The sequence below is a fragment of the Stappia stellulata genome (assembly GCF_020176715.1).
GTDB lineage: Bacteria > Pseudomonadota > Alphaproteobacteria > Rhizobiales > Stappiaceae > Stappia.
The window spans coordinates 1-56,328 of record NZ_JAIVMF010000001.1; the positions used below are offsets into that span (position 1 = coordinate 1).

Here is a 56,328-nt window from a genome sequence, read left to right on the forward strand (position 1 = left end):
GCCTTCTCCATCAAGAAGACGCGCGACGAAACGAAGACGTTCCTCCACTTTGGACACCTCTTGCCACGGCATCGACACCTCCCGAAAAAGCGGAAAGTGTTACCTATGTGTCCGGAACGGACTGTCACCTATCTCTCAGGTCGGGCAGCAGCCGAGCAGGCGGATTTCCGTCAATCGCCCTGCGCCGGTAGCCTTCAGCACCCGACCTGTCTGGCTTTCTCGATTCGCTTGGGTATTCGCCGTCTGCGATGGCGCGGAAGCGTTTCCCGCGCCGTCAGATCCAAGCGCGCGATCGGCCTCAGCGGCCCTGCCCCGCAAGACCGCCCCCTCCCCGCGTGTCGCGGCGAAAGCGCCGGCGCGGCGCGGCAACGCCCCGATCAACCGGAGCGTTTCGGTTTGCCGCTCTTGTGCTTTGAGGGCTTGCCTCGGCCCTTGTCCGGTGCCGCCGGCTTGCGGGGCGGCTTGCTGTCCGGCTTGAACTTCGGTTTTGCCGGCCTCGGCGTTGCGCGAACCTCGCCGGCCGGCGCGATCCGGATGCCCTTCTCCACGCTGCCAGGCTGCCTGATCTGGTGCGCGAAGCTGCCTGCCTTGTCGCCGGAAATCTCGAACCGGGTTTCTGTATCGTCGATCCGGATCGCGCCGACATCACGCTTCGTGACGCCACCGGCGTTGCAGATCATCGGCAGCAGGAACTTCGGATCCGCGCGATGTCTGCGCCCGAGCGAGATGGTGAACCAGACACCGCCTTCCATATCCGGGCCGCGCGGCTCGCGAGGCGACGCATGTTTTTCCGCGGAGCGGGGAACGCGAGCGGGTCCCCTGCTCTGCAAGGCTTCCGGGGGAAGCGGCAAGAGGTCTTCGGGAACGGGGTGCGCCGCCAGTTGCTGGCGAAGGAATGCCGCTGCAATGCGCTGCGGTCCGGCCCGCTCCAGCAACTCGGCGACAAACTCCGCCTCCGCCTCCTCGGGCAGCGCGGCCGAGGCGGCAGCCTCGAGGATCTGCCGGCGATAGCGCTCCTCAATCTCCGCAATGCCGGGCGCCGCACGCAGGGTCGCGGTCAGCTTTGCCAGTGCCAACACGCGCTGCGCCGCACCGCGCCGGTTTTCCGGGACGATGAGCACGCAGATGCCCTTTCGACCGGCGCGACCGGTTCGCCCGGACCGATGCAAAAGGGTCTCCGGGTTGCTCGGCAGGTCGGCGTGGACGACGAGATCGAGACTGGGAAGGTCGATGCCGCGCGCAGCGACATCGGTCGCCACACAGACGCGCGCGCGTCCGTCGCGCATGGATTGCAGCGCGTTCGACCGCTCCGATTGCGCCATCTCCCCCGATAGCGACACCACCGAGAAGCCACGATTGACGAGGCGCGCCGTCAGATGGCGCACCGCTTCACGCGTATGACAGAACACCAGGGCGCTCTTGCTGTCGGCCTCCAGCAGCGTGTTGATGATGGCGTGTTCCCGCTCGTGGCGACGCACCATCATCAACTGGTAGTCGATGTCGGCATGTTGTTCGGTGGGCGCGGTTGTCGCGACGCGCACCGCATTGGTCTGCACCCTTTTGGCCAGTTCGGCGATGCCGTGCCGTACGGTTGCCGAGAACAGCAAGGTGCGGCGCTCTCTTGGCGATGCGCCGAGGATGAATTCCAGGTCGTCGCGAAACCCGAGATCCAGCATTTCGTCGGCTTCATCGAGCACCACCGCGCGAATGGCGCTAAGGTCCAGCGCTCCGCGCGTGATGTGGTCGCGCAGGCGCCCGGGCGTGCCGACGACAAGATGCGCGCCACGGTCGAGGGCACGGCGTTCATTGCGGATATCCATGCCGCCCACGCAGGTCGCGATCCTGATTTGCGTCTCCGCGTAGACCCAGTCGAGCTCGCGTTTCACCTGAATGGCGAGCTCGCGCGTCGGAGCGATGATCAGCCCCAGCGGCGCGCCCGCCGTGTCGAAGCATGACGCGTCGCCAAGCAGGGTCGGCGCGATTGCAATGCCGAAGGCAACCGTCTTGCCCGATCCTGTCTGCGCCGAGACGAGAAGGTCGGCGTCGCCATACTCCTCGTTCGTCATCGCCAATTGAACCGGCGTCAGTTGACTGTAGCCCTTCGTCGCGAGGGCGGAAGCGAGAGCCGGATGTATGGCGGCGGTCGGGGATGCGTGGGGGGCGTCGGTTTTCGGCGTCATGGATACCATCTTAATGGGGAAGGCAGCCGAATATCATAGCGCATGCGCTTTGGGCAGCGTTAGTTTTCCAGGCTCTCCCGATTGGCCGGCTGATCCGACGCCAAAACACCTCGCCCCCGCCCCTCCGCTCGGCCAGAAGCGGTCGTTCACACGTCCAACACCACGGCGGCGACCGTGTGCGCGATGGCGACGCGGGCAGGAATCGGGACACGGTCGCTCCCGGTCTTGACCATGAGGTTCCAGGCCGCATGAAGAACTGCGGCCGTGAGGGACGAGAGCAAGCGCGAGATCGTGATCCACACCTCGCGCCTGGCGACCTTGATGTGCTGCGGTCGTGCTCGCGGAGGGGCGCGCGGCAATCCAAGGAATTTTCCACGTATCTGGCGGCGTGCGATCGCCGCGAGCCGGTCGGGTTTGTCCGGCGTGACAGTCTGTCCTGCTTATACGGTCACGGTCCGCGCGGTCGGCGTTGATGCGCGCCTGATCGCGCGTCGCATTGAACGCCATGATGCGCGTCCTGAGCGAGAGGACCGCTGGGTCGGCGACGCTGCTTTCCAGGGACACGGAGGGGTGCCTGCTGGGCACCCCTCCTGATGTGTTCGAGCCTCAGGAGATCAGAAGCTTCCGACATGGGCCGTGCATTTCACACCAAAGATGCCAGGCTCGTCGAACGCAACCGATGCGTCCTCGTTGAAGCCCACATTGATCGGCTGAACGCCGCCGTCATTCCGGGAAGACGTATGATCGAGAAAGCGGGTAACAGTCTCGAAAACATACGAATCTCTCCCTCAGAATGAGAAGCGTATGCCGGTGACAAAGGAGAGGTTGTCGATTTCTTCCCCCTCGTCCCGTGCGAAATCAGCCGTCTCGCCGAGCTTGCGCTCCCAACTGATGCCGATATATGGCGCGAACCTTCGCTCGATTTCGTAGCGGAGACGAAGCCCGAGCTCGACATCGTTGATGCCGGAGCCGATCCCCCGCTCCCGTACGCTTTGGACTGCAAGGTTGACCTCGGCCGTTGGTTGCAGGATCAGCTTCTGAGTGATCAGGAGGTCGTATTCGGCCTCGAAGCGGGCCGAAACCTCGCCTTCGTTGCTGACAAAGGCGGACGCACCGACTTCGAACCAGTAGGGCGCCAGTCCCTGCAGTGAGAAGACGCCGAACCCCCTTTCCGGGCCGGGTTCGATGTCATAGCGCACCCCCACCTGCGCATCGAAGAAATTCGAAATCCGCCGGCTGTAGAGCAACTGGAATTCTCCCTTTTCCAGTCGCCCGTCCGTCGGCTTTTCGCCCTCCGTCTTTAGCCAGGCCTTGTGGTCGTCGGTCCCGATCCATCCTTGGGCGTCCCAGTTGAAGCTACCTCCTCCGTCGTTTGCCCGGTATTCGAACTGCTCGGCCTGAAAGAAGGTGAACAGCTGACCGGGCTCTGCGGAGGCGACCGGAGCGAACAGGAAGAGAGCAGGAAGAATGCCGGTAATAAACGCGTATCTCTTTCGAGAATTGTATCGCTCGATTATCGTTTTCATCTTTCTGCCTCACGCGCTTTCAGGCTCGACGATGAAACGCGTCATCATCCCAGCTTCCATGTGATAGATCAGGTGGCAGTGAAACGGCCAATCGCCCGGCTCGTTCGCGGTCAACACCGCAGAAACGGTCTTGCCGGGAGGCACCATGACGACGTGTTTGCGCGGCTTGCGGTCGGTCTGGCCGTTCTCCAGTTCGACAAACATGCCGTGCAGGTGCATGGGGTGCGCCATCATCGTCGTGTTGACGAAGGTCAAGCGCACCCGGTCCCCATAGGCCACACGGATTGGTTCGTCCTTTCCGAAGGGACGGTCGTTCAGGGTCCATATGTACCGTTCCATGATGCCGGTCAGCCGCACTTCGATCTCGTGGTTCGGCTCACGAGTGTCCGGGTTCGGCGTCGACGCTTTCAGGTCGGCATAGTTCAAAGCCTTCCTCCCCGGCGGTGTGCCTGCATCGGCCCAGCCGGAGGGGCGGCGTTCTTCGCCCTCGCCTGCCGCCCCGGCATGGCCCATGGCGCCACCGGACATCGCACCGCCAGTCATCGAGCCGTGGTCCATCCCGGCCATCGCACCGTGATCCATGCCCCCCATCATGGCGCCGCCGGACATGGCATCGCCGGACATGGCACCGCCGGTCATCGAGCCGTGGTCCATCCCCGCCATCGAACCGTGGTCCATGCCCATGTCCGCCATGCTGAGGATCGTGCGAGGTCGCTGCTCGGGAATTGCGGCGTGCATCCCCTCACGTGGCGCCAAGGTTGCCCGCGCATAGCCCGAACGATCGGTCGGCTCTGCGAAGATCGTGAAGGCCTTGTCATCGCGTGGATGCACGATGACGTCATATGTCTCGCCGACGCCGACGCGGAACTCGTCGACACGAACCGGCTGCACGTTCTGCCCGTCGGCCGAGAACACGGTCATGGCAAGTCCCGGTATACGGACGTCGAACAAGCTCATCGCCGATGCGTTGATGAACCGCAGGCGGATACGCTCGCCAGGATTGAACAGGGCGGTCCAGTTGTCTTTCGGTCCGCGGCCGTTGATCAGGAAGGCGTATCCGGTGACGTCCGCGAGATCGGTCGGGTCCATCCGCATGCCGCCCCAGGCGAGGCGATCCTTTAAAGCGGTATTGAACCCGTCGCGGTTCGTATCTCGGAAGAAGTCGATAAGGGTCCTTTTCCCGTAGTTGTAGTAGCCGGAATCGGCCTTCAGATTGGACAGCACGCGCTTCGGGTCTTCCTGCGTGTGGTCCGATAGGACCACGACGTAGTCGCGGTCCGCCCGGACCGGCTCGCGGCCGGACGGCTCGATGACGATGGCGCCGTACATTCCCAGCTGCTCCTGCATCGCGGAGTGACTGTGGTACCAGTAGGTGCCGGCTTGACGCAGCTTGAAGCGGTACGTGTATGTCTCACCCGGCTGGATGGCGACATAGCCGTTGAAGCCGGGTGCGCCGTCCATGACGCCTTCGATGAGGAGGCCGTGCCAGTGGATGGACGTGGGCACTTTCAGACGATTGGTCGCATAGACCACGACCTCGTCGCCCTCGCGCCAGCGCATCGTCGGCGCTGGCACGGACCCTCCCATCAGGATGGCATTGCTGCCAATACCGTCGATGGCGATGCGATCTGCATCGACGTTCAGGGTGTACTCCTTCGTCGAGGACGCGAAGCTGCGGCGGCCGGGGTAGACGGCGAGGGTGCCGGCTACGCCTGCCGCTCCGGCGAGCTTGAGCACATTCCGTCGCGAGATTTCGGTAAATCGCTTTGTCATTGTGTGTTCCACCGCCATCATTTCGCGAATTTGATGGGGCCGACCATGCCGGCCTCGTAGTGACCCGGGATGTTGCAAGCGAATTCGAGCTTGGTCGGCTTCGTGAACTTCCAGGTCAATTGCCCCTTCTTGCCTGGCTCGACCAGAATGCTGTTGGGGTCGTCGTGTTTCATGTCTTCCATTTTCATGCCGCTCATCTTGGAATGGTCCATCGTCGACATGTCCTGGTTCATGCCCATCGGCGTCAGCATGCCGTTCTCCATCATCCTCGCCATTTCATCCTGATGATCGGCTTGCATGGCCGGCGTACCGATATTGAACTCGTGAAGAAGCTCGCCTTTGTTGACGAGGACAAAACGGATGATCTCACCCGGCTTCACGGTCAGGCTTTCGGGCGTAAAAAGATTGTCGCGCATGGTGATCGTCACCGTGCGCGTTGCTTGCGAGGCCTTGGCGGGCTCGCCGAACGGCAGGCCGTGACCGGGAGATGCGAAAGCGGCGTTTGAGACCGCGATAACCGTGAAGCCGGCGAGAAGAGAAATGCGGAGAAGATTCGGGAGCATTTTCGACATTTTGGGAATCCTGATTGTCACATTCATGAGAGTGTCGAGGCTGTTTGAGAACACACACCTCCAGTGGCCGTGAGAACATCTCCGGCGGCGCGACAAGCGGATTGGAAGGGAGACGGGGCGTGCGATGGCGCACTTGCGAACCTGCTGCGCCGGAACCGGCACAGACCTAAGTCAGCAGGAACGTAAGGGTCTCGAAGTCCGTAACCCGGCCGAGCAGGGCAGCCGCGCGGAGATTAAGCGCGCGCGCGGGGAGGCCGGAAAAGACCGTCCGGCGCGTTCGAGCCAGCGAACACGTCAACAGGAACGAACAGTCGCACAACAGAAAAGTCGATGACGACGGCTTCCGCAGTGGCGGCGACGACAACAGTCGGAGAGCAGGAAATGACGCAGCAGTTTCCAAAGGCCGCGTTTTTCGCGGGGTGCCCTTGGTCCTGCTGTGCAGCGCTTTCGGCACAATCCGCGGGCTGCGAGAGTCCGGCGTCACAGGAAGCCTCGATAAACGAGATCACTTCAAGCGGGCGATCATACGCTTCGGGCGCCGGCATGGTGTGGCCGACACCAATGCTTACCATGAGAAATGCAACAGCAACGAAGCCGCTGAAAAAACGCCGAAAATTGGCGCTGATGTAAAACAGATTTCTCATGATCGCTACGTAACATTCCGCTGTTTCGCGGACAATGGATTTGTTGCGGAATGCGGGCGCTGCGGCATTGTGCCGCTATGAGGGCTTGGCAATTTTCACCTGGGTCCGCGGTCAGGAGCGCTCAAAACAGGGCTCCGCCTTCTTTTGCACGCCGTTTCGCACGGGCGCGACGGCGGGAGGCGTTGCTACCCCATCCGTTGGTGCGCGACACGACGCGTTGCGGAATTCAGGCTGAAAGAGCTGGACCTTTTCCCCTCCCCAACTTTCCAGCGCTTACCTGCCGGCTTCTGCCGTCAGCGGCTCAATTCGCGGCGAGCAAAACCACGCCGGCGGTGACGGCGGCGGCGGCGAACACCCGGCTTTTCCACGGCCGCTCCCCGAAGATCAGGACGCCGATCCCTGCCGCGACCACGACGCTGACCTCGCGGACCGCGGAAACGGCGCCGAGCGGTGCCAGAAGATTTGCATAGATCACCAGCGCATAGGCGCTGACGGCGCTGACGCCGGCCAGAAGCGTGTAGGTCGCGATTGGCCGCGCCATCGGTCGCAACTGCCCCCAGCGCCGGCGGGCGACAACCGCGACCACCAGAGCCTCCGACACGAACAGCCAGCCGGTATAACCGAATGCGCTTTCCGACAGCCGCACGCCGATACCGTCGACGAGACTGTAGCTTGCGATCACCACGCCGGTGGACACCGCTGCCGCAAGCGCTGCCGGCTGCGCCGTCGGCGCGCGTCGTCCGACGAAGGACAAGAGCGCGATGCCGCCGGAGATCAACGCAATACCGGCGGCGGCCGGGAGCGACAGAAGTTCGCCGGCAAAGAGAAAGGCGCCGATGCTGACCAGCAGCGGAGAAAGGCCGCGCGCGATCGGGTAGACCTGCGATAGGTCGCCGATCCGGTAGGCCAGGAACAGCAGGATGTAATAAAGGTAGTGCAGCGCCGCCGAGGCAGCGATATAGGGCCAGCTTTCCGGCGCTGGCGCCGGCGCGACGGCGATCATTGCCGCGCCGACAATCGTATGCGCAATGGCGACGCAGGCGAGGATCAGGGCCCGGTCGCTGCCGGCCTTGACCATGGCGTTCCAGGCGGCATGAAGAACCGCGGCGGTGAGAACGAGCGCAAGCGCGAAAGAGGACACTCCTTGCGCCTCAGCAAACGGCGCGGATGGCGTCGCGCACGATGTCGAGCGCCCGGTCGAGCTCCGCGCGCGCAATCGTCAGCGGCGGTGACAGCGTCAAGACGCAGCCCTGCGAGATCTTGAAACTGAGGCCGGCGTCGAGGCAGCGGTAGTAGATCGCTTCCGCAAGATCGTTGCCCGGTGTGCGTTCCGCCCGGTCGGTGACGATTTCCACGCCGAACATCAGCCCCCTGCCCCGGATGTCGCCGACGATCGGGTTGCCCGCCAGATCCTCGTGAAGCCGTGTCATCGCATGGGCGCCGAGCTTTGCGGAGCGCTCCACAAGCCCCTCATCCTCGATGATTTCAAGCGTCGTCAGGGCCGCACGCGCGGTCACCGGGTTTTTTTCATGGGTGTAGTGGCCTATGGCATAGTCGCCTGCGACATTCAGGTCGGAATTCGCAATCACCGCGGCAATCGGCAGGATGCCGCCGCCGAGCGCCTTTCCCAGCACCAGGATATCGGGAACGACCTCGTCGTGTTCGCAGGCGAAATAGCGCCCTGTCTTGCCGAGCCCTGTCGGGATCTCGTCGAAGATGAGCAGCACGCCGCGCCGGGTACAGGCCTCGCGCACCGCCTTCCAGAAGCCCGGAGGCGGAACATAGGGAACGGCGCGCATCGGCTCGGCGATCACCGCCGCGACATCGCCCTCGCGCTCCAGCACGTAGTCGACCATCCTCGCGCAGGCGAGACCGCAGGTCTCGGGCCCGGCGTGATTGTAGGGACAGCGGTAGCAGGCGAAGGGCGCGACATGTTCTGCGCCCGGAAGCAACGGTCCGGCGATGCCGGAGCGGAACGTGTGCTCTCCGCCTACGCTCGCGGCACCGAACCCCGCTCCGTGAAACGCATCCCAGAAAGAGACCGTCTTGAACCGTCCGGTCGCGGCGCGGGCGATCTTGAGCGCGACCTCGTTGGCGTCCGATCCGCCGGTGGTGAACAGGCAGCGTGAAAGGCCGCCCGGCGCGATGCGTGCGAGCTTTTCAGCAAGCTCCACCGCGGGCTCGCAGGTGAAGCGGCGCGGCGCGAAGGGAAGCGCGTCCATCTGCGCCTTGATTGCCGCCTTCAGCCGGGGATGGCCATAGCCGATGTGATGGACGCTGTTGCCGTGAAAATCCATGAAACGACGGCCGGCCATATCCTCGATCCAGATGCCTTCGGCCCTGGCAATCGCCGACAGGCATGGCGACGACAGGCTTTGATGGAGAAACGCCTCCGCGTCGCGCTCAAGCAGCGCATCCGTGGCGTCGTGCCGGCTGGCCGCCCGCCAGGCCGCGCGCGCGGCGGAAGTGTTGGCCTCGCCTTCGGTATGCGCCCGTTTCGCAACCGCACCACTATCTGCGCTGTCGTGGTTCGCCGCCATCGCGCTATTCCCCTCGCAATCGATTCACTCAACAGAAACGGTCCTCGCGACGCCGTGACGCCGCGAGGACCGGGACCAGGCGCCAGGCGCGGCCGCTCCTCACCAGGGAAGGGAGAAGGTCTTGATGTTGGTATAGCTCTTCATCGCCTCGATCACGCCTTCCTTGTAGCCAAGGCCGCTGTCCTTGATTCCGCCGAACGGCGACATCTCGATCCGGTAGCCCGGAACCTCCCAGATGTTCACTGTGCCGACATTGAGCCCCTTCACATAGGCCGTCGCCCGGTCCATCCGGTTGGTGCAAACGCCAGACGACAGGCCGAAGGCGGTGGAGTTGGAAATCGCCATCATGTCCGCGTCGTCGCCCGGGACGCGCACGACCGGAATGACGGGTCCGAAGGTTTCCTCCAGCACCAGCTCGCTGCCGTGGCGCACGTGATCGACGACGATCGGCGGCAGCAGCGCGCCCTCGCGGCCCGGATGATAGAGCACCTTTGCCCCCTCCTCGGCCGCCTTGGCGACGCGCGCGTCGAACATTTCCGCGGCCCCGGCATGAACCACAGTGCCGAGATCGGTGTCCGGGTCCATCGGATCGCCGAAGACGATCTTGCGCGCCCGCTCCTCGATCATCTCAACCAGCCGGTCTGCGATCTTCTCCTGGGCGAGAATGCGTTTCACGGCCGTGCAGCGCTGGCCGGAATTCTTGGTCGCGCCGGCGACCGCCAGGTCGGCGGCCTTGGCCAGATCCTCTTCGCCCAGATCGTCGAGCACGATCAGCGGATCGTTGCCGCCAAGCTCCAGCACCGTGCGCTTGTAGCCGGCGGTCTCGGCGATCATCTTGCCGACCGGCACGCCGCCGGTGAAGGTCACCAGCTCGATCTCCGGATTGGTGATCATCTCCGCGCCGATATCCTTGGGCAGGCCCGTCACCACGGAGAGCATTTCCGGCGGCAGGCCCGCGTCATAGAGCACGTCGGCCAGCATCAGCGCGGTCATCGGCGTCAGTTCCGTCGGCTTGACGACAATGCAATTGTTGGTCGCAACCGCCGGTGCCACCTTGTGCGCCACCATGTTGAGCGGATGGTTGAAGGGCGTGATCGCGGAAATCGCATTGAGCGGCTCGCGGGTGGTAAAAATCTTGCGCGCCTTGCCGTGCGGGGTCAGGTCGCAGGAAAACACCTCCCCGTCGTCGATGATGCACATCTGCGCCGACAGGGTGAACACGTCATAGGCCCGTCCGACCTCGTAGAAGGCGTCCTTCTGGGAAATGCCGAGTTCGAGCGTGATCGTCTTCGCAATCTCCGCCTTGCGCTCGACCAGGAGCTCTGCGGCGCGAAACAGGATCTGCTGGCGTTCATAGCGCGTCAGCGTCGGCTTATAGGCCGCGGCGATGGCGAAGGCCTCGCGGGCATGGGCGGCCTGACCCGCCGGCACCGTGCCGATCACGGCGTCGGTATAGGGATAGCGCACCTCGATCACGCCGTCGGCGTCGACCTTGCGGCCGGCGATGCGCATCGGTTCGTGGCGCAGCGCAAGGCCGCGTTCGCTCTTGTTCATATCCGTCACTCCCTGAAGCACCCTGCGGCCCGGCCGGTTCGTCCGAGGTCACGCAAGCTGCGCGCGCACTAGAGGATCGGCTGCCTTCGCATCGTGCGTTGACGCCAAGGCAGCCCCGTGTCGCGCGGCGGCCTAGCTGGCCGCGGCCATTGCTGCGATCTGAAGGGCGTCGAAGTTGCGCAGCTCCGGCGCTGCGCCAAGGTCCGACACCACCCGGTTGACAATGAAAGGCACCGCCTGCTCGGTCAGACCGCCATGGCTGCGCAAGGGTTCCTTGAGCGCCGACAGGTCGTGGCGCGACGCGCTGGTGCCGAGCGTCTTGTTCTCCGACGAGATCAGCACCAGATCGCCGATCCGGTCCGCAGGCAGTTCGAACCGCCGGCAGGCCTCGTCCCGGTCGACCACGAGATCGATGCCCTCGATCGCCGACAGCCGCGCGATCAGGTCGGCGACATCCGCGCCTTCGGGCAGATAGGTGGTGGCGAAGGAGCCGAGCGCGCCGTGATGCACCACGTAAGGATCGGTGATCGGCAGGATCACCCGCGCCGCGTCCTTGCCCAGCCAGTCGTCGAACAGGTCCTGCAGATAGATCACGTCCGGTTTGCCGTCGGCCGTGTGCTTCGGCTTCATGCCGTGGTCGGCGGTGACGACGATGGCGGCACCCATCGCGTCCAGCTCGGTCAAATAGCGGTCGAACATCTCGTAGAAGGCGTTGGCCTGCGGCTCGCCCGGCGCATATTTGTGCTGCACGTAGTCGGTCGTGGTCAGATACATCACGTCCGGCTTGAACTCGGCGAGAAGCTTGACGCCGGCGGCAAAGACGAACTCGGAGAGTTCCGCCGAATAGACTTCCGGAACCTCACGTCCGAGCCACGCGCTGGCATTGTCGATGCCGTGCTCGGCCTTGGTCGTGGTGTCGGATTTTTCCGAGGAAAAGCAGATCGCGCGGCCTTCGTCGAAGGCCAGGCCATGGCCCAGCAGCGCGCGCAGCTTGTCCTTTGCGGTCACCACCGCGACCCGGCAGCCGGCATCGTAGAAGCCCTTGAACACCGTCGGCGCGCGGAGGAACCGCGGGTCGTTCATCATCACCTCTTCGCCCGTGTCCGGATCGAACAGATAATTGCCGCAGATGCCGTGCACCGCAGGCGGACGGCCGGTCGCGATCGACAGATTGTTCGGGTTGGTGAAGCTCGGGATGACGGAATGGGCTGTGCGCACGGTTCCGGTCTCGCGGATGCGCTTCAGCGTCGGCATCAGGCCGGCGTCGATGGCCGCATCCAGATAGGCCGGCTCGCAACCGTCGAGACAAATGGCGATCGCCGGCACATTCGGGCGCGGATAGGCGCGGTCGTTGACCTGGATGGGGAATTTTGACATCTGGTTCATGGAAACGCTTGTGCTTTCTTGTGATTGGGAGATCTGGGATCAGGCGACGAGCTTGGTGCGCTCTTCCAGCGCGATGCGCGGCGGCACGGCGCTCTTGACGCCTATTTCCTCAAGGCTTTCGGCGACGGCCGCCACCACCCGGCGCATCACGTCCGGGTCCATCCGGCCGATGCAGCCGACGCGGAAACTGTCCACCACCGTCAGCTTGCCCGGATAGATGACGAAGCCCTTGGCCTTCATCCTTGCGTAGAAGTCCTGGAAGCCGAAGGCGGGATCATCGGGATTGAAGAAGGTGACGATGATCGGCGACAGCCAACGGTCCTTGAGCAGCGTCTCGAACCCGAGCTCGCGCATCCCGGAAACGAGCGTGTCGCGGTTGGCGGTGTAGCGGGCGAGCCGCGCGGCGACGCCGCCTTCCTCGCGATGCTGGCGCAGCGCCTCCACGAAGGCGGCGACCACATGGGTCGGCGGCGTATAGCGCCACTGGCCGGTCTTTTCCATATGCGCCCACTGGGCATGCACGTCGAGACTGAGCGACTGGCTGACGCCCTTGGCCGCCTCGAGCGCCGACTTGCGCGCAATGATGAAGCCGAAGCCCGGAACGCCCTCGATGCATTTGTTGGCCGAGGAGACCATTGCCTCGAAGGCGATCTCGCCGACTTCCAGCGGCACGGCGCCGAAGGCGCTCATGCTGTCGACCAGGAGCTTGCGGCCGTGCGCGGCGACCGTGTCGGCAATTTCCTTCAGCGGATTGAGAATGCCCGAACTGGTCTCGCAATGAACGATGACGACGTGGGTGATCGCCGGGTCCTGCTGCAATGCCTTTGCGACCTCCTCGCCGCGCGGCGGCAGATAGTCGCCCTTGTCGATCTCGGCGAAATCCCGTCCCAGATACTGGAGCGTCTGGACGATCCGCTTGCCATAGGCGCCATTGCTCAGGACCAGCGCCTTGCCGTCGCGCGGCAGGAAGCTGCCGAGCATGGCCTCGACCGAAAAGGTACCGCTGCCCTGCATCGGCACACAGTCGTAGTCCGCGCCGCCGGGGCCGATCAGAGACAGAAGCTCTTTGCGCATCTGCGCCGTCATGGCGCGGAAATCGTCGTCCCAGGACCCCCAGTCGCGCAGCATCGCCTTCTTCACCTCATGCGAAGTGGTCAAGGGCCCGGGTGTCAGGAGATAGGGTTCTCCGCACAGCGGAGCAGGCATCGCGGCCGGCGTGTAATCGGTCGACATGGAACAAAGCCTCCAGGCAAGAAAGTCGGCCAGAACGGGAAACCGCAGCCCTGCCCCGTTACCGGCGGGGCTGCGTCCAATCTCGGTCCGGTAGGCCGGTCTCGTTCCGGCCACCTCGCACTGGAGATGATGCGCGGGGGATGTTTATTTGTAAAATCGCTATTTCAGATGGTTTTGAACGATTCTACTTATACATCATTCGGCGGCCGTCGTGGAGAGCCGGCTGTCGAGCAATTCGCCGCTTTCGCGCAGGATCGGATAGGCAATCGTCGCCACCAGGGAGTTGATCTGCTTGTAGTGCCGGATCGTCTCCAGGTGGATTTCGCTCGACTCGATGGCGTCGATGCTGCCCTCGCGCAAACGCGCCAGATGGCGGGAGCTGCTGTCGCGCTCCAGTTGGCGCAAACGGTCCTTTTCCTCGACGATCTGGCGCGCCGTCTCCCGGTCTCCCGAGACGAGCAGATTGAGCGTGAGATGCAGGTTCGCCAGCACCCGCTGGTGCAGGTCGGTCAGTTCGCGCCAGCCGTCGGGCGTGAAGCGCAGCCGCCGGTCGCGCTTCTTCTCCGCCAGGGACAAGAGATCCTTGACGATGATGTCGCCAACGTGCTCGAGGCTGATCGCATGGCCGGTCAGTTCAAAACACCGCTGCACATCCGCGGTGTCGAGCCGCTTGCGGGCCACTTCCGCAAGGTAGAGCTTGATGTCAGCCTGGACCTTGTCGAGTTCGTCGTCGAGCGCGCGGGTCTGCGCGATCCGGGCCGGCGATCCGCTTTCATAAAGCTCCATCACCGGGGTCAGCATCCGCTGAACGGTCTCGCCCATGCCGATCAGCTCCCGGGTCGCTCCGGCGATCGCGAGATTCGGCACGTCGATCGCCTCGCGCTTCAGCGCGCTGATACGGGTCTCGGCCAGCGTCCCTTCGGTCTCCGTCGGGGCGGCGAGCACCCGTTGGACCGCCCGCGACATCGGCAGGCAGAGCGGCAGGCCGACAATCACCAGAACGGCATTGAACAGGACGTGGGCGTTGACGATCTGTTCCGCCGCCGTGGCGCCGAGCAGAGCGAGGGGCGGGTCGAAGGCGATGAGAACCGCCAGGGCAGTGAAGGCACCGGCGCCGCGAAACAGCATGTTGCCGACCACGATGCGCCGCGATTCCAGCGCCCCGCCCCTTGTCAGCCCGAGCGCGATCAGCCCGCCGCCGAAGTTCGCGCCGAGTGTCAGCACGATACCGAGTTCCGCAGGCAGAACCTGTTGCGCGGCCAATGTCACGAACAGGAGAATCGCACCGACGCTGGAATGCACCGCCCAGGTGAACAGGGCGCCGAGCAGGAACCCGGTCAGGAGATCGCCGGACAGATAATCCACGACCAGCGAGAAGAAGCTCCCCTCCCGCAGCGGGGCGGTCGCCTCGCCCATCAGCCGGAGCGACAGCAGCACGAGCGCGATGCCGATCAGGATGCGCCCGGTCTGGCGCTGCTCGCGGTTTCGGCCCTTGAGGAAAAGACCGCCGCCGACGACCAGCGCGATCGGCATCAGCCAGGAAATGTCGAAGGAGAGAATCCGCACCACCAGCGCGGAGCCGAGGTCCGCGCCCAGCATCAACGCAAGGCCGACGGACAGCGGCAGCAGTCCGCTCGCCGCGAAACCCGCGCCCAAAATCGCCACCGCGGTGGAACTCTGCAGCACGACGGCCGCCCCCACGCCGATGGCGGCCGACTTGACCGCCCCGGTTCGCGCCCGGCCGATGGCGCGGCGAAGCCCGGCGCCATGCGCCCGCTCCACGCCGGTGCGCACCATTCGCACGGCGAACAGGAGGAGCGTCACCGCCCCCGCCAGATGCAGAAGCATCAGCGAAACAGTCATGACCCAGTCCTTCTTGTTGTTCCCGACCGCCGCGATCCCGAACCGGAGATCGCTTGACCGGATGCGCTGTTTCGCGCGTCACCGGAAAGAACCGGTTCCGGGCCAGGGGTGAAGCGCGACCGCTCGTCTGGTCTCGCCTGCGTTCATTCGGTTGCCTCAGGCCCGATCCCGCACCCGACGCCGCGCCGCATGATTCGGATCCGCATCCATCGTGGCTGCCGGTCCGGGCTGTATTGAGGCAGCCCGGACCTTGGCAAAGCTGTCAGGCCGTATCGCGATTTCGCCAGGCGCTTGACCGCGCGAGCAGAGACCGGGTGACCACCACCTGCAGGAGTTTCACGCTGACGGAGGTGAGCACGATCATGATCGCCATCGCCGACGCCGGGGCCTGATCGCCGACATCATCCATGTTCAGCACCGCAATCGACGCCAGTTTCGTATCGGGCGCATAGAGGAACACGGCTGCGGATACGGTCGTCATCGCGTTGAGGAAGAGATAGATGGCGACATTGAGGATCAGCGGCAGGCAGATCGGCACATGCACCCGGAGCATCGTCTTGTAGGCGGGGACCTTGAGCGATGCCGAGACAGCCTCGAACTCCTTGTCGAGCTGTTTCAACGCGGTCACGAAGGACAGATGCGCCACGGTGTAAAAATGGACGACCGTCGACAGGACGAGGATCGCCATTGTGCCATAGATGCCGCTGAGCGGATTGGTTGGCGTTGAGAAGAAGAAGACATAGGCCAGGCCAAGGACGAGGCCGGGCACGGCCATCGGGATCATCGCCAGCATGTGCAGGAGACCGCGGGCGAAGGGCAACGTATCGGCCTTTTCCACGAAATAGGCGCCTAGGAAGATCACGCAGGTGCCGATCAGAGCCGTCCAGGCCGCCATTTCCAGCGAGTTGGTAAAGGAGCTCCAGCCGTTGGGATCGACGGCGTTGAAGTCGTAATGCGCCAGGGTCAGGCTGAGGTTGTAGGGCCAGTAGGTCACCAGGGATGCGAAGACCGCCGTCCCGAGAATGCCGATCAGGAACACGGAGACCAGCGAGCAAAAGACGAAAAAAGCCCGGTCCCGTCCCTTGCTCGGTTGCGGCACATAGGGCACGGCGCGCGCCGACATCTGCGCCACCTGGCGCTTGCGCACGATCCGGTCGACCGAAAACGAGAGGATGGCGGGAAACAGCAGGATCAGGCCGACGACCGCGCCCATGGAAAAGCTCTGCTGGCCGACCACCTGCTTGTAGATGTCGGTTGCCAGCACGTTGAAGTTTCCGCCGATCACCTTGGGGACGCCGAAATCCGTGATCGTGAGCGTGAAGACAACGAAGCCGGCGCTGATCAGGCCATAGCGGGCACCGGGAACGGTGATGGTCCAGAAGACCCGCCAGCGCGAGGTCCCCATGGCCTCCGCCGCCTCGTACAGCCGCGCATCCGCGCTCGACAGGGCCGTGACCATGATCATCAGCACATGCGGAAACACATAGAAGGTGATGCCGAGCACGATGCCGATCGGTCCGTAGACGGAATTGCCAAAGAGCAGCTCTCGGATCATCCCCTGGTTGCCGAAGAGATAGATGAGCGCGATGGCCGACAGCAGCGACGGCGCAAGGATCGGGATCATCGCAATGGCACGGAACAGGCCGCGAAACGGCATGCAGGTGCGGGTCAGCGCATAGGCGTAGCAAAAGGCAAGGCCGCAGGCGATCACGGTGACCGTCAGCGCGATCTGCACCGAGTTGTACAGCGACTGGATCAGTCCGGCGGAGGAGAAATAGCGGACGAAATTGTCCAGTCCGACAAAGGTCCCGCTGTCATTTTGCAGGCTCTTGAGAAAGATCGTGATCAGCGGGGCGGCCACGAAGACCAGCAGCAGCGCGACGCCGACCAGCACGCCGAGGGTCGACACCAGACGTCCCCGGTCGACCGAGGGAAACGCCGGGCTCGCAGTTGCCTCCAAACCCTGCGTGCTCATGCCCGTCCCTCCCCGGAGGTTTTGACGAGCCCGGCGGTGCGTTCGTTGCCGGGATAGATGCAGATCCGGTCGCGCGGCAGGGCAAGCGGCAGGGTGCTGCCGGCGTCGACGCCGAAGTCGCGCAGCATGTTGGCCGAAAGGTCCGCCTCGAAGACCGCGCCGTCGAACCCATCCACCCGCACTCGGGCGCGACTGAAGGCACCGAGGAAATCGACACTCTCGATATAGCCCTGCAGTTGATTGTCGGTTGCAGCGTCCAGACCGCGGAACATCACGTCTTCGGGCCGGAAACTGACCAGAACGTCGCCGCTCAGGCCCTCGACCTGGTTCGAGTCGAGGCTCAGCGTGCGCGATCCGATCCGCACCGTTCCATCGGGCTGCACGGTTCCGCGCAGCAAGTTCATGTGACCGACGAAGTCCGCGACGAAGGCGCTTTGCGGATTGGCATAGACCTCCATCGGCGTGCCGACCTGCTCGATATTGCCCTTGCTCATCACCACCACGACATCGGCCAGCGCCAGGGCCTCTTCCTGGTCGTGGGTGACCATGATGGTGGTCACGCCGAGGCGACGCTGAAGCTGCTTCATTTCATGACGAAGATCGACGCGCACCTTGGCGTCGAGGGCGCTGAGCGGTTCGTCCAGAAGCAGCAAGCCGGGCTGCATCGCAAGCGCGCGCGCCAATGCCACGCGCTGCTGTTCGCCGCCGGACAGCGCCGCGGGATATTTGGGCCCTGAAGACGGAAGATGTACGAGCTCCAGAAGCTCCTGGACCCGCGCGGCGATCTGCGCCTTCGGCAGTCCCTGGTTGACGAGGCCGTAGCCGACGTTGGCGTTGACCGTCAGATTCGGGAACAGCGAGTAGGACTGAAACACGATGCCGAAGTCGCGTTGGGATGGCGGCAGGTTCGAGATGTCGCGCCCGTCCTGGATGATCCGGCCGGAACTCTGTCGCTCCAGTCCCGCGATCGACCGCAGCAAGGTGGTCTTGCCGCATCCGGACGGGCCAAGAAAGCAGACGAAGGTTCCCCGTTCGACTGTCAGGGAAATGTCCGTCAGCGCGTGAAAATCACCGAATCGCTTGGATACGTTGTGAATTTCAAGAAACGCATCGTGGCTGGGCGCATCTTGCGGAGCAACAAATGCAGCCGGACGGACACGGTTGGGGCGTTTCGCTGCCATGTTCATGAGCGGCGAGTCCTTCCGAATGAATGGAGTGCGTCGTGAAAAAGGTCCGGCCGGCAAGGCCGGCCGGACAGCGGCGAACCGCCTTATTTCGGAGCGGACTTCGAGCCGTACCGCTTTTCCCATTCTTCCAGGATACGCGCCCGGTTCTCCGCCGCCCAGGCGAAGTCGTTGTCGATCATCTTTTCCTCGATGTTGGCGGGAAAATGCTCGACAGGGGTGGCGATGCCTGGCATCGCCACGACGGCATAGGCCTCGTTGTACATCCGGTTGGCCCGTTCGGTAACCGACCAGTCGGCAAGCGCCTTGGCGCCGGCCTTGTTCTTGGCCGACTTCAGGATGGCGAAGCTCTCCAGATCCCAGCCAAGGCCTTCGGACGGGGCGACCACCTCGACAGGAGCCCCCTCACCCTTGAGCTGCGCGCCCTTGTAGGCGAAGGAAATGCCGATGGGATATTCGCCGCGCCCGGCCATCTTGCAGGGCGCCGAGCCGGAATGAGAATAGATGCCGATGTTCTCGTGCAGCCGGTCCATGTAGTCCCAGGCCTTTTCCTCGCCCCAGATCTGCATCCAGCTCGACACATCGAGGAAGCCGGTGCCCGAGGAGGCCGGGTTCGGCATGATGATGTGTCCCTTGTAGACCGGATTTGTCAGGTCTTCCCAGGTCGCCGGCATCGGCAGGCCCTTGGCCTCGGCCTCATAGGTGTTGACGCAAACCGACGCGACCCATGCCCGCTGGCCGACCCAGCGCGGCGGGTCCTGCTTGTCCATCAAGGCCGGCGACAGCTTCTCCACGCCCGCCGGGGCATAGGGCTCAAGCATGCCGCGCTCGGCCATCATCAGCAGGCTGGTGGCGGCAAGACCCCAGACGATGTCGGCCGGCGAGTTCTCTCCTTCCGCCAGAAGCTTCGCGGTGACAACGCCGGTGGAATCGCGGACCCACTGGATCTCGTAGTCCGGATTGTCAGCCTGGAAGGCTTCCGCGAACCCCTGAAGTTCCTCCGGTTCGACCGCCGTATAGACGGTGATTGTCTCGCGCGCCGAAACGCTAAGCGTTGTCGCAAGCGCGGCGGCGGCCGCCAGACCGACCACGCGTCCGAAAGTCTTTGATACCGTTCCCATTTGTGGCTCCCCATGCGGTGAAGGTGAGTAAGGCGCGCAAGTCCGGCTGCTTGTTGTTGTTTGCCGCTATGCGACACGCGGAACCTTACACCACCAGCAAACGACCGATCATTACCATAAGTCAAATCGCTAATTCTAATAGAACGCATCGAATGAATCGATGTATTCTACCCTTGGCGATTCACGCAAGCGTTCCGCCTGCCGTACCCGAGCCCACAAGAGGAAGACCCAATGCGCTACGTGCAACTGCGAGCCTTTCACAACGTGGCGATCTCAGGGGGCTTTTCGAAGGCCGCCGACGCGCTGGGACTGACCCAGCCGGCGGTCTCCGATCAGGTCCGCAAGCTCGAGGAAGAGTATCAGATAATCCTGTTTCATCGAAACAAACGTCAGGTCTCCCTGACCGACACGGGCGCGCGATTGCTCGAAATCACCCGCCGCATGTTCGACACGGAAACCCAGGCGATGGAATATCTGTCCGAGGCCCGCGACCTGCGCACCGGCACGCTGCGGATCATTGCCGACAGTGCGTTGCACCTGCTTCATCTTCTTCCGCCGTTTCGCCAGCAATATCCTGGTATCGAGATCTCCATTCGCAGCGGCAATACCGAGACGGTGCTGTCGGCGCTTGAGGACTATGCGGCCGACGTCGGCGTTCTGGGCGAGGTGATCACCCTTCCCCGCTTCAAGGCGCTGCATCTGGGCAGCGAGGCCATTGTCGCCTTTGTCGCCCGGGATCATCCGTGGAGCGAGCGAACCGGCGCGACGCTTTCAGAGATCTGCACCAAACCGTTGGTGCTGAGGGAAAGCGGCTCGAAAACCCGGCAGAAGTTCGAGGAGGAGGTCGCGTTGCGCGGGCTCGTCGCCAATGTGGCGATCGAGGCGGAAGGTCGCGAGGCGGTGCGCGAGATCGTCGCCACCGGCCTTGGGGTTGGTGTCGTCTCGCGCGCCGAGTTCGGCCACGATCCGCGCCTGCGCGAGATCGTCATCACCGACGCCGACATGCGCATGGAGGAGGCTCTCCTGTGCCTTGCCGAACGGTCGCAAGCGAAGCTGATCTCGGCTTTTTTCGAGATCGCGGCCGACACGCTTCCCCTCACGCCGGGACGATGATCACACCTTGATGCGCGCGCCCGCCGGATCATAGGCGGGCTTGAACGACGCACGGGCGGGAAGGCGCGCCCCGGCGATGTCCACTTCCCAGGCGCCGTCGGCAAGGAAACGCGCGTCTATTGCCGTATCGGACTGGATCATCGCCAGGCCGACCGGACCGCCGAGCGAATAACCATAGGCCGCGGAGCGCAGATAGCCGACCGGCCTGCCGTCGCGCAGCACCAGTTCCCCGCCCCAGGCGACCGCCTCGCTATCCTGCACGACGATCTGGACAAGGCGGCGGTGGCGCGGCTTGCCGCGCTGCTCGGACAAGGCCTCCTTGCCGATGAAGCCGCCCGGCTTGTCGAAATCGACGGCGAAGGCAAGTCCTGCCTCGAAGGGCGTGACCTCCGGATCGAGGTCGCGCCCCCAGGCGCGGTAGCCCTTTTCCAGCCGCAGGGCTTCTAGGGCATAATATCCCGCGTCCCGCAGACCGAGATCCGCGCCGGCCTCGAAGAGGGCGTCATAGACACCGGTTGCGAAATCCGCCGGTACATAAAGCTCAAAGCCGAGTTCCCCGACATAGGTCATCCGGTTTGCAAGCACCTTGGCATAGGCAAGGTCGATCTCCCGGTTGTGCGCAAATGCAAAGCCCTCGTGCGACAGGTCCGCATCGGTCAGCCGCGACAGGAGCTCGCGGGACTGCGGTCCCATCACGCTCAGCACCGCATAGGCGGAGGTTACGTCTGTGAGTGTGACGGCAGCCTCCTTGGGTATCTGGCGGCTGATCCAGTCCGCGTCACGCACCGCCTGCGCCGTGCCGGTGACGAGGAGAAAGCTTTCCGGTCCGCGTCGCAACACGGTGAGGTCGCTTTCGTAGCCCCCCCGGTCGTTGAAGAGGCCGGTATAGACCGAGCGGCCGACCTCGACGTCGACATCGGCCCCGCAGATCCGGTTGAGGACGGCGGGGGCATCCCGTCCCTGGACCAGCAGCTTGGCGAAGGAGGTCTGATCGAAGACCGCCACCGCCTCGCGTACAGCCTTGTGTTCGCGCGCGACCGCCTCGAACCAGTTCTGCCGACCGAAGGAATAGCGGATCTCCCGCGCCTCGCCCTCATCGGCGAAGAAGCTGGCCCGCTCCCACCCCATCTTGGAGCCGAAGACCGCACCTTTGGCCGACAGCCGGTCGTAGAGCGGCGACTTGCGCAAGGGCCGCGCCGTTTCCAGCTCGCGGTTCGGCCAGGGCATGGCGTAATGCAGGCCGAGCGTTTCCTTGACCCGGTCGTGCAGCCAGCGCGTGTTGTTGTTGAAGCGGTCGAAGCGGCGGATGTCGACCGGCCACAGGTCCTGGGTCGGCGCGCCGTTGACGATCCATTCGGCAAGCGCCTGCCCGGCGCCGCCCGCACTGGCGATGCCCATGGAGTTGAAGCCCGCGCCGACGAAGAAGTTCCGCAGGCCCGGCGCTTCGCCCAGGATGAAGTTGTTGTCCGGCGTGAAACTCTCCGGGCCGTTGTAGAACTGCCTGATCTCGGCCTCCGCCAGCGCCGGCACGCGCTCCAGCGCATGTTCCATCAGGATCTGGAACTGGTCCCAGTCGTCGGGCAGGAGCTGGAAGACGAAATCGTCGGGAATGCCGTCCATGCCCCAGGGCTTCGCCTCGGGTTCGAACCCGCCCATTACCAGACCGCCGACCTCTTCCTTGAAATAGGTGTATCCGTCGGGGTCGCGCATCACCGGAAGATCCGGATGCACGCCCTCGATTTTTCCGGTGACGATATACATGTGCTCGGCCGAATGCAGCGGCACATCAACGCCGCACATCCGCCCGACCTTGCGCGCCCACTGCCCTGCGCAATTGACAACAATGTCCGCTTTCACCGACCCGCGATCGGTGACGACGCCCGTCACCGCCCCTGCCGCCGTCGTGACGTCCAGAACACGCACGCCCTCCAGGATCCGCGCCCCTCCGCGTCGCGCACCGCGCGCCAGCGACTGCGTGAGATCGGTCGGATTGGCCTTGCCGTCGCCGGGCAGCCAGACCGCGCCGACGAGATCGTCGGTCGCCATCACCGGCCACATGTCGCCGGCCTCCTTCGGCGTGAGCACCTCGATCTCGACGCCTTGTGCGCGCGCGGAAGCGGCCGTGCGTCTCAGCACCGTCATGCGGTCCTCGGTGCGCGCCACGGTGATCGAGCCGCAGTTTTTCCAGCCTGTCGCCAGGCCGGTTTCGGCTTCCAGTCCGGCATAGAGCTCCGTCGACGCCCGAATCAGGCGGGTCATGCTCTCGTGGGACCGCAACTGCCCGACCAGACCGGCGGCGTGCCAGGTGGTTCCACCGCTTAGCTGCCCCTGCTCCAGAAGCAGCACGTCCCGCTTGCCGAGCTTCGTCAGATGATAGGCAAGGCTCGCCCCGACGATCCCGCCGCCGATGATGACGATCTCTGCCTGAGACGGCATTGCTTCCTGCGACATGCGTTGTGTCTCCCTCACCTTCAAACCCTCCCCGGCGCACGCTGCCCTGCGCCTGACCGCACCGGGATCGCCTGCCGAATGGCTGCCAAGACAGCCTGCACTCTTTGCAAAATTTTGCAATTCTTTTCTAATATTGGCAAAATCATGCTATAGAGCGTGCTTGCAAAGCGTGTGGCCTTGCGGACGCGTTTGAAACCAGATGGAAGCCCCCGATGCGCGAGACACCCCTCATGCCCGCCGAACATCGCCGCGCCCGGATTGTCGATGAGGTCGAACGCCATCAGACGGTGACGATCCGGGGGTTGAGCGAAAGCCTGGGCGTGTCCCGCGAGACCCTGCGCAAGGATATTTCCCTGCTCGACCAGGCCGGCCGCCTGCGCCAGGTGCGCGGCGGCGCAATGATCCGAGACCGGGAAGAGCCGCCGGTGGAGGAACGCATCCTAACCAACCCGCACGGCAAGCGTGCGATTGCCGCTGCCGCTGCCGCGCTCGTACCCGACGGCGCCACCATCTTGCTGGATTCGGGGTCGACCACCCGCTTGCTGGCAGAGCGCCTCGTCGAACGGGTGGCGACGGGGATGCGGCTCAGCGTTTTCACCAATGACCTGAAGATTGCGCTTATGCTGCACCCCCATGGGGTTGCGGTGCATGTGCTGGGCGGACGTCTCGCCGAGGGCGAGGAATCCACCAGCGGGCTGGACGCGATCGACATGTTGAGCGGTTACAGCGTCGACCTTGCCTTCGTCGGTGTCGGCGGGCTCGGTTCGAGATTGGCGATCTCCGATTACAGCCGCGAGGCCGTCGCCCTGCGCACGGCGATGCTGGCTGCGGCCCGCACCCCGGTCCTGCTCGCCGATCACACCAAGATCGACCGACCCGCGCCCGTGCGTCTGGCGCCGCTTCCGGAAAACCTGCGCCTCATCACCGACCGGCCGCTTCCCTCCCCACTGGCCGATGCACTCGCAAAAGCCTCCGTGCGCGTCGCGCTGGGGAGACCCTGACGACCCGGCTGTTGCCGCGGTTCGGCGCCCCCCCCATGGGCTGGCTGATGTCAAACGAGCGGTCGCGTCGTTTCTACCGCCGACACGTCTCAGTCCCTAGATTCCCAGAGCGGCATCGATCCCGTAACCGCCGATGGCGCCGACCTGGGCCGATAGAGCCGTTGCAAGGTGCCGATCATGTCCTCAAATGACTTGTCGAACTCGACGCAGGTCTTGTCCGTCGGCCGGAGGTAGGTCGAACGCCCCTTCCGCTCGCTCGTCAGGAATCCTGCTTTTTCCAGTTCGCGTATCTTGCGATGGACGGTGGACAACGGCAGATCAAGAACCCCGGCCAGAGCCGACAGGTCATATAGCCGCTCCTGGTTCTCCCCGACGATCACCGTCCGGATGATCAGAGCATCGAGCGGCCCACCCCACAATCCGGTCTCGATTGCATAGAACCGGTTCAGGCATTCGATAATTTGTGTCTGAACGATGCGGCGCAGTTCTTCCGCCGCATCTGGCGGGAAATTCTGCCGGATATTCATTTGAGTTGCTTCCGCATGTCTTGTCCCCCCGTCGCGTCTCCCGCACATCGACATTTCTACTGAAGGCTATCAGCTCCTTTCCAGAATGGAAACATCGAAAACCCGGGGCGCGACGTCGCATGCTATTGGAAATGCAGGGCGAAATGCGCCACGGCGAATGACCTCACTGTCCCACGGCCAATGACGAAGGCTCGCCAAAGGCCCCGGCGATTGCGCAAGGTGGAGGAGAAGAACATGACGAAACATATACTTGTGGTCGGAGGCGGCATCGGGGGGACGATGACCGCGAACAGTATCGTTGCCAAGCTCTATCCGGAGATTTCACGGGGTGAAGTCAAGGTCAGCATGTTGTCCGACTCCCCTTGGCACTACTACAAACCGGCATTCATGTACGTGGCGTTCGACATGTTTTTTGAGGGTGAGCTGCGCCGCAAGCAACGTTCGCTCTTGCGTCCCGAGATCAATTTCAGTGTCGACAGGGTGACGGAATTCGACTTTGCCGGATCCCGCGTGAAAACCGCGAGCGGCAAGACCGTCGGCTACGATTACATTGTCGTGTCGACCGGCTGCTTGCCCGCCCCCGAGCGCATTCCCGGCCTGAAGGAAGGCGGTGACTATTTCTACCAGTATGACCCGGCCCGTCAGCTTGCCGAAAAGCTGCGGAACTTCGAGAAGGGTCGGATCTTCATCACTGTGAACTTCCCGAAGACGCCGAACGTCCCGCACCAGTGCGGCATCGCGCCGATGGAAACCACGCTGATGGTCGACGAGTACCTCCGGCGCAAGGGGGTGCGGGATCAGGTCGAGATCGTCTACACCTATCCGACGGTATCGCAGCTCCTGCGCAACTGCTTGTTCCTTCAACAAGAAGTCTGCGAGGTTCTGCCGCCGGTCTTCGAAAGCAAGGGCATCAAGTATCAGCGCGGTTTCACCCTTGCCTCCGTCGATCCTGGCAAGAAGATCGCCGTGTCGGAGGAGGGCAAGGAAGAGGAATTCGACATCCTCATGTGCACTCCGCCGATCCGCGCCGTCGATGCGGTCATCGAGAGCGGCATATCCAAGGCGCCGAACAACGAAGGCTGGCTTCCCACCGACCGCCAGACGCTGCAGCTCGAAGGTCACCCCAACGCCTACATCATGGGCGACACGGTCGACCTGCCGATCAGCAAGGCCGGAGGTTCCTGCCACAACCAGTCCCCCGTTATCGCCAACAACATTGCCGGCGATCTGCGGCTCGGCCGTCCGGTTGATGCCTATGACGGCCGCGTCCAGGCCGTCGCCCAGATGGGGCTCGAGTTGGGAATGCCGCTTTGGTACGACTACGACGAGGATGTGCATCCGACCCCGCCGACCAAGGTCGGCGGATTGCTTCGCAAGGCATTCAACAGGGGGATCTACTGGTCAGTTGCCCGCGGCATCATCTGATCACGGTGGATCACCGACAACCTTTGGGAAGGAAACACAATGAGCACATCCACGACTGAAATGTCAGAAACCAATGCGGCCGAACCGCTTGTGGAACGGATCGCGCAGGGTTCGGCATCCTTGGACGAAGCCACGGAAAAGGGGCTTGCGGACCTTCTGGAAAAAGTCGCTCCGTTGTTGCAGGCCGGGCGGTTTCACAACGTCGTCGATCTTCTGTCGCTGGCCTCGGACGCAGTGGACATGGCCGATGACGCCATGATCCAGAAGCTGATGAAGGCCTATGAAGAGGGTATTGGCGCGGCCTGGTCGCTCAGCAATGCCGCTCGTTATGCACAAGCCGAGGCGGCCACCTTGCCGGTGCCGACACTGTTCGGTCTGCTGCGTGCCGCCGGCGACGAGGATGTCCGTCGCGGTCTGCATTTCGGGATCCGCTTCCTCGCCGTGCTTGGCAGCCGAATGAAGGATGACGGCGAGGTATGACCGCCGATGCGGACCTTGCCGCTCTCTATCAGGACCGGGTGCGGCATTGGGCTGCAAGGGTGCGCAACGATCGCCGGCTTTCGCATCCGGCGATCACCGTCACGAAAAGCAGCCCGCTCTGTGGCAGCGCCCTGACATTCGATGTCAGGGCGGATGGCCGGACCCTTGTCGAACTGGGCTATCGGGTCCGCGCCTGTACGCTCGGAATGGCTGCGGCGGCGGTCGTCGTCGCCAACGGTCCGGGGACCCCTGTTGCAGACATACTCTTTGCCGGGCAGATGTTACGAAGACTCCTGGCCGGAGACGACGTTCATTTCCCAGCTTCGTGGAACGCGCTTGAGATGTTTGTCGCGGCCCAAGGCTTTCAAAGCCGCCATGGATCGATATTGCTTCCATTCGAAGCGATCTCGGATGCCTTCGACGAAACCGGCTTTTCCTGAACAATCCGCAATCGTTTGCCCGAGCCCGACAACCGCAGTGTGGTGGCGAACCGGTGGGCTCCGGGACTGATGTGGCCCGGATCGCGAGTGGCGATCGCCAACGAGCCTGTGCCGTTGCCCTTGGGTGCCTGAGCGTCGTTTCGACGAGGTCGGCGAGGACATTGCCCCTTGGACGGTCGGACCACCCGCCATGTCGGCCCGGCAGAAAGCGGGCGTCATATTCGGACACATCCAGCGTATCGCGCCATAGTGTGTTCGGGACGCCATCCTGCATGAGCCGCGCTGTCGTGCTCGCGGTCCACAGCGGCGTTGCTACCCCCTCCCCTCCGGCGATCGCCTTTTCAAAGGCCTCCGTGCGCGCCATCCGCGCATAGCGCAAACTGCTCGTCACGAACAATCGATTGCCTTTCCGAAGTGACGGCTTTGCGGGCGTTTGCTCAAATTTTTTGCAGTGCAATAATTAATTGCAGTATGCAATTGACATGCAAGCAGCCTGCTAATAATCCTGAGTGCACAGGGTTGAAAGAAGCGGGTTAAGCACGTGAAACGTGCTTGCTTCGGTCGACGGGACACGCGCGACAAAGCGCGGGAAATGTCGGCGGCCAGGCGCTGACGGGCGGGACCGAACCCAGGCCGCGGGCGCGCCGGCATTCAAACCCGAACAAGACCGTCCGTCGCTTACGCGGAGCGACAAGGCCAAGAAAAATCCGGAGGAAATCGCGCAGCATTGTCGATGGCGAACGGCACGTCCGTTCCGCGTTCAGAAGGACCAGAGTGATGTATGCCGATGCGAAGACAGCCTCCAAGTCCATTGAATTTGTCGGGAAGCGCTCCTCCGACTACCGGGATGCCCTCTCCCACTACGCCGATGTGTGGTTGCCCGACATTGCCTGCATGAAACGCTGCTTGGCCCCGCGTCCCGGCGAACGCATTCTCGAGGTCGGCGCCGGAAACGGTTACTTCAGCACGGCGATTGCCGAATGCCTCGGACCGGACGGGCTTCTGGTCGCCAGCGATCCGTCGGTCGATCAGCTTTCCGGCCTCGAGGCCGACAGCACCCATGGAAACATCCGCGTCGTACCGGCCTCGGCCGACGTGCTCGACATCCCCTTCAGCGGCTTCGATGCGGTGTGGAGCCGGGGCGCGATCCATCATGTCACCGACAAGACCTCGGCGTTTACGCGGTTTTCCGCTCTAGCGCGTCCGGGCGGCCGGCTGGTGATTGCGGATATTTTCGCCGGTACCCCGCTTGCCCGTTACTTCGACGGGTTCATCGCCCGCAGCTGCAGCACCGGGCACGAAGTCGCCTTTCTCTCCCATGAGTTTGCCGAAAGCCTGTGCGCGCTTACCGGCTGGGGACAGCCGACCTTCGATGAGGTCATCACCCCGTGGGAGTTCAGAAACCGCGAGGATATCGGCCGGTTTCTCCAGCTTCTGTTCTCGGCCAAGCCGGACTATTCAGCGGAGGACTGTTTCGCGGCGGCAGACCACTATCTGAGCGTCAGCGAAACGGCATCGGGCTGGGCGCTGATGTGGCCCATGACGGTGATGACCGCAATCCGCCCGACGCATGGTTGATGGCCAATGGCAAGGACCCTCACCATGCCTCATCTCACGAGAATGAACGCGACGGGCGTCCTGCAGTCGGGCAAACGCAAGCGCTGCGCTCCGCGAAGCCGGGTCCGGCCCGGGCTGCGGATACGCTCCCTCCGGGGCGACCTGGCCGAGCTCAGGTCAATGCGCCTGGACGGCAAGCGCCTTGCCCTGCCGGCGCGGCCCCTTCCCGCCAGCCGGCTCGCCCCCAGGACCGTGATCTATCATGGCAGCGCCGGAGCCTTCGCGCATATCGCCAGCCGAACCGCTTTTCCGGATGCGCAGAGCATGGCTTGCGAAAACCTTTTCGAGGTCGTCGATGCAGTGCGGAGCGGCCGGGCCGAGGTGGCCGTGCTGCCATGCGAGAACATTCTCGCCGGACGGGTGCCCGACATCCATATGCTTCTGCCGGACATCGGGCTGGCGATCGTGGGCGAGGTGTTCCTGCCCATCGAGCTCCACCTGGTGGCCCCGCACGGATGGTCCCTGGACGAGATCACCCGGGTGCACTCGCATCCCGTCGCCCTCAAGCAGGTGCAGCGCTTTCTTGACGCCCACGGGCTTTCGCCTGTCGCGGAGAGCAATACGGCGACGGCGGCAGCCCTCATCAAGCAAAGAGGCGACCGGAGGGCTGCGGCCGTGGCCTCCAGCCTCGCCGCCGAGACCTACGGACTGGCGATCCTGAAGCGCAATATCGAGGATATTCCCTTCAACCTGACGCGCTTCTACGTGCTTGCGGCGAAACCGGTCATTCCGCCGCCGGAGCAGCACGACATCATGACCAGCCTGCTGTTCGAGGTGACCGATACGCCCGGCGCGCTGTTTCGCGCTGTCGGCGGATTTGCCGACAACGGCATCAACCTGACCCGGCTGGAAAGCTACCTTGTCGGCGGGCAGTTCGTCGCGACCCGCTTTCTGTGCGAGTTCGAGGGTCACCCGGACGTGCCGCAGGTCCGCCGGGCGCTTGAGGCGCTCACGGCCCAGACCACACGCCAGACCGTTCTGGGCGTCTATCCGATGCATGCCATCGGATCGCGCGTGCGCGCCAGGAGCCGCCAGCCCTCCCGGCCCGACGGCCTGCGCAAGGGGTTGTCGTGATGCCGCAGCCGCAGCCCCTTCGCGCAGCTTCACCGGACGGACTGGCGCTGGTCCTGTCCGCGCTCGCGCCCCGGCTCGGCGCGCGCCTGTCGACGGCCTTTCCGGTCCGCGAGCAGCATGGCCGCGACGCCAGTTATCTGCCCGCCTGCCCGCCGGATGCGGTTGCCTATCCGGAGAATGTCGAGGACGTCGTCTTCATCCTCCAGACCTGCCATTCCCACCGGGTTCCCGTCATTCCCTTCGGCACCGGCACGTCATGCGAGGGACATGTCGCGGCGCTCCACGGCGGCATCTGCCTCAACATGTCCCGGATGGATGCCATCGGTCCGGTGAGCGTCGCCGACATGACCTGTCGCGTCCAGCCGGGCGTCACCCGGAAGGCGCTGAACGCCTGGCTGCGCGACACCGGCCTGTTCTTTCCCGTCGATCCGGGGGCGGATGCCTCCCTTGGAGGAATGATCTCGACCCGCGCCTCCGGCACGAACGCCGTGCGCTATGGCACCATGAAGGATCACGTGATCTCCGTGGATGCGGTGCTGGCCGACGGCACGGTGTTGCGCACGGCAAGCCTCGCGCGCAAATCCTCGGCCGGCTACAATCTCACCCAGCTGATGGTCGGCGCCGAGGGCACGCTCGGTGTCATCGTCTCCGCCACCTTGCGGCTGCATCCGATCCCGGAAGCGGTCGAGACCGCGCTGATCGCCTTCCCCTCCTCCGCCGCGGCCATCGACTGCGCGATCGCGATCATGGGATCGGGCATCCAAGTGGCCCGGATCGAGTATCTCGACGATGTCCAGATCCGCGCCATCGAGCGCTATTCCAGGCTCGGCCTGAGCGAGGGCGACACTCTCATCGTGGAGTGCAGCGGCGATCCCGACAGTGTTGCCCGGCAGATGCGGTGGATCGGCGAGATCGCCGTGGACTTCGCCGCAAGCAGCGTAACGACGGCGCGCAGCGCGGACGCGCGCGGCCGGATCTGGAAGGCGCGGCATGACGCATGGTGGGCGGCCATCGCGTTGCGGCCGGGCGCCAAGGGGATCCCCACCGACAGCTGCGTCCCGGTCTCGCGCCTTGCCGAGGCGATCGACGGCGCCCGGCGCGATTGCGCCGAACTTGGCGTGACCGCACCCATCTGCGGTCATGTCGGCGACGGCAATTTTCACCTGTGCGTCGTCTTCGATCCCGAAAGCCCGCGCGAGGCGACAGCCGTCGAGACGCTGCTGGAGCGGCTGAGCCGGCGTGCCATCGCCCTTGGCGGAACGATCACCGGGGAACACGGGATCGGCTACGGCAAACGCGCCTTTATGGCCGAGGAACACGGCGAGGCCGGCTTGCGCGCGATGGCGGCGGTCAAGCGGGCGCTCGATCCGCGCAACATCATGAATCCGGGAAAAATCATCGAGGCCGGCGGCCTGCCGCCGTTCGAATAAGGGGAGGCTCACGGAATCCATGGCACATGGTCCTCAATCCATCGCCGAGTTTCGCGACCTGGCGCGCCGGCGGTTGCCTCGGTTCGTGTTCGACTTCATCGACGGGGGGAGCGGCAGCGAAAACACGCTTGCCGAAAACCGCAGCGCGCTCGACCGCCTCCGGCTGCTCGGGTCCGCCCCCACCGACGTCAGCGATTGTTCGAGCGAAGTCACGCTGTTCGGGCAGACCCACAGGTTTCCGGTGATCATCGGGCCGACGGGCCTTGCCGGAGCGGCCTGGCCGCGCGGAGACGTCGATCTCGCCCGCGCCGCGTCGTCCAGCGGCATTCCCTTCGTGATGAGTTCGGCTGCGACCGCGACCATGGAGGAGGTAGCGGCCGCCGGCGACGGGACCAAGTGGTTCCAGCTCTATCTGTTCAAGGACCGGGAGGTCAGCAAGCGGCTGCTTGCCAGGGCGCGGACGCTGGGCTTCGCGGCGCTTGAGGTCACGGTGGACAATGCCATTCCGGGCCGGCGCCTGCGCGATGCGAAAAACGGCTTCTCGCTGCCGTTTCGCTGGACGCCGGCAAAGCTTGCGAGCCTTGTCTCCCACCCCGCCTGGAGCCTTCGCATGGCGCGCGCCGGCGCGCCGAAGCTGGAGGTCATGGCGGCGGAACTGGGCTTGCAGAAAACGGATACGATTGCCGAGCTCATGCAATCCCAGCTCGACGCTTCGGTCGGCTGGGAGGACATCAAATGGGTGCGCGATGCCTGGGACGGCCCCTTGATCGTCAAGGGCATGCTCGACCCCGGGCAGGTGGCAAACGCCCTTGAGATCGGTGTCGACGGGCTGGTGATTTCCAACCACGGCGGCCGGCAGCTCGATGGCGCGGTCGCCGCCATCGACGTGCTTGCGGAGTTCCGGGCGCAGGCCGGGCCCGACCTGACCCTTCTGGTCGACAGCGGCTTCCGGACCGGAACGGACATCGCGCGCGCCCTGGCGCTCGGGGCGGATGCGGTGCAGGTCGGCCGGGCCACGCTTTATGCGCTGGCGAGCGGTGGCGAGCCGGCAGTCCGCCAGGCGCTCGCCATCCTGAAAACCGAGTTCGAGATCGCGCAGATGCTCATGGGCGCGCGCAGCTTAAGCGACTTCGCACCCTCGATGCTGCGCACCCGCGCAATTGCCGCGGCACCCGGGACCGGTCAGCCGCCGACATCGCGACGCGCGGCCTCCGGTCCATTGTCGCTGGTTGCCGGCGAGCGGCCGGCCGCCAAGCCCTGATCCAGTCTTGCACCTTACGAAAACAGACCTTTCCAGCAAAACAGACACCGAAGGGAACAGTCAGATGCTTCGACAAAAACTGGCCGCATGCGCTGCGGCGCTCCTCCTGTGCGCGACCGCTGCTCCGGCATGGAGCGCGGAGACGACCAAGGTCGCGATCACCTATATCGTCGATCACCCGGCCATCGACGCGGCGCGGATGGGGATCGTCGATACGCTGGCGGAGGGCGGATACACGGAGGGCGAGACCCTCGACATCACCGTCCAGAGCGCCCAGGGCAACATGCCGACGCAGTTGCAGATCGCCAAGGCGTTCGCCGGCCTGAAGCCGGATCTCCTGATCGCGATCAGCACTCCGTCGGCGCAGGCGCTGCAAAGCGCTGCGGGCGACATTCCCGTTGTCTTCGCCGCCGTGACCGACCCGGTCGAGGCCAAGCTCGTCGCCAGCCTCGAGGCGCCCGGCGGAACGATCACCGGAACCAGCGACAAGCAGCCGTTCGGCCCGACGCTGGAACTGATCAAGTCGCTTGTCCCGGACGTCACGACAATCGGCGTCATCTACAATGCCGGCGAAGCCAACTCCGTTTCGCAGGTCGCGGCCCTGAAGCTGGAGATCGAGGCCCTCGGGCTGAAGCTTGAGGAAAGCACCGCCTCCCAGACCGCCATGGTCGCCGATGCCGCCGTCAGCCTTGCCGGGCGCGCCGATGCGATCCTCATTCCCACCGACAGCACCGTCGTGGCCGCGGTGGAAAGCGTTGTGAACGTGGGCAAGAAGGCGAAGATCCCGGTCTTTGCCAGCGACACGACCTCGGTCGAGCGTGGCGCCCTCGCCGCCCTTGGCTTCGACTACTACAAGCTCGGGCGCCTGACCGGCGAGATGGCGATCCGGATTCTCCAGGGCGAAAGCCCCGGCGCGATCCCGGTAGGAACGCTCGACACCCAGGACCTTTACCTGAACAGGACCTCGGCCGCTGCCATGGGCGTGACCCTGCCCGACGCCCTGCTGGAAACCGCCAAGAAGGTTGTCGAATAGGATGAGCGCCCTTGCCCTTTCCGGCGCGATCGAAGCCGGGCTCCTCTTCTCGCTCGTGGCGCTCGGGGTGTATCTCTCCTTTCGCGTCCTCAACTTCCCCGACCTGACTGTCGACGGCAGCTTCCCCCTGGGGGCTGCCGCCACCGCGGTCGCGATCGTTCACGGCATCAACCCGTTTGTGGCGACCGCCATCGGAACGGTGGCGGGATGCTGCGCGGGGTTCGTTTCCGCCTATCTCAACGTCCGCTTCAAGATCCTGAACCTTCTGGCCGGGATCCTGACGATGGTCGCGCTCTATTCCATCAACCTGCGCGTGATGGGCCGGCCGAACATCTCGCTCTACGGCGAGGAAACGATCTTCACGCCAATCGGGAACCTGATCGACCTCGGCCTGTGGACCAACAGCGTTATCCTTCTGGTCATCGCGGTTGCCATGAAGCTTCTGGTCGACTGGTTCCTGGGCACGCAGGTTGGCCTTGCGGTTCGCGCCAGCGGTGAAAATCCGGTCATGGCGCGGGCGCAGTCTGTCGACAACGGACGCATGACGATCATCGGCATGACGCTGAGCAACGGGCTCGTGGGTCTTGCCGGGGCGCTGTTTGCTCAGAGCCAGGGCGTTGCGGATGTTTCGCTCGGCATCGGAACGATCGTCACCGGCCTCGCCGCACTGATCATCGGCGAAACCCTGTTCGGGTCGATCAAGGTTGCCTGGGCGACCCTTGGGTGCCTGGTCGGTGCGGTTCTCTATCGGCTTTTCATCGCCGCCGCCCTCAGTGCCGGGTTCCTCGGCATCCAGGCGCAGGACCTCAATCTGGTGACCGCCGTCGTCGTCGCCGTCGCCGTCATTCTCTCGCAGGCGCGGCGCAACAGCCGGTTCCGGCTGTGGCCGTGGCTGCGACGCCAGGTCACCCAACCGCAACCGCAGAAGGGATAAGCGCATGCTCAGTGTCTGCGACGCCTATGTCACCTTCAACCCCGGCACGCCGCTGGCGGTGCCGGCCCTTCGGGGTGTCGATCTCGACATCGAGGAGGGGGAATTCGTCACGGTGATCGGCACCAATGGCGCCGGCAAGTCGACGCTTCTTTCGGCTGTGGCCGGGGATGTGCGCCTCGACAGCGGCGGCATCTATATCGACGGTCACGACGTTACCGGCCGGCCGACCGAGCAGCGCGCCGGGATGATCGGGCGGGTTTTCCAGGAGCCGCGCGCCGGCACCTGCAGCTCGCTCACGGTGGAGGAAAACCTGGCGCTCGCCGCAAGCCGCGGAGGGCGGCGCGGCCTGCGCAGCGCCTTGGGGCGGGGGCGCAAGAAGCGCGAGCTGGCCGAGCAGTTGTCCCGCCTCGGCATGGGACTGGAGGGGCGGCTCGGCGCCCTGGCCGGCACGCTTTCCGGCGGCCAGAGGCAGGCACTCAGCCTGCTGATGGCCACCTTGCTGCCGATGAAGATCCTCATCCTCGACGAACACACGGCCGCGCTCGACCCGGGCGCGGCGGCGACCGTCTTGGAGCTTTCCGCCGAGATCACCGGGGAACAGAAACTGACCGCTCTGATGGTCACCCACAGCATGCGCAACTCGCTCGACTTCGGGACCCGCACGATCATGATGAATGCCGGGCGGATCCTGCTCGACATCCATGGCGAGGAGCGCAAGGGCTATGACGTTCCCGACCTGCTCAACCTGTTCAAGAAAACAACCGGGTCCGAGGTTGAGGACGATCAGCTGATCCTTGCCTGATCGCCAACATGTCAGGGAGCGCGGGCTATCCGGCCCCGCGCTCGCGCTCCAGCTCCCGGATGAGCAGACCGGGCGGATTTTCCGGGACCATCTGACGCAACCGCGCAATCCGCACCTCGGCGAAAAGGCCTGCCCTTGCATAGGGTTCGGCGTCGAGGAACCTGTCTATGGCCGCGCGGGTCTCATGGGACAGCACCATCAGGCTGCCGATCACCCTGGACCCGTCATCGGTTTGCAACGGCCCGCCGAAGGCGACCTGATCCCCATGGGCGATCATGTAGTCCAGATGGTCCGCTCTCGTGCGCTGACGCAGGTCGCCGGCATCCGGACGGTCAAGGCAATAAACAACGAATGGCATGTCGGGATCTCCCGTCTGGTTGAGGGCGATGATCTCCTGAAAACGTTTCGTCCCCTGTGCGTGCCGAAGGCCCGCACCGTATCCGGCGGTTCTTGTCGTGCCGCCCGTGCAGTGGCCGGACGGTGGACACTTGTCGTCCGCTTTGGGCCCCGCGCCATCCGTGTAGGATAAATGCGGATTAGACCGTTGCCTTTGCGTAGTAAAGTGCATATGGTTGCACTATGCAAACAATTAGCAATCAAAAGTCGGATCTCTCGAAAGCCGACACCTCCGCCCCCGAAAGCCACGCCGACCAGTTGCTTCAGCTTGAAAGCTGGCTGCCCTATCGGCTGTTTCGGATTTCCGCCCGCGTCGCCGACGTGCTCAACGCCTATTACGGGCCCAAATTCGGCTTTTCCCGATCCGCATGGCGCACCATGGCGATCATCGCCAACCGCCCCGGCGCGAGTGCCAAGGAAATCTGTCAGGCCGGCGGGCTCGACCAGTTCTCGGTGTCGCGCGCCGTGAAGCAGCTTGTCGAGCTCGGCTATGCGCGTCGCCAGGCGGGCCGGTCGGACCGGCGATATGCGGCAATCGAATTGTCGGAGAGCGGCTGGTCCGCCTTCACGGAGATTTCCGACGTTGCCAAACGCCTCGACGCGGATCTGACCAGCGCCGTCTCGGAGAAGGAACTGGCCGCTCTCGACAGCATCTTGACGCGACTGGACAACGCCAGCGCCGGAATTCTCGCGCGCGGATGGCGCGGCGCGGCGGATGCGCCCGTCGATCCGGCCGACGCCACCGCAAAACGGGACGGCCGGTAACCGAACACGGCCCCTCCCCGACCGGACTGTCCTTACAAGGGCATTGCTCACACGCAGGAAAGGGATCCATGGGTGCGTTTCTCTTTGCCGCCACAGCGATCCTGTGGGGCAGCAGTGCGATCGTCACGGGCCATCAGGCCATATCCGGCGCTCCCGAGGTGTCTGTCGGATACCGGATGGCATTGGTCAGCCTTTTCATGTTCGCCTGGAGTGTCGCCCGCGGCCAGAAACTCAGCCTGAGCAGGGTCGACCGTCCCTGGGTCGCATTGCAGGGCATCCTGTTCTTCGGCCTGGCTTTCATAACCTTCTACCATTCAACAACGCTGATCACATCGGGCATCGCCGCGCTGGTGCTGTCGACCTCCTCGCTGTTCGCCGCGCTCGTGGGATGGCTGTTCCTGTCCGCCCGGGTCACCCTGCGCATGCTGATCGGCATCGTCTCCGGCATTGCCGGTCTCGGCGTGATCGCGCTACCACAGCTTGCGGTGGTATCGACCAATTCCGAAACGATGGCCGGCGTTGCACTCGCGCTGGCCGCCGCCGCCTGCACCGGATGCGGGACCGTCGTCGCCATGCGAAACCAGCACGCCGGCATCCCCATTCCGGTGCTCATCAGCTGGGCGGCGTTGTGCGGGGCGCTGTTTTCCTTCGCGCTTGCCTTCTTCGGGGGCTTGAGTTTCCGGGTCGACGTATCGCTCACCTATCTGGCCGGTCTCGCCTATCTGGCGATCATCGCCTCCTGCGTCACCTTCTTCATGTATTTCAGTCTGGTGCAGCGCATCGGCGCGGCCAGCGCCTCCTACACGCTGGCGCTGGTGCCCGTGGTGGCGCTGCTCCTCTCCGCCCTGTTCGAGAATCTCGCGATCGACATCTATGTGCTGTCCGGCGGCGTCGCGGTCCTGATCGGCAACATCCTCGTTCTCAGTTCACAGGGACGGCGGGCGGCTCCGGCCGCGCCACACACGAAAGAGGAAAGCCCCACATGACACTGCAGGTTTTCGGCACACATCCGACCGTGCCGCTGTCGGCGGCCATTCGGGCGGGCGACTTCATCTTTCTGTCCGGGCAGGTTCCCTTCGGTCCCGACGGCAGGCTGGTCGGGGGAGACATCGAAACCCAGACCCGGCAGGTGCTCGACAACATCAAGGCCGCCCTGGAGACGGCAGGAGCAACGCTTTCGGATGTGGTCAAGGCGACCATCTGGCTGACCGACCCGGACGACTTCGCCCGCTTCAATACGGTCTACGGGACCTATTTCGACAAAGCCCCTCCTGCCCGCTCCTGCGTCGTCTCGCAGTTGATGGTCGACGCCTGCGTCGAGATCGAGGTCATCGCCTACAAGCCGTTGCCGGCCTGATCCCCTGCAAGCGCACAGACCACGACCAACGGCCTTGAGTCTCATGCCAAACACGAAAAAACCCGGACCGCGCGAGGCGGTCCGGGCCAATTGTCAGCGTGACGGCTTTCATCCGCGTGAGCCGCGGTCTCAGGCGGCCTTGCGCGCGCGGGCGGCTTCAAGCACCAGGTCCGCGGTCTTGCCGGCCGAGGCCGGGTTCTGGCCGGTCACGAGGTCCCCGTCGCGCACAGCGAAGGGCTCAAAGTCAGGGCCGCTCACGTAGTTCGCTCCCAGCTCCCGCAGGCGCGTTTCCAGCAGGAACGGCACAGCATTTTCAAGGCCGACGGCGCGTTCCTCGCTGTCGGTGAAGCCGGCAACCTTGCGCCCCGCGACGAGGGGCGAGCCGTCCTTGCGTTTGGCGTTCACCAGACCGGCTGGGCCGTGGCAGACGGCGGCCATCACCTTGCCGGCGTCGAGCGTCGTCTCGACGAGGCGGGCAAGGGCCTTGCTTTCGGGGTAGTCGAACATCGTGCCATGCCCGCCCGGCAGGAACACGGCGTCATAGCCCGACACGTCCAGCGTCTCGAACCGCGGCGTATTCGCGACCGCCTCCTTGAGCGCCGCATCGTCATAGTAGCGTTCCACGCTCGCGTCGTTCTCGCCCTTCGGCTTGAGGCTGCGCGCATCAATGGGGATCGCCCCGCCCGCGATCGAGGCCAGCGTGACGTCGGCGCCGGCGTCGACGAAGGCGTAATAGGGCGTGGTCAGCTCCTCAAGCCAGACGCCGGTCGGTTCGTCGGACGGCGCCATGGTCGCGGCAGAGGTGGCGATCATCAGGATTTTCGGTGTGTGGGTCATGATAGGCTCCCGGTTCGGGTTGCACTGCGTGTGAGCCTGATGTGGGGAGCCGCAGACCTTCTTGAAAATAATGTCTGTCGCCTCGTGCCATAAATTTATTTATACCTCTGGTCATGTCCCTGCTTCATCTGCGCAGTTTCATCGAGGTCTATCGGCGCCGGTCGTTCACGGCGGCCGCACGCGCGCTCGGGCTCACCCAGCCCGCACTGTCACACCATGTGGCCAGTCTGGAAGGCCAGGTCGGACGCGCGTTGTTCGAGCGACATGCGCGCGGCGTCCTGCCGACGGCGGCGGCGGACGATCTCGCGGCCCGCATCGGGAGTACGCTCGACGACGCGGAAGCCGCATTGTCCTCGGCACGGGCGCGCTCGACCCAGCTCACCGGTACCATCCATCTTGCCGGCCCGTCGGATTTTCTGGCGGAAGGCTGTGCGCCGTTGCTGATCCGCCTGCAGAAGGCGGGGCTGACGGTGCGGATCGACGTCGGCGGGCGCGACGCGCTCTACGAAAAACTGTTCAATGACGAGGTCGACCTCGCAATCACCGCCTCCGCGCCGTCCGATTCACGGCTGGATCATGCGAGGATCGCCGAAGAGCGCCTCTTGCTGGTGGCGGCGCCCGAGATCCTGCGGACAATTGCCGCCGCACCGGAATTTGCCACCGGACTGCAGGGCGCGCCCTGCCTCGCCTATGATCTCGACCGGCCTTTGGTGCGAACCTGGCTCAAGCAGAACGGTATCGCGTTGCCGGAGGGGGCGCCCGCCTTCACCGCGCCCGATCTGCGCATGCTCCGGGCGCTGGTGTGCGAGGGCGCGGGGTGGACGGTCCTGCCGGACTATCTGTGCGAGGACGCCGTGCGTGCCCGACGCCTTGCGGTTCTGCCGGCGCCCGTGGCGAGCCCGGTCAATCCGCTCAATCTCGTCTGGGCCCGGAGCGCCTTGCGCCATCCGCGCATCGCCTTTGCCCGAAAGACCCTGCTTCAGGCCTCCGCCTGAGCGGCCGTTCCGGCGCCGGCGTCAAGCTTCGGGCACCTGGCGGACTGATCCTGCCCCTGCAAGGGATTGCGGCGCGAGGTCTTGAAGTCGCCTTTCACATGCTCCCACCAGTAGCCGAGATAGGACTTGTCCGCCCGCGCGGAAAACACGTCCGGCGCCGCCTGCGCAAGGTCGGGCAGCCGCGTCCAGGCGACATTCGGGAAGGTGTGATGCTCGTTGTGATAGCCGGTGTTGAACAGCAGCCGGTTGATCCAGCCGTAGGTGGAGCGCGTCGGCGTTTCCACGTCGTCGCCGGGGTGTTCGCTGAGCGACTGGCCGAGGTTGCTGATGCCGAATTTGCCCAGAAAGATCGACAGCGCCCAATTGTGGTAAAGCCAGCCGTAGAATCCGAAAGCGACGAGCAGCAGCACATTGACCCCGAGCGACCAGGCGATGAACAGCCGGCGCTGCCAGATCGGCGGCTTGCTCGAGGCAATGTCACGTCGCGCATCGCGGGCCGTGTGCCCGGTCACACGCTCGTAGATCCGCGGAAAGATCTCGTCGCTGATGATGAAGCCGAACGGCAGAAGATGAACGAAGAGCGTTGCGATGGTCAGCACGCGCTGAAGACGCGGCCGGTCGTGGACCAGCATTTCGCGCGCCTTGAACGCGCACAGATCCTCATGTTCGTAGTCGCGCTCGTAGTCGCCGATGAACGGATGGTGGCTGGACAGATGCTCGTGCTGATAGGTCAGCTGCTTGGAAAACGACCCCAGGATCGTCTCCAGTCCGAGATCGAACGCGAGCTTGCTTCTGTCGCCGCGAAAAATGAGCCTGTGCGCCGTCTCGTGAACCAGCGCGCCGGCGGCATGAATGATGAATTGTCCGATGCAGAAGGCGGCGAGAAAGACCACCAGCAGGTTGCTGCCGGACACCGCCCAGGCCACGCCCCAGTGAAGCGCCAGAAGCAGCGGAACCGCAAGTGCGGTGCGCCGGTCCGGCCCTGCGAGGGCACGCAGATCCGGATGCGCGCGAAGCGCGTCCTTGCGCATCTGGAGATGGCGGCGCGCCTGTGGCGATACGCTGGACACCGACCGTTCGGCATCGAGTCCGGCAGTGGCGGCCGCGGGCGCGGCGTGCGTGGGTGTCATGGTCGGGTGTCCGTGGCGTTGCTTGGCGCAGGCCTCTTTCTTGGACACAAAAGCCGTCGCCGTGTCAAATGTCTATGGCGATCGTCCGGGCCCGCACCTTCGCCGGTACGTTGCCTTTCGCGCGCCACTCTTTTCAAAATCTAGCAAGTGTAATTTTAAGACGAATGTTTTATTGTTTCGGATAAATCTGTGAGTGCGCAGTTTAAACACTCCTTCACGACTCGATACTTAAAATAACTCTCCCTAATCGGAGATCGCAATGCCAGTTTCCGCGCCATTAAAGGTTGTATTTCTGCTAAGCGTTCTGGTGACGCTTGCCGTTTCTGCTAAGGACACGTCCGCGGCGGAAACGATCGAGGACCTGTATGCCCGCGACTCCCAGGTCGATCTTGAAGATTTGCAGAAGGATGTGGTCCGTTTGGCGACGCTCGCGCGTAGGCATATCGACGCTGTTGGGCTGGCGGAAGCGCTCACCGATTTCAGGCAAAAGCCATGGAAGCGAAAGGCAAATGGACTGCATGTATGGGGTGTGACGGTATCTGGAATGAGCTGGTATGATGTCGGCCATCCCGATCTGGTTGGTATCGATGTGAGCAATATTACGGATATCGAAGGGCGCTACTGGGCGCGTCTTGCTAGGGAGTCCGCCGATGGCAGCGGGGCGAAGGTGTTTTCCCTTCTGTTTCCCCACCCGGAAACCGGCCTCTCGGCTCGTGGCCTGCACACATGCTTCCTGCTGAAAGACGGCCAGCGGATCCTGTGCGCGGGCGGGTTTGAAGATGCCACGCGATAAGAGTCGTTTCCGGATCTCGCTTTCCAACTGGTCGATCGTGGCACGCGTGCTTGCAGCACCCGTGATCATGGTGGTGACGCTCGCGCTGCTGTCATTTGCCGGCTGGCAGACGCTCAAGGCGCAACGGACGATGGTTGCTGCCAGCTACGAGGAATTGCAGCCCGTTCTCACCCATGCCGCCAATGTCCCGCAGGAACTCTCCCGTATCGAGGCGCATCTCTACAAGTTGTCCGCATGGGGACAGATTGGCGTGCAGGGATCGGAGCTCGAAACCACGATCCAGACCATCAATCACAGCCTCGATACCGTGAAGCGCGACATTGACGCACTTGAAGCGGCGCGCCTGGACGGCGTTGACGATCTGCGATCCGCCTATCTCGACTATCGCAAGAACACCAACAATGCGATGCAATTGATCCTGCGCAATGCAACGCTGGGTGCGGTCGCCACCCGTGGCGGACATGCCGTTTATACGCAGGCTTCCGAGGCGGCACGCAGGATTTCCGATGCCGCGCGCGCGCGCGTCAAGCAACGGACGGCCGTCACCATCGACGCCGCCGAACGACTGGCCAGAGACTTTATTTCGGCCTCGGCTATCGCGGGCCTGCTTGCCATCGTCATCAGCCTTGCGGCGGCGCGCACCATCGTCAATCCGATCCGCGATCTGGTTCGCGCGATCCGCGCGCTTCTTGCCGGAGATCTTTCGGTCAAGGTGCCCTTCGTCAATCGGACGGATGAATTCGGCCGGATCGGACAATCGGTCAAGGCCCTGCAGGACGTGCTGATCGAAAACCGGGCGGCGGCCGACCAGCATGAGGTCAAACAGGCCGAGCTGGAGTATATCGCGAGCCATGACGCGCTGACCGGCGTTGCCAACCGCAAGGCCTTCGATACGTTCATGAACGCCGCGCTTGCCGAGCCCGAGCCGGCAGCAGGAGCGCTTGTCTACATCCTTCTCGACCTCGACGGGTTCAAGCCGGTCAACGACACCTATGGTCACGATGCCGGCGATGCCGTGCTGAAGCGGCTTGCAAAACGGCTCGAAAGCCGCGCCCGCCCCGGAGATCTGGTCGCACGGATCGGCGGTGACGAATTCGGTATCCTGCTGCCGATGCGGCAAGATCGCTACGACCCGCAAGCCATTGCCAACCGGTTTCTCGATGCCGTTCGCGAGCCGGTGCCCTTCAACGGCCAGGACCTTCATGTCGGGGCGAGCATCGGCATCGTGCGTCGGTCGGATGTGGACGGCGACACCGCGGCATTCATCGCGGCGGCGGATCAGGCCATGTATGTCGCAAAACAGGAAACCGGACCCTCGTTTTACGCCTACAAACCGAACTCCCTGGCCCTTGTCACCGATCTGGCAGAGCGGCAGGAGCTGGAGGCGGCGATCAATTCCGGCGCCTTCGTGGTATATTATCAGCCCAAGGTCGACCTGCGCAGCGGCTCGATCTCGGGGTTCGAGGGGCTTGCACGCTGGGTTCATCCCGTGCGCGGGGTCCTGACGCCGGCGACCTTCCTGTCGCAAATCGGCCGACTGGGGCTTCAAAGAGCCTTCTCGGAGGCAATCGCACGCCAGGTCATCGCGGATTTTGCCGCGTTCGACGCGGTCGGGAGATCCGATATCGGGCTGTCGTTCAATCTGGAGGACGGGTTGCTGGCCACCGCAAACGGCGTTGCGGCATTGGAAGACCTCATCCGCACACATCGCTCGGTCGCCTCACGACTGACACTGGAAATCACGGAAGGCGTCTTTGTCTCGCGCGCCTCCGCTGCGATCCAGGCGCACGCGCTCCGCATCGCGGACCTTGGCGTGCGAATCTCCGTGGATGATTTCGGAACCGGATATGGCGCGCTGCGCCACCTGCGCGCGTTTCCTTTCCATGAAATCAAGATCGACCGGGAATTCATCTCCGCCATTGGCACTGACCGGTCGACGGAAGTGATCGTCGACGGCCTGATTTCCATCGGAACGGGACTGGGCGCGGAGGCCGTCGCCGAAGGCATCGAAACCGAAAACCAGGAACGCTATCTCATCCAGCGCGGTTGCAGGTTCGGCCAGGGCTATCGTTACGGCACGGCGCTCCCGCTCGAGGACGCGCTCGACCTGGTGCGGCGCAACGGGGCCGTCTCCCGCACGGGATAGCTGGCGCCCGACCGGTGGAGACCGGCGCGGCACCATGAACCGCGCGCCGCCGCCTGCAGATAGGTCTTGTTGCCCTGTCCGCCGTTCCGGCATCATGGGGCTCCGAATCCATTCGCCGAGAGGGTGCCATGTTCAAGCGCAACATCCGGACACGCGCGGTGGTCGCAGCCGTGACTGCCTCAACCCTGCACCTCGCGGCGGCATCTTCCGCGGTGGCCGAAACGCCCTGCGGCGGCGACTTCAGGGCATTTCTCGACGGGGTGGCGCAGGAGGCGCGCTCGCAGGGGCGTGCGGAAGCGGCGATCTCGGCCACGCTCGCTGCGGCGCGGATTGACCGGAAGGTCCTGTCGCGCGACCGGGCGCAGGGCGTGTTCAAGCAGACCTTCCTGACGTTTTCCAAGCGGTCCGTCAGTGGATACCGGCTGAAACAGGGCGCTGCGAACTTGCGCAAATACGCCGCGACCTTCCAGAAGGCCGAGCGCGACTACGGCGTGCCCGGACCGGTGATCGCGGCCTTCTGGGGTCTTGAGACGGACTATGGCGCTGTGCAGGGCGACTTCAACACGGTCAGCGCGCTGGCGACGCTTGCCCATGACTGCCGCCGCCCCCACCTCTTCCGTCCGCAGCTTCTCGCAGCCATCGAGATGGTGGAACATGGCGATCTCGATCCGCAGCGCACGACAGGCGCCTGGGCGGGCGAGATCGGCCAGGTCCAGATGCTGCCCGAGGACATCATTCGCTTCGGTGTCGACGGCGACGCTGACAATCACGTCGATCTGAAGAACAGCGCGCCCGACGCGATCCTGACGGCGGCGCGGTTCATCAATCACCTCGGCTGGCGGCCCGGCGAACCCTGGTTGCAGGAGGTCTCGCTGCCATCAAGCCTGCCCTGGGAGAAGAGCGGACTGAATTTCGACATGACCGTCGGTGACTGGTCGAAGCTCGGCGTGAAGGCACGTTCCGGCGGACTGCCTTCAGCCTCGCTTCCAGCCGCGCTCCTCCTGCCGCAAGGCAAGGACGGACCAGCGTTTCTCGCCTATCCGAACTTCCGCGTCTATCTGGAGTGGAACCAGTCGTTCATCTACACGACGTCCGCCGCCTATTTCGCAACACGCTTGGCAGGCGCGCCCCGCTACACTGCCGGCAACCCCGGCGACGGCCTGTCGGACGCGGCGATGAAGGATCTCCAGGCCCGCCTGCGCAACAAGGGCTATGACGTCGGCAAGATCGACGGAATTCTCGGAGCCGGCACACGCGCAGCCGTTCGCAGCGAGCAGTTGCGTCTCGGTTTGCCCGCCGATGGCTGGCCGACGCAGGCGCTGCTCAATCGCCTCTAGGCGCTTTGCGCCCGGGCGGCTGGCGTTATTTGCTACCCGGTCGCGTCGCCCGGAGGGCTGTCCGTGTGGAGAAAGCGGATCCCGGCCTCGTCGCCGTTGATCCAGATGAGTTCGGCGGGAACCTTGATGTTCTTGCGGGGGAACTCGAACAGGAAATTCTGGCTGAGCTTCGTGAAGCTGTTAAGCCGAACCCGGCACCCGGTGATGCTCAGATCTTCAACGGTGCAGGCGATGGACACGCCCTTGTCCTGAATGATGGCCGGCACGATGCAGTCGACACGCGGTGTCGAGCGGATTTCTCCCCGCACGGTCGGTTTCCTCAGCACGCTTGCCAACTCCCTGTGTCGCTCCGGCCTCTTCGGGCACGTGTCCAGAGGACCAGATTAGCCCGCCGCCCTCAACAAGGCGTAAACGGCAGCAGTCAAGACTTGGCGACCGTTTCCGCAAGCGACATCCGTCTTCGATTCCCTTGCGTAAGACTTGAAAGCACAGGTCTTGAGAAAGCGAACGGCAGATGGAGGTTGCCATGCGTGTCCAGATGTTTCGAACAACGATCGCAGGATGCCTGATGGCGCTCGCCGTTCTCTTTGCCGCTCCGGGAAGCGCACAGGCCCAGGACGCGGCACAGTTGAAGGGGATCGTGGAAAAGCAGATCGCGGCCTTCAGGGCCGGCGATGCGCGAGCCGCCTACGGCTATGCCGCCCCCACGATCAAGCGGCTTTTTCCCGATCCCGACCGTTTCATCGCCATGGTGAAGCGCGGATACGCCCCGGTCTACAACCCGTCGTCCGTTGCCTTCGGCAGCCTGCGCGAAACCGCGCGCGGGCCGGTGCAGGAGGTCTTCGTCACCGACGCCAAAGGGCAGCAGTGGCTCGCGCTCTACAGCTTCGAGCAGCAGGAAGACGGAAGCTGGAAGATCTCCGGCTGCGTCCTGACGAAAAGCCCCGGCGCGTCGGCCTGACACTGACGGATACCTTGAAAAAGGGGCATAAGACTGCGGGCTGGGCGACCGTCTTGGAGAGCTTTATCCGCGTGTCTGCCGCACGGACACACGCGCGGAACAGGTAAATGCCCCCGAAGAGGCGCGGCTGTCGGCGCGCGCAGGGTTGTGCAGCCTATATTTCTTGGAATGGAACCCTTTTCCTATTGCCCAATTGCAACCGCCAATGCACGCTAGGGCGGCATGAATTGGCCAGCACGTCGCACGGCCACCTTGCATTCATTGGCCACGATTTTTTTGAAAAGGATACCGGTAAGCGTTTGATTTTGGCTCTGGCACTGGCTTTGGCGACGTTTCAAATCCCGACGGCAAATGCTGAAACGACCGAGTGGATGACGAAACGCGAATTCAATCGCTTTGCTCGCAAGCTCAGTCGAAGCGACCGCAAACCGGTCAAGATCCGATGCAAGGCGGCCGACGATTTCGGCAACATCCTTCTCAAGGTGACAACCGCCCCGAACCCGCGGAAAGACCGCTGGAACATGGGCATTTACAAGGGGCCGAGACTGTTTGCCGGAAGCAAGGTCTCCATCGACTACGTCACATCGCCGAAGTCCGGCGCAAACACGAACTGCTATATCGATTAATCCCCTCACGGGTGCGCCATGACACTGGTCGCGCGTTTTGTTTTGCAAGCGCGTCGGTTTTTTTCATGGACGTCTTCGGTATGCAGTGCGCGGCAAACGGAAGAGACATCGCTCCCGCCTCAGGCGTGGGGAGCGAGATCGCCGCGCGCCCACGCTTCCCGGGTGGCCAGGCGATACTCCTGGAACGACCCCGCCTCGATCGCGTCGCGCATGCCCTGCATGAGGCGTTGGTAATAGGCGAGATTGTTCCAGGTCAGCAGCATGGCGGCGAGCCCCTCGCCGGCCTTGACCAGATGATGCAGATAGGCGCGGCTGTAGTCGCGGGCCGCCGGGCAATCCGATGTCTCGTCGAGCGGGCGCGGATCTTCCGCATGACGGGCGTTCTTCAGGTTGATCTTGCCGAAGCGGGTGTAGGCCAGACCATGCCGCCCGGCGCGCGTCGGCAGCACGCAGTCGAACTGGTCGATGCCGCGCGCGACGCTTTCCAGAATGTCTTCCGGCGTGCCGACGCCCATCAGATACCGCGGCTTGTCGACCGGCATCGCCGGCGTGGTTTCCTCAAGCATCTTCAGCATGACGTCCTGCGGCTCGCCGACGGCCAGACCGCCGACCGAATAGCCCTCGAACGGCATCTCGCCGAGCGTTTGCGCGGAAATCACCCGCAGGTCCGGCACGTCGCCGCCCTGCACGATTCCATAAAGCGCCTGTCCACGCTCAGGGCCGCCCATGGCCTCGAACTGGTTGCGGGAGCGCTCCGCCCAGCGAAGCGACAGGCGCATCGCCCGCTCCACATCCTCGCGCGGCGCCGGCAGCGCGATGCATTCGTCGAGCTGCATCTGGATGTCGGACCCGAGCAGCTGCTGGATCTCCACCGAGCGTTCCGGCGTCATGACGTGGCGCGACCCGTCGACGTGGCTCTGGAAGGTCACGCCCTTTTCGTCGAGCTTGCGCAGCTGCGCCAGCGACATGACCTGAAACCCGCCGGAATCGGTGAGGATCGTATGCGGCCAGTTCATGAATGTGTGCAGTCCGCCCAGGCGCGCGATCCGCTCCGCGCCCGGCCGCAGCATCAGGTGGTAGGTGTTGCCGAGCACCACGTCGGCGCCGAGCTCGCGCACCTGCCCCGGATACATCGCCTTCACGGTTGCCTGCGTGCCGACCGGCATGAAGGCGGGCGTGCGCACCAGACCGTGCGGCGTCCTGATCTCTCCGCGACGGGCCATGCCGTCCTGCGCGATCAGGCGAAACGAGAAGCGGTCGGTCATGAAGCGTCCTTGGGAAAGAGCAGCGAGGCGTCGCCGTAGGAATAGAAGCGGTACTCCCGCGCGATCGCATGGGCATAGGCGGCGCGCATTTCCTCCAGCCCGCTGAAGGCACTGACGAGCATGAACAGCGTCGAGCGCGGCAGGTGGAAATTGGTCATCAGCGCATCGATCGCCCGGAAGCGGTAGCCGGGCGTGATAAAGATCGAGGTCTCGCCGGCAAAGGCGGCAAGCCCGTCCTCGCCCTGCGCGGCACTTTCCAGAATGCGCAAGGACGTGGTGCCGACCGCGACGACCTTGTTGCCCCGGGCGCGCACGGCGCGCAGCGCCTCGGCCGTCTCACGGGTGATCTCACCCCATTCGGCATGCATCTTGTGGTCGTCGGTGTCGTCGGCCTTCACCGGCAGGAAGGTTCCCGCCCCGACGTGGAGCGTCACCAGGTGGCGCTCGATGCCGCGCGCGTCGATGGCCGCCATCAGCTCGGGCGTGAAATGCAGCCCGGCCGTCGGCGCGGCGACCGCGCCTTCCTTTTGTGCATAGATCGTCTGGTAGTCGTCGCGGTCGGCGGCGTCCTCGCCGCGCTTTTGCGCGATATAGGGCGGCAGGGGTATATGGCCGACGGCTGCAATCGCCTGATCGAGATCGGGTCCGGCCAGATCGAAGGCGAGCAGCACCTCGCCGGTCTCGCGTTTCTCCGCGACCGTCGCATCGAGCGTGCCGAGAAGGCAGGTCTCGCCCGCAGCAGTCCCCTCCTCGGCCCGGAAGCGGACGCGGTCGCCGACGACAAGCTTCTTCGCCGGCCGCACGAAGGCCCACCAGCGGTCGTCTCCGGCCTTGAGATGCAGCGTCGCGCCGATGCGCGCCACTGCGTCTCCGCGCGTGCGGGTGCCCTCAAGCTGCGCCGGAATGACCTTGGTGTCGTTGAATACCAGCGCGTCGCCGGGCTCAAGCAGCGCCGGCAGGTCGCGCACGCCCCGGTCATCGAGCAGCGGCGCGCTACCTGGGCGCACGACGAGCATGCGCGCGGAATCGCGCGGGCGCGCCGGACGCAGGGCAATGCGCTCGTTTGGAAGCTCGAAATCGAAATCATCGACGCGCATGGGGGCTCTGGAGCTTGAAGGACGTGGCGTCAGAAATCCCAGGCGCGGTTCTGGAAAACGAGCCGATAGCCGTCGGGATCCTCGAAGGTCTTGCCCGCAACCTCCCAATAGGGATTGTGCGCGGGCACCGGCTCATACCCGTGCGCCGTCATCCGGTCAACCGCAAGGCGCCATTCGTCGGGGTCGGGGAGATAGAGCACAAGAAGGTTTTCCGGGCTTTCCGCCCGCGGCGCGACCTGGCCCGTCTCCAGGACAAACTCCAGATGCCAGGGCGCGCCGGGGAACCCGAGGATCGTGCCGGAAAAGCCGTCATGGTCCGAAAACGCGGCAAGGCGCCGGAAGCCGGCGCCTTGCATGTAAAAGCGCTCAAGCGGCGCAAGGTCGTTGGTGGGCCGTGCCACGCGAAGAACCGGGACCTTTGGCGACGATCCGCTCACGTTACGACCCCTTCCTGCTCACGCGTCGGCGGCAACCTTCAGCGACGTGATCTTGTCCGGATTGGAGACCGGCTCGCCGCGCTTGATCTTGTCGACATTCTCCATGCCGGAAATCACCTCGCCCCAGGCCGTGTACTGGCCATCGAGCCAGGGGGCGTCGGCGAAGCAGATGAAGAACTGGCTGTCGCCGGAGTTCGGATCCATCGCGCGCGCCATCGAGCAGGAGCCGCGGGTGTGCTTGTGGTTGTTGAACTCGGCCTTGAGCTTGGTGCCCGAGCCGCCGGTGCCGGTGCCCTGCGGGCAGCCGGTCTGGGCCATGAAACCGTCGATCACGCGGTGGAAGACGATCCCGTCGTAGAACCCTTCGCGCACCAGTTCCTTGATGCGGGCGACGTGGCCCGGCGCCAGGTCCGGCTTCATCTCGATGACGACGGGTCCCTGGGTGGTCTCCATCAGGAGGGTGTTCTCGGGATCCTTGTAGTCAGCCATGGGTATGCTCCTGTTCGTGTCTGTCGTGTTCGTGTCTTGAAAAAAACGGTGAGACGGAAAGGTCAGGTCGCGTCGGCGGCAACCTGCATCTTGATGATCTTGTCGGGGTCCTCGACCGGCTCGCCGCGCTTGATCTTGTCGACATGCTCCATGCCGTCGACGACCTCGCCGAACACGGTGTATTGCCCGTTCAGCCAGTCGCCATCAGCGAACATGATGAAAAACTGGGAATTCGCGCTGTCGGGCGCGCGCGACCGCGCCATGCCGAGCACGCCGCGCCGGAACGGCGCCTCGGAAAACTCCGCCTTGAGATCGGGGAGATCGGATCCGCCCATGCCGGTACCGGTCGGATCGCCGGTCTGCGCCATGAAGCCGTCGATCACGCGGTGAAACACGATGCCGTCGTAAAACCCGTCACGCGCCAGCGTCTTGATCCGCTCCACGTGATTGGGCGCAAGGTCGGGGCGCAGGCGGATCACCACCCGCCCGTCCTTGAGGTCGAGATAGAGCGTGTTTTCCGGATCGGCCGGCTGTGCGCCCGCGGACAGCGTCATTGCACCCATCATCATAAGGGCCGCGACGGCGGTAAGAATACGCGAAATCATGAGACCTCCTGAAGAGAACCAGGGTCTGTCAGCCAAGCCGGCGCGACAGGCATTGCACAACATGTGCCGGGACGAAATGGCTCACATCGCCCCCCATCTTGGCGATCTGGCGCACCAGAGTGGCGGTGATGTGGCGCACCTCCGGTGAGGCCGGCAGAAACACCGTCTGCACCTCCGGCGCGAGCGAGCGGTTCATTCCCGCCATCTGCATTTCGAAATCGAGGTCGGTGCCGTCGCGAAGGCCGCGCACCAGAACTGCGGCGCCGTTCTGCCGGGCGGCCTCGATCACCAGATTGTCGAAGGAGATCACCTCCAGCCGTGCGGCATCGTCTGCCCCGAAGGCCTCTTCGGCGACAGCCGCGATCATGTCGACACGCTCCTCAAACGGAAAGAGCGGTGCCTTGCCGGGGTGGATGCCGATGGCGACGATGACGCGATCGGCCAGATCCAATGCATGGCGCAAAATGTCGATATGGCCATTGGTGACCGGGTCGAAGGAGCCGGGATAGAGCGCGGTGCGAGTCATTTTCCCTGTCTAGCCGGGGCGCGCAGTCGACACAAGCGTTCCAGACATCGACTGTTGCTAAAAAGCAACTCTCGTAGAATTTATTTAACGCAAGGTCACTTTGTGCTAGACTGTTGCTCATAAACATAAGGAGGCGCAAAATGCGTGGCATTGCTTTCCTGAGCCTTGGCGGGCTTGCGACTGCGGCAGCAGCGGTGGCTGTTTTCGGCGTCGGCATCACGGTGTACTCCAGCTCCCCCATCGATGTGGCAACGGTCAAGAAGAGCGATCGCCTGCCGAGGACCGTGCAGGTTGCCTGCGGCAGCGAGACGATGGTCGACACGGCGACCGGCTGCGCCGATATCGCGCGCGCGCTCGCCCCGTCGGAAAGCGACAGCTTCCGCACAACGGCCATCACAGGCGGACAGACGACCGTTCTCGTCCGCACACGCGTTTCAGAGTGATCCGAATCTTCCTGACCTCGGACCTCTCGACAGTGTGACGGCGGCTCCCCCGAACCGCCGTCACACCTCTCCAGTCTCGCGGAAGACGGCCCCGCCTCGCGCCGGTCATCGTCTTATCCACACTTGGCTGCCCATGCGTTGCGCAACGCCGAGTCAATTCGCGTCGCGGCTTGCGGGCATAGGCCGACAGGTTCACGCACCGCGCACGCAGTGTTCACGGTTTTCTGACCTGTCATGCCCTTGTTACATGGGCGAAAGCAGACCATATGACCGTCATGATGACGAATTATGAAAAATATCACCCATATAGTCCGATCGCCCTTTGGGTGACCGGAGTTCTGGTATTCGGCGCGACGCTCGGAACCGGGGTGGCAACCATAGGGACCGTGGCCGACGCGGCTCCTCAACTCGACCGCCTTGCCTCCACCGAGGCGGACACCCCGACATACAAGGATTGCGACGGGGTCATTTTCCGTGATGCGGACCCCGAGTGTTTCGCCGTGCGCAGCTCCCCGCATCCGGAGCAGGCGCGGGTGCGACCCGACCGCCCCCTGCAGGATCCCGGAGAAGCCGCCGGATCGTGACGCGCGTCACGGTTTCCTTGCCACGTCCGGTGCAGTGTGGAGACACGGAAAACACAAAGCAGGGACGCAACGGCAATGACCTTCACAGGCAACGACCTCAAGACACCTTCAGACAAGACGTTTCGCGACATCGCTCTGGCAGCGGTTGCAGCAGTGGCGGTCTTCGGCGCCGTCCTCACCGTTGCACAGACGGTCAAGATGGCGGCGGCCAGCGATATTGCGCCGGCGGCCTCGTCCGCAAAGGCGGACCGAGTGACGTCGGCCCTGCCGGCGACCTGCAAGAGCGAGGCATGGGGCGACTGGTCGGCGGATTGCCTGGCGGCCATCAGCGGCACCGTCAATCCGCGCCAGGTCCGCTTCGAGACCTTCGAGGCCCGCGACGTCGAGGGCAAGACCTCCGTCCTCGCCCGGGTGCCGGCCCGCACCTGAGCCGCAGTCCCGCCCAACCGCAAAAGGCGACGCCCTGGATCCCAGGCGTCGCCTTTGCTGTTTCCGGCGCCGATCGGTGCGCCGATCCGGCCTGAAGGCCCAGGATTATTCGGGCTTGTCGTCGGGTCCGGGCGCGCCGTCACTGGCGGGTGACGGACCGTCTCCCTCGCCGGCACCGCCCGCAGTATCCGCACCGCCGTCATCGGGCGCACCGTCGGACGCGGCAGAGGTCTCTTCTCCGGCCTCGAGATCGCCGTCCTCGGCGTCCTCGTCGGAGATCCGCGACACGGAAACAACTTCCTCGCCCTCGGCCGTGCTGAACACGATCACGCCCTGTGTCGCGCGGCCGGCGATGCGGATGCCGTCGACCGGGCAACGGATCAACTGCCCGCCATTGGTCACCAGCATGATCTGATCGTTGTCTTCCACCGGGAAGGAGGCAACCAGCGGACCGTTGCGATCCGTCACCGCCATGGCGGTGATGCCCTTGCCGCCGCGCCCGGTCACCCGATACTCGAAGGACGACGAGCGCTTGCCGTAGCCGTTCTCCGACAGCGTCAGGATGATCTGCTCCGCCGCGCTCATCGCCGCATAGCGCTCCTGCGACAGTTCGCCTTCCGCGACCTCTTCCTCTTCTCCGGCAACCGACTGATCGGCCATGTCGTCCCCCTCGCCCCGCATCAGGCGACGGCGGCGCAGATAGGCCACCCGCTCCTCGGCCGTGCAATCGAAGTGATGCAGGATCGACATGGAGATCACATGATCGTCGTCCGCCAGATTGATGCCGCGCACACCGACCGAGTTGCGGCCCGCGAAGACGCGCACCCCGGTCACCGGGAAGCGGATGCACTGGCCGAGCGCGGTCGTCAGGTGAACGTCGTCATATTCGGTACAGGTGAAGACGCCGACGATGCCGTCGCCCTCCTCCAGCTTCATGGCGATCTTGCCGTTCTTGTTGATCTGCTGGAAATCGGAGAGCTTGTTGCGCCGCACCGTGCCGCGCCGGGTCGCGAACATCACGTCGAGGTTCGCCCAGCTCTCCTCATCCTCCGGCAGCGGCAGGATCGAGGTGATCTGTTCGCCCGGCTCCAGCGGCAGCATGTTGACCAGCGCCTTTCCGCGGGAGGTCGGACCGCCGACGGGCAAGCGCCAGACCTTCATCTTGTAGGCGATGCCGCGCGAAGAGAAGAACAGCACCGGCGTATGGGTGTTGGCGACGAAGAGACGCGTGACGAAATCCTCGTCCTTCGTTGCCATGCCCGAGCGGCCCTTGCCGCCGCGTCGCTGCGCCCGGTAGGTGTCGAGCGGCACGCGCTTGATGTAACCGGCGTGGCTGACGGTAACGACCATGTCCTCGCGGCGGATCAGGTCCTCGTCCTCGAGGTCCGCGCCGCCATCGACGATTTCCGTCCGGCGCGGGGTGGCGAATTCCTCGCGGATTTCCGTCAGTTCCTTGCGGATGATGTCGAGGATCCGGGCGCGGGAGCGCAGGATATCGAGGAAGTCCTGGATTTCCGCGCCGATCTTGTTCAACTCGTCGGCGATTTCATCGCGCCCGAGGGCGGTCAGGCGCTGCAGGCGCAGGTCGAGGATCGCACGGGCCTGCTCTTCCGACAGCCGATAGGTGCCGTCCTCCTGCACCATGTGGCGCGGGTCGTCGATGAGGCGGATCAGCGGCTCGACGTCGCGGGCCGGCCAGTGCCGTTCCATCAACTGGGCGCGGGCGGTCGCGGGATCCGGCGCGGTGCGGATGAGGTGAATGACCTCGTCGATGTTGGCGACGGCGATCGCCAGACCGACCAAAACATGGGCGCGGTCGCGCGCCTTTTTCAGCAGGAAGCGCGTGCGCCGGCCGATCACCTCCTCGCGGAAGGCGATAAAGGCGCTCAGCATGTCCTTCAGGCCAAGCTGCTCCGGCCGTCCGCCGTTGAGCGCCACCATGTTGCAGCCGAAGCTCGTCTGCAGCGCGGAGAAGCGGTAGAGATTGTTCAAGACCACTTCGGCAACGGCGTCGCGCTTCAGTTCGATCACGACGCGCATGCCGGTGCGGTCGGATTCGTCGCGAATGTCGGAAATCCCCTCGAGGCGCTTGTCGCGGACGCTTTCCGCGATGCGCTCGATCATCGTCGACTTGTTCACCTGATAGGGGATTTCGGTGACGATGATCGCGAAGCGGTCCTTGCGGATCTCCTCCACCTCGGCCTTGCCGCGCATGACCACCGAGCCGCGCGCCGTTTCATAGGCCGAGCGGATGCCGGACCGTCCGAGAATGATGCCGCCCGTCGGAAAGTCGGGACCGGGAACGATCTCCATCAGCTCCGCCGTGGTCATGGCCGGATTGTCCATCAGCGCGATGGAGGCGTCGATCACTTCGCCCAGATTGTGCGGCGGAATATTCGTCGCCATGCCGACGGCGATGCCGCCCGCGCCATTGACCAGAAGGTTCGGGAACTTCGCCGGCAGGACGACAGGCTCGCTCTCGGAGTTGTCGTAGTTGTCCTGGAAGTTGACCGTATCCTTGTCGATGTCGTCGAGGATGCGCTGGGTGACCTTTTCCAGACGACACTCGGTGTAACGCATCGCGGCGGCCGGATCGCCGTCGACGGAGCCGAAGTTGCCCTGGCCGTCGATCAGCGGCAGGCGCAGCGAGAACGGCTGCGCCATGCGCACGAGCGCGTCATAGATCGCGCTGTCGCCATGCGGGTGATATTTACCCATGACGTCACCGACCACACGGGCCGACTTGCGGTAGGGCTTGTTCCACTCGTAGCCGTTTTCGTGCATCGAATAGAGGATGCGCCGATGCACCGGCTTCAGCCCGTCGCGAACGTCCGGCAATGCGCGGCTGACGATCACGCTCATGGCATAATCGAGGTAGCTGCGCTTCATTTCGTCGGTGATGGAAATCGGCCGAATGTCGGACGGAAGTCCGCCCGACGGTGCGCTCGTGTCGCGGTCTGCCAAGGGGGTGTCTCACATCTGTTGAAATCGTGCGTTTCTTATAGCCGATTCCGGCGCTTCCGACAAATCCGGCACCCCAAAAGACCCGGCTAATAAGCCATATAAAACAATGCTTTGTATCGACCTTTCGGGAAACTGAAAATGGGTTGTGGGAACGGGGTCCCGACAGGTCGCGTTTTGGCTGCTATAAGCGCAATATCGGGAATCGGACGATCGGGGGGACGATGCTTGCGGACTATCTGGTAAACGCCTTCGCGACGCTCTTCGTGACCATCGATCCGGTGGGGCTCGCGCCGATGTTCCTGGCCGTCACGGCCGGCGCCACGCCTGCCGTTCGCAAGCGCGTCGCGATCCGTGCGGTGCTGATCGGCGGCGGCATCCTGTTCCTGTTCCTGGTGGCGGGAAAGAACCTGCTCGGCGCGCTCGGCATCTCCGTGCCCGCCTTCCAGATCGCCGGCGGCCTGCTGCTCCTGATGATCGCCGTGGAGATGGTGTTCGAGAAGCGCAACCGGCGAAAATCGGAAACCGCCGAGAAGGCCGTCGCCCATCACGACGATCTGCATGACGTGGCCGTATTTCCGCTGGCGATCCCGCTGATCGCCGGACCGGCCGCGATCAGCGCCGTGATCCTGCTGTCGTCGCAGGCGCCCGACACGATCTCCGTCCTGGGCCTCGCCTCGGTGATCGGGGTGATCGTTGCGACCTGCTACCTGTCGTTCCTGCTCGCCGACCGCATCGAGCGTCTTCTGGGCGACACGGCCGCCATGGTCATCACCCGCCTTCTCGGCGTGCTTCTCGCCGCCCTGTCCGTGCAGTTCATCGCCGACGGCGTCATCGCGCTGATTGCAGCCGCCAACGGGTGAGCCGGATCAGCCCAGCTCCAGCGTGGTGATGCCATAGGTGCGGGCAAGGTCGAGCTCCGGCGAGGGCCCGCGATACATGCGCACGGTCTCGAATTCCGGCGACAGCTCGTATTTCTCGGCGAGATCGAGCCCGGACTCGTTCGCGGC

The 56,328-nt window shown here is 64.2% G+C and carries 53 protein-coding genes (1 of these 53 only partly in view); 25 read left to right on the top strand and 28 right to left on the bottom strand.

What is annotated here, in order from left to right:
• Positions 1-377: 377 nt before the first annotated feature.
• The 14 genes from LC092_RS00005 to LC092_RS00070 all read right to left on the bottom strand — a co-directional run bounded on the left by LC092_RS00005 (position 378) and on the right by LC092_RS00070 (position 19,551).
• Entirely contained in the window at positions 378-2,180 is a 1,803-nt protein-coding gene (locus LC092_RS00005) for a DEAD/DEAH box helicase (RefSeq protein WP_224803787.1), read from the bottom strand.
• A 788-nt stretch (positions 2,181-2,968) separates the two neighbouring features.
• The gene (locus tag LC092_RS00010; RefSeq protein ID WP_224803789.1) at positions 2,969-3,706 is read right to left on the bottom strand and encodes a copper resistance protein B; all 738 of its coding nucleotides are present in this window, start codon (positions 3,704-3,706) and stop codon (positions 2,969-2,971) included.
• Positions 3,707-3,715: 9 nt separating this feature from the next.
• Positions 3,716-5,479: a copper resistance system multicopper oxidase gene (locus tag LC092_RS00015; protein WP_224803791.1), complete on the bottom strand. Its 1,764-nt coding sequence runs from the start codon at positions 5,477-5,479 to the stop codon at positions 3,716-3,718.
• A 17-nt stretch (positions 5,480-5,496) separates the two neighbouring features.
• Positions 5,497-6,051, bottom strand: a complete 555-nt coding sequence (locus LC092_RS00020) for a cupredoxin domain-containing protein (RefSeq protein ID WP_224803793.1) — start codon at positions 6,049-6,051, stop codon at positions 5,497-5,499.
• 233 nt (positions 6,052-6,284) lie between these two features.
• Complete coding sequence (locus tag LC092_RS00025) at positions 6,285-6,695, bottom strand: hypothetical protein (RefSeq protein WP_224803795.1); 411 nt, start codon at positions 6,693-6,695, stop codon at positions 6,285-6,287.
• Positions 6,696-6,996: 301 nt separating this feature from the next.
• Positions 6,997-7,836, bottom strand: coding sequence for an EamA family transporter (locus tag LC092_RS00030; protein ID WP_224803797.1), 840 nt, complete (start codon positions 7,834-7,836; stop codon positions 6,997-6,999).
• 10 nt (positions 7,837-7,846) lie between these two features.
• Positions 7,847-9,235 carry an aspartate aminotransferase family protein gene (locus tag LC092_RS00035; protein WP_224803800.1) on the bottom strand — a complete coding sequence of 463 codons (1,389 nt, stop codon included), beginning with the start codon at positions 9,233-9,235 and terminating at the stop codon, positions 7,847-7,849.
• 99 nt (positions 9,236-9,334) lie between these two features.
• Positions 9,335-10,789: a phosphonoacetaldehyde dehydrogenase gene (gene phnY, locus LC092_RS00040; protein ID WP_224803802.1), complete on the bottom strand. Its 1,455-nt coding sequence runs from the start codon at positions 10,787-10,789 to the stop codon at positions 9,335-9,337.
• A gap of 132 nt (positions 10,790-10,921) precedes the next feature.
• Positions 10,922-12,175, bottom strand: a complete 1,254-nt coding sequence (gene phnA / locus LC092_RS00045) for a phosphonoacetate hydrolase (protein ID WP_224803804.1) — start codon at positions 12,173-12,175, stop codon at positions 10,922-10,924.
• Between the two features lie 39 nt (positions 12,176-12,214).
• Positions 12,215-13,408 carry a 2-aminoethylphosphonate--pyruvate transaminase gene (locus LC092_RS00050; RefSeq protein ID WP_224803806.1) on the bottom strand — a complete coding sequence of 398 codons (1,194 nt, stop codon included), beginning with the start codon at positions 13,406-13,408 and terminating at the stop codon, positions 12,215-12,217.
• Positions 13,409-13,603: 195 nt separating this feature from the next.
• Positions 13,604-15,271: a Na/Pi cotransporter family protein gene (locus LC092_RS00055; protein WP_224803808.1), complete on the bottom strand. Its 1,668-nt coding sequence runs from the start codon at positions 15,269-15,271 to the stop codon at positions 13,604-13,606.
• A gap of 262 nt (positions 15,272-15,533) precedes the next feature.
• Positions 15,534-17,246, bottom strand: a complete 1,713-nt coding sequence (locus tag LC092_RS00060; protein WP_224803810.1) for a putative 2-aminoethylphosphonate ABC transporter permease subunit — start codon at positions 17,244-17,246, stop codon at positions 15,534-15,536.
• Complete coding sequence (locus tag LC092_RS00065; RefSeq protein WP_412103510.1) at positions 17,243-18,427, bottom strand: putative 2-aminoethylphosphonate ABC transporter ATP-binding protein; 1,185 nt, start codon at positions 18,425-18,427, stop codon at positions 17,243-17,245. Before LC092_RS00065 ends, LC092_RS00060 begins: the two co-directional genes overlap by 4 nt.
• 89 nt (positions 18,428-18,516) lie before the next feature.
• Positions 18,517-19,551 (bottom strand): putative 2-aminoethylphosphonate ABC transporter substrate-binding protein, encoded by a 1,035-nt coding sequence (locus LC092_RS00070; protein WP_224803814.1) that lies wholly within the window; start codon positions 19,549-19,551, stop codon positions 18,517-18,519.
• Positions 19,552-19,782: 231 nt separating this feature from the next.
• Between LC092_RS00070 and LC092_RS00075 the strand changes: the two genes are divergently transcribed.
• The gene (locus LC092_RS00075) at positions 19,783-20,664 is read left to right on the top strand and encodes a LysR substrate-binding domain-containing protein (RefSeq protein ID WP_224803816.1); all 882 of its coding nucleotides are present in this window, start codon (positions 19,783-19,785) and stop codon (positions 20,662-20,664) included.
• Here LC092_RS00075 and LC092_RS00080 read toward each other — a convergent pair whose 3' ends face one another.
• The gene (locus LC092_RS00080; RefSeq protein WP_224803818.1) at positions 20,665-23,115 is read right to left on the bottom strand and encodes a GcvT family protein; all 2,451 of its coding nucleotides are present in this window, start codon (positions 23,113-23,115) and stop codon (positions 20,665-20,667) included. It lies immediately after the preceding gene.
• Positions 23,116-23,327: 212 nt separating this feature from the next.
• Here LC092_RS00080 and LC092_RS00085 point away from each other — a divergent pair, with 212 nt between their 5' ends.
• Positions 23,328-24,116, top strand: coding sequence for a DeoR/GlpR family DNA-binding transcription regulator (locus tag LC092_RS00085; RefSeq protein WP_224803820.1), 789 nt, complete (start codon positions 23,328-23,330; stop codon positions 24,114-24,116).
• Positions 24,117-24,205: 89 nt separating this feature from the next.
• On the opposite strand, the gene LC092_RS00090 is transcribed toward LC092_RS00085, so the two are convergent.
• Positions 24,206-24,643: an ArsR/SmtB family transcription factor gene (locus LC092_RS00090; RefSeq protein WP_224803822.1), complete on the bottom strand. Its 438-nt coding sequence runs from the start codon at positions 24,641-24,643 to the stop codon at positions 24,206-24,208.
• A gap of 234 nt (positions 24,644-24,877) precedes the next feature.
• Here LC092_RS00090 and LC092_RS00095 point away from each other — a divergent pair, with 234 nt between their 5' ends.
• The 10 genes from LC092_RS00095 to LC092_RS00140 all read left to right on the top strand — a co-directional run bounded on the left by LC092_RS00095 (position 24,878) and on the right by LC092_RS00140 (position 35,139).
• Positions 24,878-26,068 carry an FAD/NAD(P)-binding oxidoreductase gene (locus LC092_RS00095; protein ID WP_224803823.1) on the top strand — a complete coding sequence of 397 codons (1,191 nt, stop codon included), beginning with the start codon at positions 24,878-24,880 and terminating at the stop codon, positions 26,066-26,068.
• 90 nt (positions 26,069-26,158) lie between these two features.
• Complete coding sequence (locus LC092_RS00100; RefSeq protein WP_224803825.1) at positions 26,159-26,548, top strand: DUF1641 domain-containing protein; 390 nt, start codon at positions 26,159-26,161, stop codon at positions 26,546-26,548.
• The gene (locus tag LC092_RS00105) at positions 26,545-26,988 is read left to right on the top strand and encodes an iron-sulfur cluster assembly scaffold protein (protein ID WP_224803827.1); all 444 of its coding nucleotides are present in this window, start codon (positions 26,545-26,547) and stop codon (positions 26,986-26,988) included. The genes LC092_RS00100 and LC092_RS00105 overlap by 4 nt, the downstream gene beginning before the upstream one ends.
• Before the next feature lie 777 nt (positions 26,989-27,765).
• The gene (locus LC092_RS00110; protein WP_224803829.1) at positions 27,766-28,566 is read left to right on the top strand and encodes a class I SAM-dependent methyltransferase; all 801 of its coding nucleotides are present in this window, start codon (positions 27,766-27,768) and stop codon (positions 28,564-28,566) included.
• Between the two features lie 159 nt (positions 28,567-28,725).
• Positions 28,726-29,679 carry a prephenate dehydratase domain-containing protein gene (locus tag LC092_RS00115; RefSeq protein WP_224803831.1) on the top strand — a complete coding sequence of 318 codons (954 nt, stop codon included), beginning with the start codon at positions 28,726-28,728 and terminating at the stop codon, positions 29,677-29,679.
• Positions 29,679-31,109 (top strand): FAD-binding oxidoreductase, encoded by a 1,431-nt coding sequence (locus LC092_RS00120; protein ID WP_224803833.1) that lies wholly within the window; start codon positions 29,679-29,681, stop codon positions 31,107-31,109. Before LC092_RS00115 ends, LC092_RS00120 begins: the two co-directional genes overlap by 1 nt.
• Before the next feature lie 19 nt (positions 31,110-31,128).
• Positions 31,129-32,370 (top strand): alpha-hydroxy acid oxidase, encoded by a 1,242-nt coding sequence (locus tag LC092_RS00125; protein WP_224803835.1) that lies wholly within the window; start codon positions 31,129-31,131, stop codon positions 32,368-32,370.
• 64 nt (positions 32,371-32,434) lie between these two features.
• Entirely contained in the window at positions 32,435-33,403 is a 969-nt protein-coding gene (locus LC092_RS00130) for an ABC transporter substrate-binding protein (protein ID WP_224803837.1), read from the top strand.
• A 1-nt stretch (position 33,404) separates the two neighbouring features.
• Positions 33,405-34,337, top strand: coding sequence for an ABC transporter permease (locus LC092_RS00135; RefSeq protein ID WP_224803839.1), 933 nt, complete (start codon positions 33,405-33,407; stop codon positions 34,335-34,337).
• Positions 34,338-34,341: 4 nt separating this feature from the next.
• On the top strand, positions 34,342-35,139 hold the full coding sequence (locus LC092_RS00140; protein ID WP_224803841.1) for an ABC transporter ATP-binding protein: 798 nt from the start codon (positions 34,342-34,344) through the stop codon (positions 35,137-35,139).
• Between the two features lie 25 nt (positions 35,140-35,164).
• On the opposite strand, the gene LC092_RS00145 is transcribed toward LC092_RS00140, so the two are convergent.
• Positions 35,165-35,497: a YciI family protein gene (locus tag LC092_RS00145; RefSeq protein WP_224803843.1), complete on the bottom strand. Its 333-nt coding sequence runs from the start codon at positions 35,495-35,497 to the stop codon at positions 35,165-35,167.
• Positions 35,498-35,718: 221 nt separating this feature from the next.
• Here LC092_RS00145 and LC092_RS00150 point away from each other — a divergent pair, with 221 nt between their 5' ends.
• From LC092_RS00150 to LC092_RS00160, 3 genes are all read left to right on the top strand, one after another.
• Positions 35,719-36,300, top strand: a complete 582-nt coding sequence (locus LC092_RS00150) for a MarR family winged helix-turn-helix transcriptional regulator (RefSeq protein ID WP_224803845.1) — start codon at positions 35,719-35,721, stop codon at positions 36,298-36,300.
• Between the two features lie 68 nt (positions 36,301-36,368).
• Entirely contained in the window at positions 36,369-37,286 is a 918-nt protein-coding gene (locus tag LC092_RS00155; RefSeq protein ID WP_224803847.1) for a DMT family transporter, read from the top strand.
• Positions 37,283-37,657, top strand: coding sequence for a RidA family protein (locus tag LC092_RS00160; RefSeq protein ID WP_224803849.1), 375 nt, complete (start codon positions 37,283-37,285; stop codon positions 37,655-37,657). The genes LC092_RS00155 and LC092_RS00160 overlap by 4 nt, the downstream gene beginning before the upstream one ends.
• 129 nt (positions 37,658-37,786) lie before the next feature.
• On the opposite strand, the gene LC092_RS00165 is transcribed toward LC092_RS00160, so the two are convergent.
• Positions 37,787-38,494, bottom strand: a complete 708-nt coding sequence (locus LC092_RS00165) for a type 1 glutamine amidotransferase domain-containing protein (RefSeq protein ID WP_224803851.1) — start codon at positions 38,492-38,494, stop codon at positions 37,787-37,789.
• 113 nt (positions 38,495-38,607) lie between these two features.
• Here LC092_RS00165 and LC092_RS00170 point away from each other — a divergent pair, with 113 nt between their 5' ends.
• The gene (locus tag LC092_RS00170; RefSeq protein ID WP_224803853.1) at positions 38,608-39,489 is read left to right on the top strand and encodes a LysR family transcriptional regulator; all 882 of its coding nucleotides are present in this window, start codon (positions 38,608-38,610) and stop codon (positions 39,487-39,489) included.
• Here LC092_RS00170 and LC092_RS00175 read toward each other — a convergent pair.
• Positions 39,474-40,619, bottom strand: a complete 1,146-nt coding sequence (locus LC092_RS00175; RefSeq protein ID WP_224803855.1) for a fatty acid desaturase — start codon at positions 40,617-40,619, stop codon at positions 39,474-39,476. The two genes, LC092_RS00170 and LC092_RS00175, sit on opposite strands and share 16 nt — an antisense overlap.
• A 259-nt stretch (positions 40,620-40,878) precedes the next feature.
• On the opposite strand from LC092_RS00175, the gene LC092_RS00180 reads away from it, so the two are divergent.
• The 3 genes from LC092_RS00180 to LC092_RS00190 all read left to right on the top strand — a co-directional run bounded on the left by LC092_RS00180 (position 40,879) and on the right by LC092_RS00190 (position 44,895).
• A complete protein-coding gene (locus LC092_RS00180; RefSeq protein WP_224803857.1) occupies positions 40,879-41,412 on the top strand; it encodes a hypothetical protein in 534 nt (177 codons plus the stop codon).
• Positions 41,399-43,558: a putative bifunctional diguanylate cyclase/phosphodiesterase gene (locus LC092_RS00185; RefSeq protein WP_224803859.1), complete on the top strand. Its 2,160-nt coding sequence runs from the start codon at positions 41,399-41,401 to the stop codon at positions 43,556-43,558. The genes LC092_RS00180 and LC092_RS00185 overlap by 14 nt, the downstream gene beginning before the upstream one ends.
• A 128-nt stretch (positions 43,559-43,686) precedes the next feature.
• A complete protein-coding gene (locus LC092_RS00190) occupies positions 43,687-44,895 on the top strand; it encodes a lytic murein transglycosylase (protein ID WP_224803861.1) in 1,209 nt (402 codons plus the stop codon).
• A 32-nt stretch (positions 44,896-44,927) separates the two neighbouring features.
• On the opposite strand, the gene LC092_RS00195 is transcribed toward LC092_RS00190, so the two are convergent.
• Positions 44,928-45,221 carry a PilZ domain-containing protein gene (locus tag LC092_RS00195; protein ID WP_224803863.1) on the bottom strand — a complete coding sequence of 98 codons (294 nt, stop codon included), beginning with the start codon at positions 45,219-45,221 and terminating at the stop codon, positions 44,928-44,930.
• Positions 45,222-45,463: 242 nt separating this feature from the next.
• Here LC092_RS00195 and LC092_RS00200 point away from each other — a divergent pair, with 242 nt between their 5' ends.
• Positions 45,464-45,856: a DUF4864 domain-containing protein gene (locus LC092_RS00200; RefSeq protein WP_224803865.1), complete on the top strand. Its 393-nt coding sequence runs from the start codon at positions 45,464-45,466 to the stop codon at positions 45,854-45,856.
• 227 nt (positions 45,857-46,083) lie between these two features.
• Positions 46,084-46,482 carry a hypothetical protein gene (locus tag LC092_RS00205; protein ID WP_224803867.1) on the top strand — a complete coding sequence of 133 codons (399 nt, stop codon included), beginning with the start codon at positions 46,084-46,086 and terminating at the stop codon, positions 46,480-46,482.
• Between the two features lie 119 nt (positions 46,483-46,601).
• Here LC092_RS00205 and tgt read toward each other — a convergent pair whose 3' ends face one another.
• The 6 genes from tgt to coaD all read right to left on the bottom strand — a co-directional run bounded on the left by tgt (position 46,602) and on the right by coaD (position 50,901).
• Positions 46,602-47,747, bottom strand: a complete 1,146-nt coding sequence (gene tgt / locus LC092_RS00210) for a tRNA guanosine(34) transglycosylase Tgt (RefSeq protein WP_224803869.1) — start codon at positions 47,745-47,747, stop codon at positions 46,602-46,604.
• Positions 47,744-48,844: a tRNA preQ1(34) S-adenosylmethionine ribosyltransferase-isomerase QueA gene (gene queA / locus LC092_RS00215; RefSeq protein WP_224803871.1), complete on the bottom strand. Its 1,101-nt coding sequence runs from the start codon at positions 48,842-48,844 to the stop codon at positions 47,744-47,746. The genes tgt and queA overlap by 4 nt, the downstream gene beginning before the upstream one ends.
• 29 nt (positions 48,845-48,873) lie before the next feature.
• Positions 48,874-49,245: a VOC family protein gene (locus LC092_RS00220; protein ID WP_224803873.1), complete on the bottom strand. Its 372-nt coding sequence runs from the start codon at positions 49,243-49,245 to the stop codon at positions 48,874-48,876.
• A gap of 54 nt (positions 49,246-49,299) precedes the next feature.
• Positions 49,300-49,770: a peptidylprolyl isomerase gene (locus tag LC092_RS00225; RefSeq protein ID WP_224803875.1), complete on the bottom strand. Its 471-nt coding sequence runs from the start codon at positions 49,768-49,770 to the stop codon at positions 49,300-49,302.
• A gap of 62 nt (positions 49,771-49,832) precedes the next feature.
• On the bottom strand, positions 49,833-50,339 hold the full coding sequence (locus LC092_RS00230; protein WP_224804884.1) for a peptidylprolyl isomerase: 507 nt from the start codon (positions 50,337-50,339) through the stop codon (positions 49,833-49,835).
• Positions 50,340-50,403: 64 nt separating this feature from the next.
• Positions 50,404-50,901, bottom strand: a complete 498-nt coding sequence (gene coaD / locus LC092_RS00235) for a pantetheine-phosphate adenylyltransferase (protein ID WP_224803877.1) — start codon at positions 50,899-50,901, stop codon at positions 50,404-50,406.
• A 140-nt stretch (positions 50,902-51,041) separates the two neighbouring features.
• Here coaD and LC092_RS00240 point away from each other — a divergent pair, with 140 nt between their 5' ends.
• The 3 genes from LC092_RS00240 (at position 51,042) to LC092_RS00250 (ending at position 52,357) form a co-directional block, all read left to right on the top strand.
• A complete protein-coding gene (locus LC092_RS00240) occupies positions 51,042-51,344 on the top strand; it encodes a hypothetical protein (protein WP_224803879.1) in 303 nt (100 codons plus the stop codon).
• A gap of 266 nt (positions 51,345-51,610) precedes the next feature.
• The gene (locus LC092_RS00245) at positions 51,611-51,928 is read left to right on the top strand and encodes a hypothetical protein (protein WP_224803881.1); all 318 of its coding nucleotides are present in this window, start codon (positions 51,611-51,613) and stop codon (positions 51,926-51,928) included.
• Between the two features lie 75 nt (positions 51,929-52,003).
• On the top strand, positions 52,004-52,357 hold the full coding sequence (locus LC092_RS00250) for a hypothetical protein (RefSeq protein ID WP_224803883.1): 354 nt from the start codon (positions 52,004-52,006) through the stop codon (positions 52,355-52,357).
• A gap of 105 nt (positions 52,358-52,462) precedes the next feature.
• Here the strand turns inward: LC092_RS00250 and gyrA are convergent, their stop codons facing one another.
• A complete protein-coding gene (gyrA, locus tag LC092_RS00255) occupies positions 52,463-55,246 on the bottom strand; it encodes a DNA gyrase subunit A (protein ID WP_412103511.1) in 2,784 nt (927 codons plus the stop codon).
• Between the two features lie 296 nt (positions 55,247-55,542).
• Between gyrA and LC092_RS00260 the strand changes: the two genes are divergently transcribed.
• Complete coding sequence (locus LC092_RS00260; RefSeq protein WP_224803887.1) at positions 55,543-56,181, top strand: MarC family protein; 639 nt, start codon at positions 55,543-55,545, stop codon at positions 56,179-56,181.
• 6 nt (positions 56,182-56,187) lie between these two features.
• Here the strand turns inward: LC092_RS00260 and LC092_RS00265 are convergent, their stop codons facing one another.
• On the bottom strand, positions 56,188-56,328 hold the final stretch of the coding sequence (locus LC092_RS00265) for a GNAT family N-acetyltransferase (protein ID WP_224803889.1). The gene runs 711 nt beyond the window's last position; the window shows 141 of its 852 coding nt (coding positions 712-852); its start codon lies off the right edge, out of view — the gene reads right to left on this strand; its stop codon occupies positions 56,188-56,190.

Bases quoted from the DNA above. Each gene is read 5' to 3' on its own strand.
- LC092_RS00005 (WP_224803787.1), bottom strand. From the start codon at position 2,180: ATGACGCCGAAAACCGACGCCCCCCACGCATCCCCGACCGCCGCCATA.
- LC092_RS00010 (WP_224803789.1), bottom strand. From the start codon at position 3,706: ATGAAAACGATAATCGAGCGATACAATTCTCGAAAGAGATACGCGTTT.
- LC092_RS00015 (WP_224803791.1), bottom strand. From the start codon at position 5,479: ATGACAAAGCGATTTACCGAAATCTCGCGACGGAATGTGCTCAAGCTC.
- LC092_RS00020 (WP_224803793.1), bottom strand. From the start codon at position 6,051: ATGTCGAAAATGCTCCCGAATCTTCTCCGCATTTCTCTTCTCGCCGGC.
- LC092_RS00025 (WP_224803795.1), bottom strand. From the start codon at position 6,695: ATGAGAAATCTGTTTTACATCAGCGCCAATTTTCGGCGTTTTTTCAGC.
- LC092_RS00035 (WP_224803800.1), bottom strand. From the start codon at position 9,235: ATGGCGGCGAACCACGACAGCGCAGATAGTGGTGCGGTTGCGAAACGG.
- phnY (WP_224803802.1), bottom strand. From the start codon at position 10,789: ATGAACAAGAGCGAACGCGGCCTTGCGCTGCGCCACGAACCGATGCGC.
- phnA (WP_224803804.1), bottom strand. From the start codon at position 12,175: ATGAACCAGATGTCAAAATTCCCCATCCAGGTCAACGACCGCGCCTAT.
- LC092_RS00050 (WP_224803806.1), bottom strand. From the start codon at position 13,408: ATGTCGACCGATTACACGCCGGCCGCGATGCCTGCTCCGCTGTGCGGA.
- LC092_RS00055 (WP_224803808.1), bottom strand. From the start codon at position 15,271: ATGACTGTTTCGCTGATGCTTCTGCATCTGGCGGGGGCGGTGACGCTC.
- LC092_RS00060 (WP_224803810.1), bottom strand. From the start codon at position 17,246: ATGAGCACGCAGGGTTTGGAGGCAACTGCGAGCCCGGCGTTTCCCTCG.
- LC092_RS00065 (WP_412103510.1), bottom strand. From the start codon at position 18,427: ATGGCAGCGAAACGCCCCAACCGTGTCCGTCCGGCTGCATTTGTTGCT.
- LC092_RS00070 (WP_224803814.1), bottom strand. From the start codon at position 19,551: ATGGGAACGGTATCAAAGACTTTCGGACGCGTGGTCGGTCTGGCGGCC.
- LC092_RS00075 (WP_224803816.1), top strand. From the start codon at position 19,783: ATGCGCTACGTGCAACTGCGAGCCTTTCACAACGTGGCGATCTCAGGG.
- LC092_RS00080 (WP_224803818.1), bottom strand. From the start codon at position 23,115: ATGTCGCAGGAAGCAATGCCGTCTCAGGCAGAGATCGTCATCATCGGC.
- LC092_RS00085 (WP_224803820.1), top strand. From the start codon at position 23,328: ATGCGCGAGACACCCCTCATGCCCGCCGAACATCGCCGCGCCCGGATT.
- LC092_RS00090 (WP_224803822.1), bottom strand. From the start codon at position 24,643: ATGAATATCCGGCAGAATTTCCCGCCAGATGCGGCGGAAGAACTGCGC.
- LC092_RS00095 (WP_224803823.1), top strand. From the start codon at position 24,878: ATGACGAAACATATACTTGTGGTCGGAGGCGGCATCGGGGGGACGATG.
- LC092_RS00105 (WP_224803827.1), top strand. From the start codon at position 26,545: ATGACCGCCGATGCGGACCTTGCCGCTCTCTATCAGGACCGGGTGCGG.
- LC092_RS00110 (WP_224803829.1), top strand. From the start codon at position 27,766: ATGTATGCCGATGCGAAGACAGCCTCCAAGTCCATTGAATTTGTCGGG.
- LC092_RS00115 (WP_224803831.1), top strand. From the start codon at position 28,726: ATGCGCCTGGACGGCAAGCGCCTTGCCCTGCCGGCGCGGCCCCTTCCC.
- LC092_RS00120 (WP_224803833.1), top strand. From the start codon at position 29,679: ATGCCGCAGCCGCAGCCCCTTCGCGCAGCTTCACCGGACGGACTGGCG.
- LC092_RS00125 (WP_224803835.1), top strand. From the start codon at position 31,129: ATGGCACATGGTCCTCAATCCATCGCCGAGTTTCGCGACCTGGCGCGC.
- LC092_RS00130 (WP_224803837.1), top strand. From the start codon at position 32,435: ATGCTTCGACAAAAACTGGCCGCATGCGCTGCGGCGCTCCTCCTGTGC.
- LC092_RS00135 (WP_224803839.1), top strand. From the start codon at position 33,405: ATGAGCGCCCTTGCCCTTTCCGGCGCGATCGAAGCCGGGCTCCTCTTC.
- LC092_RS00140 (WP_224803841.1), top strand. From the start codon at position 34,342: ATGCTCAGTGTCTGCGACGCCTATGTCACCTTCAACCCCGGCACGCCG.
- LC092_RS00145 (WP_224803843.1), bottom strand. From the start codon at position 35,497: ATGCCATTCGTTGTTTATTGCCTTGACCGTCCGGATGCCGGCGACCTG.
- LC092_RS00150 (WP_224803845.1), top strand. From the start codon at position 35,719: ATGCAAACAATTAGCAATCAAAAGTCGGATCTCTCGAAAGCCGACACC.
- LC092_RS00155 (WP_224803847.1), top strand. From the start codon at position 36,369: ATGGGTGCGTTTCTCTTTGCCGCCACAGCGATCCTGTGGGGCAGCAGT.
- LC092_RS00160 (WP_224803849.1), top strand. From the start codon at position 37,283: ATGACACTGCAGGTTTTCGGCACACATCCGACCGTGCCGCTGTCGGCG.
- LC092_RS00165 (WP_224803851.1), bottom strand. From the start codon at position 38,494: ATGACCCACACACCGAAAATCCTGATGATCGCCACCTCTGCCGCGACC.
- LC092_RS00170 (WP_224803853.1), top strand. From the start codon at position 38,608: ATGTCCCTGCTTCATCTGCGCAGTTTCATCGAGGTCTATCGGCGCCGG.
- LC092_RS00175 (WP_224803855.1), bottom strand. From the start codon at position 40,619: ATGACACCCACGCACGCCGCGCCCGCGGCCGCCACTGCCGGACTCGAT.
- LC092_RS00180 (WP_224803857.1), top strand. From the start codon at position 40,879: ATGCCAGTTTCCGCGCCATTAAAGGTTGTATTTCTGCTAAGCGTTCTG.
- LC092_RS00185 (WP_224803859.1), top strand. From the start codon at position 41,399: ATGCCACGCGATAAGAGTCGTTTCCGGATCTCGCTTTCCAACTGGTCG.
- LC092_RS00190 (WP_224803861.1), top strand. From the start codon at position 43,687: ATGTTCAAGCGCAACATCCGGACACGCGCGGTGGTCGCAGCCGTGACT.
- LC092_RS00200 (WP_224803865.1), top strand. From the start codon at position 45,464: ATGGCGCTCGCCGTTCTCTTTGCCGCTCCGGGAAGCGCACAGGCCCAG.
- tgt (WP_224803869.1), bottom strand. From the start codon at position 47,747: ATGACCGACCGCTTCTCGTTTCGCCTGATCGCGCAGGACGGCATGGCC.
- queA (WP_224803871.1), bottom strand. From the start codon at position 48,844: ATGCGCGTCGATGATTTCGATTTCGAGCTTCCAAACGAGCGCATTGCC.
- LC092_RS00225 (WP_224803875.1), bottom strand. From the start codon at position 49,770: ATGGCTGACTACAAGGATCCCGAGAACACCCTCCTGATGGAGACCACC.
- LC092_RS00230 (WP_224804884.1), bottom strand. From the start codon at position 50,339: ATGATGATGGGTGCAATGACGCTGTCCGCGGGCGCACAGCCGGCCGAT.
- coaD (WP_224803877.1), bottom strand. From the start codon at position 50,901: ATGACTCGCACCGCGCTCTATCCCGGCTCCTTCGACCCGGTCACCAAT.
- LC092_RS00240 (WP_224803879.1), top strand. From the start codon at position 51,042: ATGCGTGGCATTGCTTTCCTGAGCCTTGGCGGGCTTGCGACTGCGGCA.
- LC092_RS00245 (WP_224803881.1), top strand. From the start codon at position 51,611: ATGACCGTCATGATGACGAATTATGAAAAATATCACCCATATAGTCCG.
- LC092_RS00250 (WP_224803883.1), top strand. From the start codon at position 52,004: ATGACCTTCACAGGCAACGACCTCAAGACACCTTCAGACAAGACGTTT.
- gyrA (WP_412103511.1), bottom strand. From the start codon at position 55,246: ATGAAGCGCAGCTACCTCGATTATGCCATGAGCGTGATCGTCAGCCGC.
- LC092_RS00260 (WP_224803887.1), top strand. From the start codon at position 55,543: ATGCTTGCGGACTATCTGGTAAACGCCTTCGCGACGCTCTTCGTGACC.